This is a genomic window from Spiroplasma endosymbiont of Lasioglossum villosulum, assembly GCF_964020195.1.
Classification (GTDB): Bacteria; Bacillota_I; Bacilli_A; order Mycoplasmatales; family VBWQ01; genus Spiroplasma_E; species Spiroplasma_E ixodetis_A.
In genome coordinates this window covers 1441785-1499455 of sequence record NZ_OZ026539.1, presented here as the reverse complement: position 1 = coordinate 1499455, position 57671 = coordinate 1441785, and the positions used below count along the sequence as shown (strand labels likewise).

The window sequence follows — 57671 nt, the reverse complement described above, 5'->3', positions numbered from 1 at the left end:
ATCTTTACAAAGTAATGAATTTTCTTCATCATTTAATGCAATTTCATTTGTTTCAGTATTATATTTAAAATAATCATTTGAAAATTTTTTATCTTTTATTTTTTCTTTTAATTCATTAATAGCACCGGCAATAGTTTTATCAGTAGTTTCTAAATTAGGAATTTCTGCACTAATAGCATTTATTTGAAATGCAATAGGAAATTGTGATTTTACATCTTCTAATTTTTTATCTACTTCTTCTTTTTTATAATAATCAGATAAATTAGGAATTTTATTATTGATTTCATTAATTGCAGGAACGATTTGTTTAGAAACTGTTTGTAAAGCATCATCATTGATATTTTGCTTTTTATCTAATAAATTATTAGTTTCTAGTTTTGTGTAATAATCATGTTCAGTACTTTCTTCTGTTATAAATTCAGTTGGTGTATCTATTCCTTGATATTGATATATTTCTTCTATATCACCAATTAAATTAATTTTTCCACGTTCAGGATAGGAATTACCACCACCCCTAAATTTTTTATTTCTATTGTCATAGTAAATCGTTCCGGTATTTAAAATTCTTTTATTTTGGATTTGTTCACTATACGTCATGGAATCAACATTTAGCAATTCAAATTCATTAAAAACATTATTTAAATAAATTTTAATTACTTTATAAAATTTCATAAAGTTTTTTTCTGTTAAATATTGATAACTGATTTTAATAAAATATCATTTAAATATTTCTATATTATTATTTTCAACTTTTTTTCATAAAGGACTAGTTTCAATATTAAATCAATTATTTTTAACATCATTAATATTTTCATTTGCTTTAATTAATTCAGTATTTAATTTGGTAATTTCATTTTCATTAGTAGTAATTCGTTTTTGTTGTTTAGCAGAAAAATCACAAGTTGGTGCATGTGTATAATCACCAATTTGTGGATTATTTTGTAATGCTTCGGGGGGTAATGTACCAATTTCATCAGGTCAATCTAAAATCATTGTTTCAGTTTCTTTATCATAATCAGTTGCAACATAACCTTTATTAATAAATTTACTAACAGGACCTCTATATATTTCATTTTCATTATCATCAACTAAATCATCATATAATTTAATTTGTTTTAATAATGTAAATTCTTTTTGTTGTTCAATTAATTCATCAACTTGATTTCTAGTATAAAATGCTTTTAAGTCAATTTTTTCAACATCTATTTCATCATCATTATAACTTGAAAATATTTGTTTTAATTCTGTTAGTCTTGCCCATATTTTCATTCTACTAGGTGCTAAATCTCAAACATTAATTGTAGGAATACTACTTGCACTAAATTGATTACCATTATTAAATTGAATAGTAGCATCAACATTAAATTCAATTGGTGTACGATTAAATACTCAATGTTCTACCATTACATAAACCATATCTCTTAATGTTTCTCTAATTAATTCATCTTTAAAACTATCAAAAGGAAATTTAGATAAAATAAAATTAAGATAAGCATTAATATCATTTTGAGCACGAATAGCAAATGTTTTAAATCAATCATTAGCATTTGGTCATGTTTGTATATATTGCTGTGGCGTTTCTGTAATTTTTCCAGTTAATGGATATCAGTTATTATAATTTTCAAGACTGACATCAGTTCAAAGTTTATTAATCATAATTTATCATTCCTTAAAAAATGCTTGTTTATAATGATGAGTATGTTTTTTTGTTTTTTTATGTGTTATATGTTCAATTTCTTTTTGTATTTTATTTTTACCTTTTTTTAAATTTTTCTTACTTTTTGTTACAACTTGACTATATGCAAATTTTTCTAAATGATGTAATAATCCAGTACCAAATAAAGTATTAACACTAAATTTTAAACCAACATTTTTAAATGATTTGTTAATATTTTCAATAGGATTATTAATAATATTTACTACTTTATGATAAGTTCTAATAGTTCTAAATATTTCTCTATATACTTTAAAACTATCTCTAATTACTTGTTGTACCACTGGTGGAGCAAATGCTATTGCTTTTAATCATTTATTATGATTAACACCATAACCAATGTATCAACCACTATATCAACGATATCAATGGAATGGATGTATTTGAGTAACAAAAGTTTTTGCTTTAAGAATACTATCAACAACTGTAATTGGTTTATATTTAGGATTGCGATGATAAATAGTAATTGCACATTTATTTAATGACAAAGGTTGAATTTTACAACCCATAAATACTGGTGAATTTAATGGAATTAATTGTGCGTGTTTAATTGCTCTTTTTTCTGCACTAGTAAATAAGTTAGTTGCTTTTTCTTTTAATTTCTGAATTTTTTCAAATACTTGTTTTTCTAACTTTTCAAATTTTTCTTGTAATTTATATATACTTTCTAGTATTTTTTCAAAATATGGTGTATCTTTTCAAAATTTATTTAAACCTTTTTTTAAATAAAATCTAATATCAAAATATTTAAAAGTTTGATTTGCTTTTAAAACAAGTTGATGAATAACATTATTTTTAAAATTAAATTTAATAGCATTAGCACGAATTTTTTGTAAATCTAAAATTAAAGTTTTTCCATATCTATTTTCTGTATGTATTGTATGAACTAAATTTAATCAATCATGTTGATTCATTTTTAATACTTCTTTTAAATCAGTATTAAATTTTAAAAAGTTATTTGCTTTTTCAATATCTTTAATTTTAAATTTAGGAGTTAATTGTGGACTTAGTTTTATTAATGTATTTTGTAATAATAAGTAATCTTTTAACTCTTGTGCTTCTAATTTTTGAAAATTATTTTTATATTGTCTTTCAGCAACATAACCTAAATCTCGTAATACTGTTTCACGATTAGGAGTAAAACTATAATTCATTAAATAACGTTTATTACCAATAATTTTATCTGTTAAAATTTCTTTTCCACTTACTTGACTAATAATTTCTTGTAAATTTTTTGCTTTTTTAATTCCCACTTGTTCTAATGTTTTAGTTTTTTGTGCTAGTTTAATAAATTTACTTGTACGATAACCACGACTAATTTTATTAAGTCCAGCAAATGCAGGAAGTATATTAAAGAAAGTATTTAATTTTGTTACATTTCCTTTTAAATAATCATAAACTTGATTAATAGTAAAATCAGTTAAAAACTCTACACCAACAGCACTAATACTAGCAACTAAATCACTTGCACCTAATCCAAGTGTAAAACTTTCACTTAATCCACCAGTAAAAGGAGCAAGTGCTACTGCTATAACTTGTACACCAATCATTTCTAAAATTTCTCATCAAAAACTTTTGTTTTCTTGTTGGTTACTTGTTCTAGTATGTTTTGGTTTATTTATGTTTAAAAGTATTGCTGTACTAGTTGTACCGATTGGCATAATATTAATTTCCTTTATTTAAGAGTTATTTTAATTGGATTTGTTGTTCCTTTATAATTTAAGTCATTAACATTAGCAGTAATGGTTATATATAAGTCACCTGCTTTTTGTTTTTGATTACTTACATTAGTTTTTCCTTGTGCATCACTAAAATATTTAATAGTTGGATTTGTTAAATTTGGATTTAATGATTTAAGTTCATTAGTACTTTTTATTTGTGTATTTAATTCACTATTATTGTTATTAACATTTGCAGTAATATCAGTTGTTAAACTTGTAATTTTAGTTTTTAAATCAGTTTTTTCTGTTTTAATAACTCCACATAACATTCAACGTGATGTTGTTTCATTATTAGAAATATATGGTATTGCTTCTCCAACAACTTCACCAGCAACTTTATATGCTCTTCCTGCTTTATCATCTTTAATAAAATCTACATAAATAACTGTATTTTCTATCATATATCTTTTCATCGCTCTTGGTGTTGCTAAAATAAAGGTCATTAATTGTTGTTCATTTTTATCATTAGTAAAAATCATATAATCATCAAGAACGATTTCACATAATACACCTTTTACATATAAATTATTTCCATTTAAACGTAATTGTTGTGCCAACTGATTATCGGTAATTAAACCTTTATTATCTGCTAAATAAACTAAACTATCATAAAGACCATTAGTAATAAAAAATTTACTATTTGCAATGTTTCTAAATTGAAACAAAGTATTTCAAGCAGATAACATTGATTTTAAATAGCCTACTGGTGTTGTATCTTCAATATCGATTTTAGTAGCAAATTTTGCAATTGCTTGTGTATCATCAATTGCCAATTTATCTGCTAAATCATTTGCAACTTCATATTGCATACTATCTAATAAATTTTGTCCATTATTTGCTTTTAAATCTACATCTGCAATAATTTCTCCTGCAAGATATTTTTTAGTTATTTTTTTACTAATTTTATCTGTATCAACATATGGTAATTCATATCTTTTACTTTTATCATCTCAAGCAATAATTTTTACTTCTGGTTTTTTTGGTTTTTTAACAATAAACTCAATATTTACTGAGTCAACAATTTCAGTAAGGAAAAAGTTTGCTCATGGACTATTTGAAATTTGCTGAGTTATACTTGTAAGTGCAAGTAAATAAAATTGCAAAAAATTCTCATATAAAAATTTCATAATGCTAAATTTAGTTTAGAAAAAAGTAAGGAGTTTTTATATGAGTTATAAACATCTTGGCATAGATGAAAGGATTTATATTGAGAATCAATTGAAATTTAAATTTAAAATTAGTGAAATAGATAAAAATCTTAATCGAAGTATTAGTACTATTATTCGAGAAATTAATAGAAATAAAGATAATAATCATTATTTTTCATTAATTGCACAAAATAAAGCTGAAAATCGAAAACAATCACATATTAGTTTTCATAAGTTTAAAAATAAGAATTTAGTAAAATATGTACAACAAAAATTACTATTAGGTTGATCACCTGAACAAATTTATGGCAGAATTAAAAATTTTCATAAAGAGTGAGTTATTAGTTTTAAAACAATTTATACTTGAATTTATTTTGGAATGCTTGATAAAGTTACTAGTAAAAATTTAAGAAGAAAAGGTAAAAAACGAAAATCTAAAGAAAATCGTGGCAAGTTTAATGGTAAATCAATTAAAGAACGAGATATAAATGTTAATGATCGTATAACACTTGGTCATTGAGAAGGAGATACTATAGTATCATCACGAGGTAAAAGCAAATCATGTTTAATAACTTTAGTTGAAAGAGTATCACGATTTACTTTAGCAATATTAGTTAAAAACAGAACTACTAAAGTTATTAATAAAAATGTTAGTTATTATTTATCAATTCTTCCTAAAAACATTGTTAAAACTATTACTTTTGATCGTGGCAAAGAATTTTCAAATTGACAACAACTTGAAAAAAATTTAGATATAAAAATTTATTTTGCCAATCCATATTCACCTTGACAAAGAGGTACTAATGAAAATACTAATGGTTTAATTAGAGAAAAATTTCCTAAAAAATTTATTTTTTCAAAAACTAATAAAAATGAAGTTCATAAATTTATATTGTCTTTAAACCAAAGACCAAGAAAAATACTAAATTATCTTTCACCAATCGAATATTTGGATAGAAAAATAATTTAGTTGCACTTACCTTTACAATTTAGTATTTTAAAAAATTCTATAAATTCTGGCGCTTCTACTAATCTCTCTGTATTGTCTAAATTTTGATTAAATGGTACTGACATTTTATTTCTTCCTTTCGTTTATAAATAATTTTTCTTTTTATAATTAATTAAAAAATTTTCTTTATCATTTGTTTTATTATTAATAATTATTTGTTTATTTCCACCTGTATTAATTGTTTCTTTAAATACTGGTTGTTCTTTAATCATTTTTTTAATAGTTTCTTCAATTTTTGAATTTTCTAAATTATTAGTTTTAAATTTTAAATAATCATAAAATTCAGTTTTAACTTGATATTTTTTAAATATATTAATTATTTCTTTTTCTTTAATTTCTTGATTAAGTTTATTTAACTTATTTTCTGCTTCATTATCTTTATTTTCTATTTCTTGTTGAACATTATTTTCAGTTAAAGGTTCAGTTGTTTGTTGAACATTATCTTTATTTTCTAACATTTAACATTCTCCTAATCTTATCCCAATAATCAATCTTTAACTAATTGTGGTATTTCACTTATTAATTTTTTATAATCATTAACTGCATTTTCTAATGTATCAATATCAGAAAATTTAAAACAATTATCAATATGTAAATCAAAATCTCTATCAATACTAATATCTTGTTTTCTATATTTTTCATTAAATTCAATTTTTGTCATATTATTTTTCTCCTTTATTAATCTTTTCATTTAATTTTGCTAATTTTTTTTGATGTTTTATAATTTTGTTATTTGCTCTAACATGTTTTGGAGTTGTGATAAATCTTTTTAATAAAACAATAATTTCTCTGCAAATTAATGTTCCAACACTTGTTCCAATAATTATTAATTCATGTAAAAATTCTTTCATTTCAATATTTTCCTTTCAATTATTTATTTTTTAATTATTCATCAAATTGACCACCATTAATTCTTTCAATCATCGATTTTGAATTACTTATAATGCTTACTAATAAGGCAATTTCTTTATTTAATTGTTCCATTCTCTCTTTATATGTATGAATTTCATTATTATAATATTCAAGTAATTTTTCTTTATTCATAAATTATTCACCTCCTTTATAAACTCATGTGATTATAATCTCAATTTAGTGAAGCATTATCATGATTTAATGGAACTTCGCTCATATTATCACTACCATATTGACTAGTTCTTTCACTATTAATTGTGAATCTATTATCATTAATTAATCTTGCAGTTTCATTATTAAATGATGTTTCTTGCATTTCTTCAATATGATTAGTTGTTTCCATTGGTAATAAATTATGAATAATTTCACTTATTCCTGCAATAATAGTAGGTACTGCATAAGCATTATTAAAATCATTATTAATACCCATAGTAACTCCACTTGATATTAAACATCCACCAGTTGCCATATTACAAATCTTTCTTATTGTTTCAAATTTATTAGGTATTAACTCAGTTAATCCACTAATAAGATTTGATATACCATAAGCATTTAAACTAATATATGTATCTCAATTCATTAATGACTGATTTTCTTGTTTATTTAATAGTAATCATGGAGGACCTTCTGTTGTAGTTGTAGTAGTTATTGGAGTTGATGTTGTAGGAATAATAGGACTAATATTATTTTCTGTTCATTTACTATAATTTGCTAAACCAATTGTTCCTAAACCTAATAATATTTTTTTACTACTATTAATTAATTTAGTTTTAGTATTTGGTCTTTGATTTAAATTTCATATATCTAAACCTAATTTTTTACCAAATAATAAACTATTAATTGAACCTAATACTGGATTTGCAATTACTTGACCATAATAAGCACTTGTACCAATCATTGTACAAATTGGACTTATACCAGTTCTAATTAACTTAGTTAAAGTATAATTTGATTGTGTATTTTCGTTTGGCATTTTAATCTCCTTTATTTACTTTTAACATTTCTCTTACAATATCTAATAAAGTATTTACTTGATATTCATATAATTCAAATTCATAATTTCTAATTTTAATTTTTTCCTTTTTCATTTTTTTATTCTCCTTTAATTTTCTAATTTTTTAATTGTTACTTTAATTCAACCTTGATAAACATCATTATTACCAACTATTAATGCAACATTACTTTCTGGGTCCGAAACAATTATGTGTTTGGATTTAACATTTGGGTATTGTCTTAAAATAATTGCTCTAATATCATTACTTGTATGAATTGCTTTTGGAAATGGTGATAATATTTCAATTTCATTTTTATTTTCAAACAAAGTAGGTAATATTATCATTAGTCAAATTCACCTTTTTCTATTTTTTCAATTAATAAGCTAAATTGTAAAGGTAAGTGCAACTAAATTATTTTTCTATCCAAATATTCGATTGGTGAAAGATAATTTAGTATTTTTCTTGGTCTTTGGTTTAAAGACAATATAAATTTATGAACTTCATTTTTATTAGTTTTTGAAAAAATAAATTTTTTAGGAAATTTTTCTCTAATTAAACCATTAGTATTTTCATTAGTACCTCTTTGTCAAGGTGAATATGGATTGGCAAAATAAATTTTTATATCTAAATTTTTTTCAAGTTGTTGTCAATTTGAAAATTCTTTGCCACGATCAAAAGTAATAGTTTTAACAATGTTTTTAGGAAGAATTGATAAATAATAACTAACATTTTTATTAATAACTTTAGTAGTTCTGTTTTTAACTAATATTGCTAAAGTAAATCGTGATACTCTTTCAACTAAAGTTATTAAACATGATTTGCTTTTACCTCGTGATGATACTATAGTATCTCCTTCTCAATGACCAAGTGTTATACGATCATTAACATTTATATCTCGTTCTTTAATTGATTTACCATTAAACTTGCCACGATTTTCTTTAGATTTTCGTTTTTTACCTTTTCTTCTTAAATTTTTACTAGTAACTTTATCAAGCATTCCAAAATAAATTCAAGTATAAATTGTTTTAAAACTAATAACTCACTCTTTATGAAAATTTTTAATTCTGCCATAAATTTGTTCAGGTGATCAACCTAATAGTAATTTTTGTTGTACATATTTTACTAAATTCTTATTTTTAAACTTATGAAAACTAATATGTGATTGTTTTCGATTTTCAGCTTTATTTTGTGCAATTAATGAAAAATAATGATTATTATCTTTATTTCTATTAATTTCTCGAATAATAGTACTAATACTTCGATTAAGATTTTTAGCTATTTCACTAATTTTAAATTTAAATTTCAATTGATTCTCAATATAAATCCTTTCATCTATGCCAAGATGTTTATAACTCATATAAAAACTCCTTACTTTTTTCTAAACTAAATTTAGCATTATGAAATTTTTATATGAGAATTTTTTGCAATTTTATTTACTTGCACTTACAAGTATAACTCAGCATAAATTTAAAATATTTTTGTCAAAATCAGAGTTTGTATAATTAATTTTTTTAGTTCATTTAATTATATCTTTCATATATTTAAGTAATTTTTCTTTATTCATTATCAAAGTCTCCTAAATTTCCTCAACTTCTTCTATTTCATTTATTAACTGCTTCTAATCAACAACTATTACAGGTATTGGATAAAAAGTTTTCTTTTACTTTATTGCACATAGAACATTTATCTTCATATTTCATATTATTTCTCCTTATTTTCAATTTGATTAGCAATTTCATTTAATATTTTTAATACTTTATATTCATTTTTTAATTCTTTAATAATAAATATTAAAAATATTATTAGTGTTATACTTGTTATTAATATTGGTACTATTAATAAAAATTTTCATAATATCATTTTTTACTCTTTTCATTTTTTAAATCATTTAACATTTATTGAACAAAATGCACGATTTTTAGGAATGTTTAAAGTGTTAAAGATTTGACCAGTTACAATAATTTCATCATTTTTGTTTAATAAAATACAGCGTCTATAAAGTTTTGGGTTATTAAAAATTAAAGTAACGTAGTTTAATCCATTTCATTGACCACGAACACTATAATATAATTCTTTATTACCTTTTTCGTAATATTTTGCTTCAATAGTGTTACTCAGTTTTACTGTTAATTTGACATAATTTGCTTTATCTTTCATTTTTATAATTCCTTAAATAATATTGAATATGTTTATATGCATCTTGTTCATGTTTTGTAAATTTTATATTTCCTTTATAATTTTCTATTTTAGTTTTATTTTTTGGTTCGCTTTCTTGAAAATCTCAATTCATAACGTCTTCTACTAATACCATTAATGCACCAATAATTTTAGGTGTTGCTAATGGATTAGTTAATAATTGTTTTGAAGTTAAAAAGAAATTTTCTACAATAACTAATATTTTTTTATCAATAAATTTGTTTTTAGTTATTTGAAAATATATTTTATAAAAATCTTTACTTTCTAAAATAGTTTTTGTTTTAAATGTTTTATTTAAAACAATACTATTAGTTTCATTTGAATATATAACGATTCCATTATTACCAATTCCAGCAGGGTCAATTCCAATAATTAAGTCATATTGCATTATTAATCAAAGTTTCCATTTTTAATTTTTTCTTGTAATCTCATTATTAATTTCATTTTTCAATTACTAATATTAATTTTAATTTCATCACTAATATCATCTTTAAGTAATTCCATAAATTCATTATCAAGATAATAAATTAATTTTTCTTTATCCATATTTATACCTCCTGCTTAACCTAATATTTAAGATACAGTCGTAACAAATTGTTTTACTATTTTTATCTCTTAAAAAATATTTTCTTGTTTTTATATCATTAGTATTAAAGAATAAATAATCTAATTTATTTTGTTTACATGTTCAACAAAAATACTTTTTCATTATGAGTTGAAATTTCCTTATAAGAAGTAACTATATAATTAATTGGTAAATCATCATGTTTATATGGATTATTTATTTTAAAACATTTTCTGTTTTCTTCTCACGTAATGTTATATTTAAAACAAGGATTAGTAATTTTAGTTTTGTTATCTGTTATTTCACCCATAAATCAACTATTATGCTGTTCATAAAATTTTAATGGTTCAAGTTTTATATCATTAAGATAATATTCTTTTGAAGCAGTTGGTTTATTAACAGTTATTTTTTGGTCTGTAATATATGGTTCTAATAATTTTATTAATTCATTACCACTTAATTCTCTTTTAATATTTTCTAAATTAAAAACTCAATATGTATATTTATCATCAGCAATAAAACTATTATTTTTAACCATTCATTTTGGACATTGTAATTTATATTCACCATAATCAATAAGAATAGCTTGTGGTTTATCTTTAACCATTTGTTCTTTTTTAAATTCTATTTGCATAATAATTCTTTCCTAATATGTTCTGTTGCTTATAGCATAAAGAACATATATTTTGATTTTTAGATTATTAATAATACTACTATTAGTTTTATTCATTTCAGAAATTCTGGGCTCAAAAATAAATTGTGAAATTTTAAAAAGAAATCGAGGCATTCGATTCAATATTTATTTAATTTGTGTTAAACAAATTAATATTTTAATTGAACCGGCACCGCTCAATTTTTTTTACAAGTTTGAAATTTATTTTCTCGCCCAAAAAAATTTTCAAAAAAAATAAAAAATAAAACCAACACTTGCTCACTGGGGGGTGGCAAGGTTGGTTAAATAAAGAATAGAATTAATACAATAGGTCCCTACAACAGGTCTATATATACTAGTTTCCAATTCGCTCCCACCCCAAGAATTACCATTAAATGGTTAGTATATTTTATTAGGTATCACTCCACTTTTTATTTATCCATGCAAGTCCACATGTTCTAGCTACTATTTTTAACAACTGTGTTGTAGTTCACTTTTTTAGTTCCCTAACACGTGTTGATAATAGCGTTAAAGAGGTTTATTAAAAATTTTAAAATTTTACAATTACAAAAAAAAGACAAGATTATTTCTTGTCTTTTTCCTTAATAATAACTTTGAGAATAATTTTTATTTTATTTAAATATATATTTTTTAAAATACGTCGAATATAAATTTAAGGGTAAAAGAGAATTTAATTTTTCTATCATCATTTTTAAATGGTAATATTGGAAAGAATTTATTTATCTAGTAATTCATCTTCCTACTTTTTTGGGAACCTCCCAAATAAAAATGTAATATTTTAATTTATGAAAGGAAAATATATATGAAAACTTTAGTAACATTATTAGGAACGATTGGTTTAGCATTTACAAATGCAAATAATTTTTTAAATATAAATAATAGTCCAAAAGAAGTTAAAGAAATAACTTATGAATTTAGTGAAAATAAAAAAGATATTGTTCATAGTTATAAAACATCATCAATATCAAATCCAGCTTATGAAAGTTGAGATTTTGTAGTTTCTACAGGTTTAAAATCTTTTCAAAAACCAAAATCTATTAGAATATTAGAATGATTTTTAAATAATGGTTCAGATAAAATAGATTGAGGTTCAGATCATTATGATGTATTTTCTGTTCCTTTAAAAATAATGGGAAAAGAAATTAATAAAATTAATGAGGGAAAAATTACAGATGAAGAAGTAGCATATAATAGAATGAATTTTTCATTTAAAGAATCGTATCAAGATTTTTTAGCAACTGCTGAAGTTGTTAGAGGTATAACTACTGCATTATTTTTTGATAATCTTGATTGACACATTCAATTTTTATTTCCTGCAAAATTAACATTCGATATGTCATTTTCTAATGTATATTTAACTAGAAGTTTAGGGTATGGATTGAAATTTGCAATAGATTATTAATTAAATATTTAAAATAAAGTTATAATATAAAATTATTAAAGCAGATTGTAATTCAAAGTCTTACACTTCAAATTACAATCTGCTTTTAGTTAGAAAAAAAGTTTTTATATTATTTATTTTTTATAAGCAATGGCTAATATTTTTATAATATTCTTTTAAAGATTTTTTTTAAAAAGCTGAGTTATACTTGTAAGTGCAAGTAAATAAAATTGCAAAAAATTCTCATATAAAAATTTCATAATGCTAAATTTAGTTTAGAAAAAAGTAAGGAGTTTTTATATGAGTTATAAACATCTTGGCATAGATGAAAGGATTTATATTGAGAATCAATTGAAATTTAAATTTAAAATTAGTGAAATAGCTAAAAATCTTAATCGAAGTATTAGTACTATTATTCGAGAAATTAATAGAAATAAAGATAATAATCATTATTTTTCATTAATTGCACAAAATAAAGCTGAAAATCGAAAACAATCACATATTAGTTTTCATAAGTTTAAAAATAAGAATTTAGTAAAATATGTACAACAAAAATTACTATTAGGTTGATCACCTGAACAAATTTATGGCAGAATTAAAAATTTTCATAAAGAGTGAGTTATTAGTTTTAAAACAATTTATACTTGAATTTATTTTGGAATGCTTGATAAAGTTACTAGTAAAAATTTAAGAAGAAAAGGTAAAAAACGAAAATCTAAAGAAAATCGTGGCAAGTTTAATGGTAAATCAATTAAAGAACGAGATATAAATGTTAATGATCGTATAACACTTGGTCATTGAGAAGGAGATACTATAGTATCATCACGAGGTAAAAGCAAATCATGTTTAATAACTTTAGTTGAAAGAGTATCACGATTTACTTTAGCAATATTAGTTAAAAACAGAACTACTAAAGTTATTAATAAAAATGTTAGTTATTATTTATCAATTCTTCCTAAAAACATTGTTAAAACTATTACTTTTGATCGTGGCAAAGAATTTTCAAATTGACAACAACTTGAAAAAAATTTAGATATAAAAATTTATTTTGCCAATCCATATTCACCTTGACAAAGAGGTACTAATGAAAATACTAATGGTTTAATTAGAGAAAAATTTCCTAAAAAATTTATTTTTTCAAAAACTAATAAAAATGAAGTTCATAAATTTATATTGTCTTTAAACCAAAGACCAAGAAAAATACTAAATTATCTTTCACCAATCGAATATTTGGATAGAAAAATAATTTAGTTGCACTTACCTTTACAATTTAGCAAAAAATAATAATATTAACTTGTTAAATTATTAATCTAGCTGAAAAAGTAGTAGTTTATAATATTATTATCAATTGGTAGTATTTTAAGTTTGTGTTTTTTATTTATAGTAATAATAATAAACTAATATATATGTTTTAAAGACAATTACATTATAAAAATATACAATTTGATTTTTATGTTTTAATAAATTATTTACTTTAATTTTCTTTTGAATCTGATTTTTAAACAAAATATTTATTTTGTGCATTAGATTATCTTTCTCCCATAAGTAGTATAATAATATTATAACATTTTATATTAAAATTTTATATAAAGTAAAAAAAGGAGTAGTCAAAAAATGATAAATAATAATTTTATTAAAATAGGTTTAATAATTGGAATGATTATGTCAATAATATTACTTATTAGTTGTATTATTTATGGAATATTTACATTTTTTAATTATTTTTCATTAGTTATTATTTTAATAATTATTTATGGACTATTTCAGGTGATTCCCTTTTTACTTTGTTTAAATAATTATTTTATTGAAGAAAAATGATTATTTTTAACAGGTTTATTTAGTTTAACAACATTTGTTATTCCTGGAGTTTTAATTTTAATTGGTTATTTTGTTAGACAAAAGAAATTAATAAAACTTATTAATAATAATTAATTTGTAAAAAAAATAAATATTATTTTATTTTTAGGTTATTATTTTATATAATTTTCCTTTATTAATATTGCTTCATGTTTCTCTATATAATAGACTTCTTGTGGATAGTTATTTATTAAAATTTAATGATTAAAATTAAAAAAGATAGGAAATCTATGATATTTGATAAATTAAAAACTATTAAAAATACAAGATTATTAAGATTAACTAGTATAAATAATATTAATTTTAATAAAATTCTAGGAATTTTAAAAACAGAAGAATTAAAAAAGTTTATTAATTAAAATATTTTATGGAAAAATTTATAAATAAGTTGGTAATTTTTTAATAAAAAAATCATTTAATAATTCTCAATTTCACCCTCGTCCAGATTGCGGCGTTAATAATCATTCAGCAAAGGCTTCGGCAAAAAATTCACCTTTTTTATAGGGTTTCGCTTGGCTTCAAAATATACGACCATAATTACTTTGCACAATAATCATTGGGAATACTAATCTTTTTTGATAATCACTATTACTAATATTAACTTTATCATTTAAGTAATCCATTAATAATTGACTACAATCAGAAATTGGCGTCTTCATCACGTGATTTTGTGCTCTTCAAACAGATGAATAATCATTATTAATTTTAAAAATATTTTTATTAAGTAAACAATTTTCGATTTTATTATTTTTAGGTCAATTTCAATTGTTATTAAACGTACTACGTTCATCATCCGTTAATGATAAAAAATTATCGAAAGCATGACCATATTGATGAGTACTAACACTAATTATGTTATTAGTTGCTCATCAACCCGCTTGATAGTTTGCGCTAATTTCTTTAGTATTAACAAAATCTGGATCATAAATTTGACGTTGACTATTAATTAGATAAGAATATTGATTATAAGCAACGACGTTTTTATTTGATATTGGTGCTTGAGTAACACTTTGCATTAAACGTAAAATATTATTTTTACCATATACTCCTGCCATAATATTATAAAAACGTAATTGTTCTTTTTTTGTTGTTTCAGTAGCAAGTTGACTTAAACCAACATCTTTATATAATTTTTCTCAATCAACATTACTGTTTTGAGTTCCTAGTCGTGTATTAGTTAAATCATGTGCTAATTGATTAAAATCAAGAAAAGGTAATGGTTTACTAGCATTATCATAAAAACTATTAAATTCATTATTTGCCATTTGACTAGCTGGGTTTTTAATTTTTCGTTCATTCTCTTTAATAAAACTAGTCATTTCTGATGATCAACGATAACGTAATAAACCAAGATAATAATCACGATTATAATTAACTTGGCAACTTCAAACAATAATTCAAGCAAGTAAACCAGTAACCAATAAAACTATGAAAATTATAAAAAATTTACGATATTTTTTCATAAAATCTCCTTTTAAAAAAATTATTATTAATAATTTCAATTCCTTATTTAAATTAATAATCATAGAAAGAAAAAAATGTACCTTCTAGAAATTTTATATTTTTGTTTGCTTTTTTTGAAATTGATAACTAAATCATTACCATTATTTTTTCATTTCATTTTGAATAGTAATTTATTATTTATATAAGTAAAAAATGCACTTCTATAAATTTTAAAAGTGCATTTTATTTAAACTTATTTTTTATCCTAAATCTTCATCTTTTGTTAGAATTTCGCGGTTAGGATTTTGTTCAACTATTAATTGTTTGTAAATTGTATCACGATATTTTACACAACCATCAATAACATTATCTAAAGGATTTTGAGCAACACGTACTTCAAAGATATCTCCCTCATATTTTTGACGAATTGGTTTTGTACCTTTTTCAACTTTAACTTCGATGAAATATTCCTTAGCCAATTCTTCTTTAATAAATTCATCAATTTTTTTAATGTAAGCTCCACCACCACAAATTGTGATTCCCTTACCTTTTTTCTTTAAGTCACTAACACTACCAGCAGCTTTTTCCCCAGAAGTTCTTAGTACTCTACGAATTGATGGAATAACATGTTCTCTAAATTGAACTTGCATTACATTTTCACGAATTTCTTCTGGTGTAATTTCAATAGTTTTAGAAATTGACATTGTTTCTCCTGGCTGAGAGTCTAATCTAGGTAATGAAACACCTGAAATAGTATATGGTTTTTCATCTTGATATTTCATAAGTGAACCGATGTTCTTTTTAACATCTTCTGCTTCTTTAGTACCAATTTTTAAAGCATGCTTTTTAGCTATGTATTCTTGAATTTTTTGTGTTAAATAGTCTCCAGCACAATGTGTTGTATATGAATATAGGATTGAATCGTTGCTAAGTACGGCAATATCAGTACTTCCCCCACCAATATCAACACACATAATTGCAGTTCCAAAAATATCTTGGCCTGAACCTAATGCTGCCATTTTAACTTCTTCTTGAACAAATCCACGAAGTGCTCCTAAACGATGAACTATATTTTCTAATGCTTCTCTTTGTACTGAATTAATTTCACTTGGTGTTGCCATTAAAACAATTAAATTACGGTTTTTATCAGCTTGTTTTGAATCTTTAATTTCAAGTCTAAAATCTTGAAAAATTTTAGCAAGGATACGTTGTAAAGCATCTGGATCAGCAATATTACCATCACGAACTGGACGCTTAATAACAACATTTTCATTTGTTTTATCAATTAAAGCTTTAGCTTCTTCACCATAAAGAATAATATTTTTTTCATAGTCTTCAGCAAGATAAGTTGGAGCATCATATGTAAGTCCAATGTTAACATACCTTGCTTTAAAGTTTTCTGTTCCAACATCTAAAGCTAATCATTGGTAGTCATTAATAGACTTAATATTACTTTTTTTATTTAAGTTTTCTTTGGGTTTTTTATCAAATAATCCCATTTTTTTTCCTCCTTCTACACACCTGGAATTTTAATTACTTGGTCTAATGAATCCTTTTTCATATACATCTTGTTTATGAGTTTCATAGGCTTGAGTTCCTCTAATTACACACTCTCTTGGATTATTAGCAGATACCACATGTTCTAAATTTAGTCGTTTTTTTAGATAAGTTGTAATATTTTCAAGCAAAGCACCTCCACCAGTGATAGTTAAACCGTCTTTCATAATCATTTCTGAAAAGGCAGGTCCAGCTTTATCAATAATGTCACTACATAGTGCAACAATTGGTTCAAAGGCTTCAGTAACTACTCTAGCTACTTCTTGCTTAGGAACTGTAATTTGTTCAGGTTTTTTAGTTTTAGTACTTTTTCCATGGATAGTAATTTTATTTTCACTATCTTTTTCACCATCTATTCAAATACCAGCACTAATTTTTGTTTTTTCAGCCTCCATTGAGCTAAGAGATATATAGTGCATTTTTTCAAAATGTTCTTTAATACTACGTTCAATAGCATTTCCAGCAATTGGAATTGAATCTTGAACAATAACTTCTCCACTTGATAAAATGGCACAGTCAGAAGTTCCACCACCAATATCAAGAATAAATACTCCTGAAGCATCTCAAAGTGCTTCCCCACCACCAATAGCTGCCAATTTTACTTCAGGAACAATAACAACTTTTTCAGCTTTCATTACGCTTTCATTACTTGCATTATATCTATTGGGAAATTTATCACTATAAATTGGAATTTTAGCTATTTTTTTTCCTTGTAGAATTTCACGTAAAACAGTTCTATCTAATTTATAAACCTTAGATGGAATAGCTACAAGTGCTACTGAATTTTCTCAAATTTTTTCAGCTTTCACATCAATAATTTGTGTAAAAATTTCAGTTAATAAAGCAATCAAAGCATTATTGTCACTAATAACGCCATTAGCCATTGGTTCTCTGAAAATTTTATTCGCTGGAGTTTTTTCTTTCATTAATAAAGCGGCTTCACCAATGAATACTTCTCCGTTTTCTGTATCAAATACAATTGCTGATGGTTGACTATAAACAACCCTTCCATTAACTCTGACAATTAAATTTCTTGTTCCTAAATCTAGAGAAACAATATTAACGTCTTGGTTATTGTGTCCGTCATTAGTAACCTCTATTTTTGTTGCCATATAAAAATCATCTCCTTTTCCCACTCAAATTAATATTTATTTATTAAGTTGATATATGTTAATATTACCACATGTAGATTTGCTAGTAGTAAATTTAGCATATATGATTAGTTGGCTAACTATTTAGTTAATTATTACTAGTATATAATTAACTAAAAATGTGAATTGGAGAATAATAATGGAAAATCCAAAAAAAATATTGAAAAAATACGACTTACATGCAGTTAAAAAGTTTGGACAAAACTTTTTAATTAATAATAATATAATTGATAAAATTGTTAAAACTAGTAATTTTAAAGATGAAGATGGCATTGTTGAAATTGGAGCGGGCATTGGTCATTTAACTAATAAATTACTCAGCACTGCGCAAAAAGTTGTGACAATTGAAATTGACAAAAAATTAATTCCTGTTTTAGAAAAAGAGTTAAATGAATACAAAAATTTAAAAATTATAAATGATGATTTTTTAAATTTAGATTTAAAAAAAATCATTAATGAAGAATTTGCAATAAATCAAAAAATTCATGTAATTGCAAATTTGCCTTATTATATTATTTCACAAATTGTTTTAAAATTATTAGAAAATATTGAATTATTTGATTCATTTACATTAATGATGCAAAAAGAAGTTGCACAAAGATTTTGTGCTAAACCTAAAACTAAAGTATATAATAATCTTTCTGTTATGTGTCAATTTTATTGTGATGTTAAAATTATTTTTGATGTTAGTCCTAATAATTTTACTCCGATACCTAATGTTACAAGTAGTGTTGTTTATTTTAAAGTAAATCCTAAATTTCAACTTGATGAACCACAATTATTTTGAAAATTTGTAAGAAGTTGTTTTGTTAATAAGAGAAAAACATTAGTTAACAATTTGGGTATTTATTTAAATAGCAAAGAAAAAGCCGTTAATTTAATTAACGACTTATCTTGATCATTAACAATAAGATCTGAAGAATTAACATTTTCAATGTTTTACCAGTTATTTACTATTATTAATAATAAATACCTTTCAGAATAATTATTAAAATTAATGATATTAGAATGTGGATAATAAGTATATAAAACACCTCAGCAATAATCCTTGTTTATTAATAAACATATTTTTAAATATTTATTATCCGTTAACTATTATAATGATTTTATTTTTTTTTGCAAAAGATATAACTTTTTATTAATTATTTTTAATTAATAGTCTTTAAATTTAATATACTTAAATTGTAATAAACATTGTATAATGAAATTATAATTATAATTTTTAGAAACATGTAAAGGAGGATTTAATGAATAATGTAGAAAACATTGTAGTTTTTGGTTTAAGTGCTAGTCAAAAATTTACACAAGAAGTTTGTAAAAAACTTAATATTGAACCTGGAAAAGCAGAAATTAGTCGTTTTGCTGATGGTGAATTTAACATTCAATCTATAACATCAGTACGAGGGAAAGTGGTATATATTATCCAATCAACTTCGCCGCCAACTAATGATAATTTAATGGAATTATTAATTTTTGTTGATGCTTTAGTTCGTGCATCTGCTGCTAAAATTCATGTAGTAATTCCTTATTTTGGTTATGCTCGTCAAGATCGAAAACAAGGTGGTAGACAACCTATTACTTGTAAACTTGTTGCAAATTTATTAACTGTTGCGGGTGTTGATCGTGTTATTACTGTTGATTTACATTCACCACAAGAACAAGGATTTTTTGATGTTCCTGTTGATGATTTACGAGCAACTCAAGATTTAGCATCTTATTTAATTGAAGAAAATTTAAGTAATTTAGTTGTTGTATCTCCAGATCATGGTGGTGTTACTCGTGCTCGAAGATTAGGTAATTATTTAAGTGTACCTTTGGCAATTATTGATAAAAGAAGAACAACTCCTAATCAAAGTCAAGTTAAGTTTGTATTAGGAGATGTTAAAGAAAAGAATGCTATTATTATTGATGATATGATTGATACAGGTGGTACTATTATTAATGCAGCAAAAGCTATTAAAGAACATGGTGCAAAATCAGTTTATATTTTAGCTACTCATGGTATTTTTAGTGGTCAAGCTTCAAAAAAATTGAAACAAGCTGTTATTGATGGAATTATTAAGGAAGTTGTTATTACTAATACTATTGAAATTTCTGAGGAAAAAAAGTTTAATGGTTTAAAAATTATTTCAATTGCTGATTTTATTGCAAAAATGATTGATGCTTCAATTAATAATAAATCATTAACAAAAGTTTATGATGATAAAACAAATGAATTAATAAAAAAAATTAATAATAAAAATAGTAAAAAATAATAAAGAGGAAATTTAAAATAGATGAAATTAGTTATTGGATTAGGAAACCCAGGTAAAGAGTATGAATTGACACGTCATAATATTGGTTTTATTATTATTGATATGATTTGTGAAACATTACAATTAAAAATTAATCAAACTAAATTTAATGGTCAATATGTTAAAACTGTTGTTAATGGCACTGATGTTATTTTTTTAAAACCATTAACTTTTATGAACTTATCAGGTTTTTGTGTTTCAAATTTTATGAATTATTTTAAAATTAAAATTGAAAATGTGTTAATTATTCACGATGAAGTTGATTTAAATTTTGGTCAATTTCAATACAAACAAAAATTTAGTGCTGCTGGTCATAATGGAATTAAAAGTATTTTTAATCAAATTGGTAGTAAAGATTTTCAAAGATTAAGAATTGGTGTTGGTAAAAATCCTAATTTTAACACGGCTGATTGAGTTTTGAGTAAGTTTAGTAATGATGAGTTAAAGAATATAAAAGATCATAAACAATTTTTTGTAGAAAGCATTAGTAGTTGAATTACTGATAGTAAATTTGAAAATATTATGAATAAATATAATAAAAAATAATTAATATATTATAAAAATATTAAAGAATATTTTCATTTTTATGTTTTCTACATAAGTAAACATAAAGTTGTGTTTCTTTTTCTTTTTTAATTTTTTCTAATTCTTTTTTTATTTCTTCAATTAATAAAATATCATTTTGTGTTTGCTGATATTGATTTATTTCATTTATTTTTTCAAGTTTTGCTTCTAGTAATTTTTGCTTACAAATAGGACAAAGTTTGTCAAAATCATCATTATTATCATTTTGAAAACTGTCATTATCAAAATTTCATTTCATTTTTTAAGTTTCCTTTACTAGTTTATTTTAATAACAATATTTTGATAATCATTATTAAATAATTATATAATTAATTTATAAATTTATAAATACTTTTTTTGAGTATAAAGGAGACAATATGAAAGCAAAAAAAAATATAATCAAACCAACAATAGAAAAGGCAAAAACTAAAGTTGAACAACTTAATAAAACTATTAAACCAAAAGTTAAAGATGTAAAAAAAGCAACTAAAGTAAAAACGCAATCAATAAAAACTGACACTGTTAAGCCAATCATTAATAAGATGAAAGTAGATTTTGAAAAATCAAAACATATAATAAAAGAAGAAAATCAAAAAATTGCTAATAAAATTGTTAATACTAAAAATATTTTAATATCAAAAATTGATCAACCAAAACCATTTAAAACTACTGCTATTATTGGTTGTCAATGAGGTGATGAAGGAAAAGGTAAAATAACTGACTATTATAGTCAAAATTCTGATGTTATTGTTCGTTGAAGTGGTGGTGATAATGCCGGACATACAATTGTTTTTGATCATCAAAAATATAAATTAAGTATTATTCCTTCTGGTATCTTTAATAAAGATTCATATTGTGTTATTGCTAATGGTTGTGTTGTTAATCCAGAAAAATTAGTTTCTGAAATTGAATATTTAAAAGCTGCCGGTTTTAGTTGTCAAAATTTACGGATTTCTGATCGTGCTCATATTATTTTACCTTATCATTTAGCATTTGATGAATATGAAGAAAAAATTAAGGGCGATAAAGCTATTGGCACTACTAAAAAAGGAATTGGACCTTGTTATGCTGATAAAGTTAATCGGATTGGAATTCGAATGGGTGATTTATTAGATAAGGATCGGCTATTAGAATTGATTACTGATAATTTGTTAATTAAAAATAAAATATTAAAAAATGTTTATGGATATGAAAAAGAATTTAATGCGCAAACAATATATAATCGTTTATTAGAATTATTACCATACTTTAAAGATTTAATTATTGATACTGGTCAATTTTTAAATGAACAATTAGTTAGAAATAAAAAGATATTATTTGAAGGAGCACAAGGTACTTTATTAGATTTAGATCATGGTACATATCCTTTTGTAACATCTTCTAATCCAAGTGCTAGTTCAATTGCTATTGGTTCAGGTATTTCTTTAAAAGCAATTAACGAAATTATTGGTGTAACTAAAGCATACAGTACAAGAGTTGGTGCTGGTGCATTTCCTAGTGAAGTTTTTGGTAAATTAGCAGATTATATTCGTATGACTGGTAATGAATATGGTACAGTTTCAAAAAGACCAAGAAGAATTGGATGATTTGATGCAGTTATTGCTAAGTATAGTGCACAAATTAATGGATTTACTAGTTTAGTTATTATGTTGTTAGACGTGCTTATTGGTATTGAAACATTAAGCATTTGTACGCATTATACTTTAAATGGCGAAATAATTAGATACATACCTTCTCAAATTAATAACTTTAATAAATGTCAACCACATTTTATTACTATGCCTGGCTGAAATGAAGATATTACTAATATTACTAGTTATGATGAATTACCAGAAAATGCTAAAAATTATTTAAAAAAAATTAGTGAGTTGGTGGGTGTTCCAATTAGAATATTTTCTGTTGGTCCAGATCGTAAACAAACTATATTTATTAAGGAGTAAAAATGATTGAACGTTACGAAACAAAAGCAATGACTAATATTTGAAATATGAAAAATCGTTTAAACTTATGAATGAATTTTCAAATTGATGTTTGTGAATCATTACAACATTTAAATATAATTCCTCTTAAAGATTTTCAATTAATTAAAAAAAATGCTAAATTAGATATTGAATTAATGAATAAATTAGAATTAGAAACTAAGCATGATGTAGTTGCTTTTACTAGAATGTTGAGTGCTAACTTAAAAACTGAAAGTCGTTGAATTCATTATGGTTTAACTTCAACTGATATGGTTGATAGTGTCCAAAATCTACAAATAAAATTTTCAAATGAAATTATTGAAAAAGCTTTAATTACTTTACAATTGAAATTAAAAGAGTTAGCGTTTAAATATAAAAATCAATTAGTAATTGGTCGCAGTCATGGTATTTTTGGTGAACCAACTTCATTAGGATTAAAATTTGCTTTATGATACGATGAAATAAATAGACAGTTAGTAAGGTTGGAATTAGCAAGAAAACAAGTTGAAGTTATTAAGATTACGGGTGCTATGGGTAATTTTGTTCATATTTCGCCAAAAGTTAGTGAATTTATTGCTAAAAAATGAAAAATGGAAGTTGACAGTTGTGCTACGCAGGTAGTACAACGTGATCGTTTGATTTTTTTAATTACACAATTAAGTTCAATTGCTACAACAATTGAAAAAATAGCTTTAGAAATTCGTTTGAGTCAACGTAGCGAAGTTAATGAACTTTTAGAGGGATTTTCTATTTCACAAAAAGGTTCAAGTTCAATGCCACATAAAAAAAATCCAATTGGTTCTGAAAATATTTGTGGTTTAGCAAGATTAGTTCGAAGTTATAATAGTATAGTATATGAGAATAATTTATTATGGTATGAACGTGATATCTCTCATAGTTCTAATGAACGCATTATGTTACCTGATATTTATCATATATTAGATTTTATTATTAATAGAATGACAAATATTTTAGATAATTTAGTAATTAATACTAGTGCCATGGCAAATAATATTGCTAAAGCTAATGAACTTTATTTTTCACAAGTAGTTTTATTGACTATTATTAAAAATAATCCAAAAATAACACGTGAAATTGCTTATGATTTTATTCAAAAATGCACTTTAGAAGCACAAAATAAAATGATTAATTTTAAAGATGTATTAATAAAGAATAATATTAATCAATATTTAACTAGTGAACAGTTAAATGAATGTTGTAATAATAATATTTTTTTAATAAATGTTGATTATATTTTTAAAAAAGTTTTTAAAGATAAATAATGTTTAATATTAAATTTAATTAGCATTTAATTTATTAATATTTGTTTTTTTTATTTTATCTAATAATCAATAAATATAAAAGATTAAGAAAATATTGTAATTAGTCACTAGATTATATAAGTTTAAGCAGTGAAAATTATGAAGAAATACAAAATCGATAATAGTTTTCCTTTTATAAATCAACATTTTAATTTTATTACAAGCTATGATGATAATGAAGAACATTTTTATGATGTTTTAGATGATCGATACTTAAAAGATAATGGAGAATTAGATATTAATTTATTAAAAAAGAAAATTAATAAAATAAAAATAATATTATATTAGTAATAAGAAATATAAATGTGAAAAAACATTGCAGTCATATATTAAAAAACAATCTATATTTCTTTCTTATAATATAAATAGTATTAAAAAGTTAGAAATTTTCGAAAAACAAAAAACAAGTAAAATTTTTAAATTTAAGAATAAATTAGTTAAGTTTTTAACTTTTGGTTATTATAATTTTGAAAAAAAACGAATTAACAAAATAGTATGTGAAAAAGTTAATATAAGTAATCAAAAAGAAGAATTGAAAAAGGTTGGATTAAAAATTTTAAAACTTAATAATATTTTAGAAAAAATAGAAAAAGAAAAAAGAAGACAATGAGAAAAAAATGATCTTTTGAGAGATTGATATGATTTTGCAATTTCAAGAAAATTACAAAATCAACCATTAATGAGTAATGGTAATCAGTATTTACCAGTAAATAATTATGATAATGAAAAAAGTAGTATTCTTTCACACGTAAATAGTGATTATCAGTTTTACTTAAATGTTGATATAGATGCTGTTAACTCTGATAATGGTTTTAATAAAAATCAATATCAACAAAAATGTTTCATTTTATAAAAAAATAAAGATTAATAAAATATTATTAATTTAAATAAGTATTACAATAAATAATACTATTTTAATGTAAAATTATAATTATTAAATTTAGGAGCAAATAATGACAAAAAAATTTTATATTACTACCCCTATTTATTATCCTAGTGCTAAGTTACACTTAGGACATGCTTATACAACAATTATTGCTGATGTTTTAGCTCGCTATAAGAAAATGCAAGGTTATGAAGTATTCTTTTTAACTGGAAGTGATGAACATGGTCAAAAAATTGCTAAAAAGGCGGATGAAAATAAACAAACTCCACAAAAATTTGTTGATGATATTGTTGTTGGGTTTAAGAATTTATGAAAAAACTTAAATATTGATTATGATAAATTTATTAGAACAACTGATAAAAATCATATTTTAAGTGTTCAGAAAATATTCAGGAAATTATTAAAACAAAATGATATTTATTTGGGAAAATATGAAGGCTCATATTGTATTTCTTGTGAAGAATTTTTGACAGATAGCCAAATTAATAAAACTAATAATACATGTAAAATATGTCAAGGTAATATTACTACTTTATCAGAACCATCATATTTTTTAAAATTGGAAAAATATACTAAACAATTATTAAAATATTATGATGAATACCCATTATTTTTATGACCACTTAATCGTAAAACGGAAATGATTAATAATTTTATTACGCCAGGCTTAGAAAATTTAAGTGTTACTAGAACGAGTTTTACTTGAGGGGTACCAGTATTAGAAAATCCAAAACATGTTATTTATGTTTGAATTGATGCATTAAGTAATTATTTAACAGGATTAGGTTATTTACAAGATGATGACATTAATTTTAAAAAATTTTGACTAGATTCAAATTGTGAAATTGTGAATTTAGTTGGTAAAGAAATTAGTCGTTTTCATATGATTTATTGGCCAATTTTATTAATGGCATTAAACTTGAGACAACCAAATCGAATTTTGGCCCACGGTTGAATTACTAATGAAGAAGGAAAAATGTCAAAATCAAAAGGTAATGTTATTGATCCTTTAGTATTAGTAAATCGTTATGGTGCAGATGGATTACGGTTTTTTTTAATGAAAGAAATTATTATTGGTCATGATGCAAAATATAGTCATGAATTATTTTTAAATTGTTATAACTCTTATCTTGTTAATGATTTAGGTAATTTGCTTTCGCGAACAGTTACAATGATCATTAAATATTGTGATGGTAAAATTCCCAAAGTTAATTTAAATAAGTTACAATCAGAAGCAATAGAAATAATTAAAATTATTAAAAGTACTATTAATGATTTTAATATTGAAATGGATGAGTATCAAATTCATGAAGCAATTAATGTCGTTTTTAAATTAATAACTAGTGGTAATAAATTAATTGATTTAACAAAACCATGAGATTTACATAAAAATAATAAAACTATTGAATTACATAATATTTTAAATTTATTAGCAAATATTTTAATTATTAGTAGTGCTTTATTAAGTCCAATTTTGGTTAATAGTTCATTAAAAATTCATGAACAATTAGGTGTCTTAAAAATTACTAAACCAATAGTCAATATTAACTTGAATGAAGTTTTTAATAAATCTGTTAATAAAAAAGAGTTATTATTTCCAAGATTAAATATCGAAGATGAATTATCATTTTTAAACAATGCATTTAAATAAAATATAAGAGTTATTAAAAAAATGACAGTTATAGATAATAAATATCCAATTCATTTTGTATGAATTGGAGAAATACCAATTACTGTAAGAAATAATATAATTTATGCGGCTTTATTACATCAACATGAACGTGAAGTTATTTTATGAATTTCTAAAAATGAAAAAAATAGGGAAATTACTGAAAATGAAAAACAACAACATAAGTTACTTAATAATATTAAAATTATTAGTTTAAAAGAAATAGAAAATTTAGAAAATAATGATGTAGTAATATTTGAACAAATATTTAAAAATAATAGATTAGCAATTAAAGAAAAACTAAAATCAGCATCAGATTTTATAAGAATTGTTATATTAAGCCAATATGGAGGCATTTATTTAGATGGTGATGTTGAATTAAAACGTTCACTCCCTAGATTTCTTTATGCTTGTTATGGTATTTTATTAAATATTAAAATTAAAAAAATGATAATTATAAATTATATTTTGATACAGATTTTTATGATGTAATTGTTGTTACAAAACATTCTAAAATTATTAGTAAGGTAATAAATGAATTAAGAGAAGAATTAGATCAAAAAAATAATCCAACATATGATGTAGGAGAATTGGTAAAAATTCAAAAAATTGTTAATTATATAATTGAAAATAATTTTAAAGAAGAAGAAAAAGAAATATTATATGATGCTAATAGTCAGTATATAGGAGTAGATTTTTATTCAATGAAAAATAATTTATATTTTTCATTAAAGACTTTTAGAAAAATGGCATTTCCATCAGAATTATTTTCTTCTTTCGATATTGGTTATCAACACGGTTCCAATAATTGAAATGAAATAAATGAAACCGAATATAATAAACAAAGAAGATTACAAAAAATATCAGAAGAGTATGTAAAACAAATAAAAATAATAGAAAACATTTCAATAATGATTACATTTGAAGGTAATTATAGTGAAAAAAATAAATTTTTATTTCAAAAGCATTTTCAAAAACTTAAAGAGATTTATAATGAGTATATAATTAAGTAACGTTTTTCTTTTATTTTGTTTATAGTTATATTTTATATAATTATGTGTTATTATATTTTTGTATTAATTAATAATTAACTATTTAAGCATTTATGCTTCAGTCGAAAGGTAGTTTTTTTGTTATGAAACAAGATTTTTATATTAAAAAGGTTTTTTATGCTTGTTATGTGAAAAATATAGTGTTGCCTATTTCATTTTTGAGTAATATTGGAAATAAAAAAGGTAAATGTTATGTTGGTAATAAACAAAAATTGAGAAATAGTACTGTTCGTGCAAAAAATAATTTAATTCAAAAAGCATTACATAATTTTTATGATAGTAAAATAATGAGTTTTGTTACTTTAACCTATAAAGATAATATGCAAGATATTAAAAAGGCTAAAAAAGATATTGGCTTATTTTTATTAAATTAAAAAAATGATGAAATGACCCTAAACGTTTAAAATATTTAGGTGAATTAAAGTATTTTTATGTTTATGAATATCAATCTCGTGGAGCAGTTCATTTTCATATAGTTTTTAATAGAAAAATACATAAAAGTATGTTATTAGAATGATGAACTCATGGTTTTAGTGATTTAAAAGTAGTTAAAAAAGGAACTAATGAATTTGTTATTAAATATTTAGGAAAATATGTTACAAAAGCATTTGATGATGTTAAGTCTTTAAATCAAGCGGATGTAGGCATTAAAGCATATGCTTTTAGTCGTAATTGTAAAAATCCTATTGTAATTCGTGGTATTAAGAAAATAACAATTCAAGATATAATTAAAGCAAGTTTTAATGCTACAAATGTGTTTTATTTTAAAACTCCAAAAGATAGTGATGGTAATACTGTTTTAACTGGTGGTATTATTGAAAGTACTGTTGTAAATGATTATTTTAAGGATTATGAAGATTATGAACGTTATTTATATTTAAGTGCTTTATCGCATAAATACTATTTACGAACTAGTGAAATTGGCTATTTAATTCATAAAGATAAAGATGTTTTGACTTGGACAGAAAAAGTTTTTGGTAATAAAGTTGAAAAAATAATTTTTGGTAATAAAAAGTTAAATTAAATTTTAATTATAATACTTGTATATATATATATATATATATATAATGTTATTTGTAATTATGCTTTTATTCGACTGAAAGTATAATTACGTTTTTTTTATTTGTTTTTTTATTTTTTATGTTATTATGTATGTAGATATTTATTTGCTTAATAATTGCGTTAATGTAACGAATTAATAGTAGTAAAAGGTTATTAAGAGTAAATATTTAACTATTACAATTGTTTAAACAATTTCAGTCGAAGGATAATTAAATATTTACTTTTTTTTATTTTTTAATTATCACAAGTTGTTTGAACATAATAGTTTTTTATTAAAGACAATTTAATATTTTTACGTAATGTATTTATATATATTTATTATGATTTTTTTTAAAAGAAAGAGAGGCATACCTCGGTTCGGTTAAATTAAAATTCAGGTTAAGTATTTAGGGTAATTTATTCTTTTTCCTATTCGACTGGGAATTTTTTTATTTTTAAATAAATTAATAAAAAAAGAGTGGGTAATAAATTAATATTAATGGTCGGTGCCAACCAGAACCTTGGTTGGTTGGCCGTGGGGGGTTTACCCCACCGGGGTAGGTTGCGAAGCAACTAGGGGCAACGCCCCTAGGAACTTGATGAGTAATAATTAATATTAAAACTGATTTAGGAGAAAATAAGTTAAAAGTTATTGAATGAAGTAATAAAAGTAAAGATGAAATAAATATTGAAGGTAAAAAAAGAGAATACAGTTTAAACTATCAAGCAGAAGAAAATCAAAAAAATACAACAAAATTTTTATAAAAAAATAAAAAATGTATAATTTTTTTATACATTTTTGGTGAAAATTAAGAGTTAAATATGAAATTTATTCGGGTTCATAAAATGGAACAATAACTTTTAAAGTATCTGGCTCTTCAGTTTTTAGTAAACGTTTGTCAATTTTATAAAGGTTACTATTAGACATTGCAATTCAATCCAATAAGTCTTTTTCATAAGCAATTTCTTCATAGAAATCAATTAAGAATCAGTCATAAAATTTCGCAGTTAAATTATCATTATTTTCACGAGCACTTTTAACAAGTTTATTAGTAAAATCAAGTAATTCTTCTTTAGTAGATTTTAATTTTTTTAATGCTTCTTCAATGTTTTTTGTAGTAAAAGTTGGAACTTTAATGTCTTTAATTTCAACTTGAGCATCTTGATCCATTAAATAGTTACAAATTTTACGAATATGAACAACAGCATCAGCTGCTTCTACTTGGAAGAAGCGCGCAAACCCAGGATATCCTTTTTGATTTGCATCATTACTTAATTTAAAACTAAGCATTTGATATTTTAGATGTTCACTAATATAATCATTTAGATCATCGTTAATCTTTTTAATCATTAAATACACCTTCTTTCTTGGCTTTATATATATTATACTACTTTAATACTATATATATTAAAATAAATTAAGAATAAAAATATTGTTAATTAATTGTTTCTGTTGCATTTTTTATGAAGTAAGTTCAGTGAATAGTTCAAGACTAATTTGATCATGTGCTCATTTATTTGGATGAACATAATCAAAGAAAAAATTATTATTAATAGTTTCTGGAGTTGTTCCATCAATATATTTTGGATTTAAATTTAAAGCTAAACCGGGAATTGATCATTTTATTGATTCATTAGTAATATTTTTTCCTATTTCTTGTGCTTCAGATAATAAATTACTAAAATTAGTTTCTAAGTCAAACGGTCTGATATTAATATCAGAATTATTTTTTATTAATTCAGTAATTTTATCATTTCATTTGTTATTATATTCATTTGATAAGTGGTTTGCTACTTCTTTAACAGATTGTTTTTCATTAACATATTTTGGAATATTACTAATGTTAGGCACATTGGCAATTATTAAATTTTGAGCACCAGCATTAATTAATGTATCAACAGTTTCAAACTCAGTTGTTATTGCATTATTAATAATTGACTCTTGTTTTGCTGTTGAATTTTCATCCATAGCAGAAAGCAGATCATTACCACTTATTTCAATAAAAATATCATCATTTTTTTGTATTTTATGATCTTTTAATAATTGATTAGCTTGGTGGTCAATAGAATAATGATTTAAGAATAATTGATATTCTCAACTATGATTTTGTCCGGCTTGTGCTCCACCTACAGCATAGTTATTACCTTTTTGATATCAAGCTGGTAATAGTTCTGTTCCTAGTTTTTTCGCTAAAATACTAGCAGCAACATCGCCATTAGTAAATGAATTATGATAAAAAGGTTCTTGAAATTTAACTTTATCTATATTTCAAGTATCATAAGTAAAAATATTAGCTAAATTACCATTATCTGATAAGCTGTCGCCAAGGACATATAATTGTGATTTAACACTTATTTGTTCATTAAAATGTTTTGCTATCATTTCATTTCCAGCAGTTAAAGTTATTGTTGTCAGAGTGATGTTTATTAAAAATGTTTTCATTTGATAAATTCCTTTTCTCATTAAAAATTTAAATATGAAGGTAATTTTTAAAAGAAAACTATATTCTCTTTTAAAAATTAATAACTTAACTTAATAGTAAGTTATTACCTTCATATTACCATATTAGTAGTAATCAGTAAATAATGTTTTATTACAAAAATAAAAATTGATTTTAAAAAATGATTATATAAATTTAATTATTTATTAAATTTAATGCAGTTTTTAAGAATAATTTTATGTCAATATCGAGTGAAAATTTCCCAAAAATATTTATAAAAAAATAAATTATTTTGGAAAGTTATAGTGTTAAATAAATATAAACACGAATTCTAAATAAACGTTAAAAATTTAGCTTTAAATTTTGATTTGCGAACTTTTTTTGTATAATTTAATTAAGTTTAATATAAGTTTTTAACTCATTGCTTTAATTTCAAAGTAAATGAGTTTTTATTTTGAAAGGATGAAAAAATGAATAAAAATTTACAAGAAGAATATGAATGAATTAATAGAGAATTGAAAAAAATAATTATTGATAAAAATCAATTTACTCCAGAAATTATTAGTAATAGAGTTAATTTAGCTCAAACTACTATTGTTGATATTAATGAAAATTTAAAAAAACAAAAGATTAGCAAATTTAAAAAAATTAGTTATTCAATATTGAAAATATTTACTTTTGGAAAAATTGATAAAAATAAAATAATTAAAGAAAAAAATGATTTTTTTATAAAAATATCAAAAGAACTTTTTGGAAATATTAAAAAAGTAAAAGAATTATATATAAGAAAATCAAATAGTGAAATAAATATAGATGTTAATAAAATTAATAATGTAACTTTAAATAATTTATTAATAAATCCGACTAAATCAAACTTACCACAAATGTAAAAACGAGAGATTGCAATTACAATTTCTTTTATATTTAAAATCAATTTTAGAACACCAAATTTGCTCATACGCAAACGTTTTAAAATTTTATATGGTTTAGTATTTATAAAATTAAATATCTTATAAAATAGATTTTTAATTTTAATTAAGAATTATTGATATCCATATCTTCAAGGATGATTTTTATTGGGTATATAAACTTTTTTAGTTTTTATTAAATTTTCTTTTATAATTGGTTTTTGTGCTATTTCTTTTAGTTCATACATTTGATTATTGTAACTAAGATATAATTCATTAATAAATGATTTAAGTACAATTACATCAGTTCTAGGTTGTATGTATTGAACTTTGTTATTTTTATAAGGAAAATACTTTTTACCATAATATGTTATGGTTGAACCACTATCTGTTTTTCTTTTAGAAAATCTTGAAAGATAAATATTGATTTCTTCCTGTGTAGGAGCTTTAACCATAGCAGATTTAGTATCATCAATAGGAAAGGCAAATTGTTTATTAAAAGTACTTATGTATGTTTTAAGAAATTTGTTAGCTTCTTCTAAATTTCTAATTTTATTAAGTCGTAATTCACTAATTAAACGACTTTGAAGTGTTCCAAATAAGCGTTCAACGCGACCTTTAGCTTGCGGAATTGAAGTTCTGATTATTTCACAACATCTAAATCATTACAGGACTTTTGAAATTGAGTATAAGTGTCATTTTCTGTATTTATTTTTCCTGCATCAACTTTTTTCTTATATCCAAAAACTGTTCTATTATCGGTATAAAATGTTTTCGGTATTCCATAATTAGTTAAAATTTGATAAAAAATATTATAATAACCATCTAATGTTTCTTGATGATCAAATCATAGTCCAACAATATTTCCTGTAGCATCATCAATTGCAGCATGTAAAAATTATTTTGGTTTATCGTTACCAAATCAATGATGATTACTGGCGTCCATTTGAATTAATTCACCAAAATTTGTTCTTCGATTTCTTGTTGGATGTAAGTTATTTTTTTTATTTTTATGTCTTTTTGGTGAAGTAATTTTTTCTTTAATTAATATAGTATAAAGTGTGTTATATGAAATCTTAATTTTTTCTTCATTAATTAATTTCTCATGAAAATGTTGAAAATTAAAATTATAATATTTTGTTTTATACAAGTTTATAATCTTAATTTTGATTTCAAAATTTGTTGCCTTATTAGAAATTTTATTACGAGATTTATGAATAAAATCAACTTTACCTTCTCTATTAAAAATTTGAATTAATTGGTTAATTCTTCTAATAGTTAGATTAAGTTTATTCTTGGCTTGATGTTTAGATAATTTATTAATAATAATATCATTTATAATTTTGTATTTATATTTTTCTTTCATAGTCATACTTCTTTCCATATTTATCACCAAGTATATTTAACTTCACTTTTGGAAAATTTTTACTCGATAACTAATAGGAAATTATCACTAAATAATGACATTAAGAATAATTTTATTGTAAAAAAAATAAAATGTGTTAATTTTAAATCAAAAGATTAGTTTTTTACCCATTTACTTTATTTTTAAAGTAAATGGGTTTTTTATAAAATATTGAAAGGGAATAGGAAAAATGAGTAGAAATATAGCAGTAGCAATTGAAAATTTAGTTAATTCGAAAATAGTAGAAGAGTGAGTTTTTCTTTTTGAACAAAAACTTGAAAAAGAAAAATTAAGAAATTCAGAATATATGAAGTTACACAGCAAAGATATATTTTTTAAATATATGTTTTTTGATGAAGATGAAAAACTTGAAGAAATTGAAAAAGCAGAAAAAAAAATAAAAATAAAATTAAAAAAAATAGAAAAAATTGAAGCAAAAATAGAAAAAATTGAAGCAAAAAATAAAGAAAAAATAAAGAAAAATAAGAATGAAAAAGAAATTGAAGATTTAAAAAATGAAAAAACAAGACTTAATAAAAAAATTGCTTGTTTACATTTACTTATAGATGATAAAAAAGAAGAAGTAAAAGATTTAGAGTTACAAAGATGTAAAATATTAGAAGAAAAAAGTAAAAATGAGAAAAATAATTTCTTATCAAAAGAAGATAGAGAAATACGAGATATTGAAAATAAAATATGAAAAATTATTTTAGATAATTATTTTCAAGATAAAAGTAATAAGAAACTTATATTAAAAGAATATGAGGAATATGCAAGTAATTTTAAAAAAACTATTAAAGAATTAAAGATTGGTGATAAAAAATGTTATGATGCATTATTAGATATAGTTACAACCTTATATAAAGACGTGTCAAGAGACAAATTATTTTTAGAAAGAGAAAACATAAAAACTGATGGTTGACAAGATATAAATTTAGATGAAGATTCAACAAGATTACAAAATTTATCTTTAGAAAATAAATTTAAACCATCTTTGTAGTCAAAAAATGGAAAGAGAATAAAAGATGAAAGAAACTATAGAAAAAATAAATAATGAATTAAAAGAATTTTGAAATAAAAATCAAAAAAACATCCTGATATTTGTAAAAATTTAGAGTTATTAGGAATTGTGGTTATAAAAGGTGGTGTTCCTATGATTGGAGGTGCTTTATTTGGTGCTTTAATTGGAGTTGCGGGAGGACCTATTGGTATAACTGTGGGGGCGTACCTATTGGTGTATTGCTAGTTTTTAAAGGTGCACTTCTTTAATTTAAACCAAGTATTGATGAAAAATATAACCAAATCAAAAAGACAAAAAAAACTAGAAAAATTATTGAAAAGACTAGAAAGTATTGTAGAAGAAGTAAATTTGCAAGAAGAAAATATTATAACAATAGAATCTGACAGTGAATTAAGAGAAGAAAATTTATCTGATATTTTAAGAAAACATAAATTGTACAATGAAGAGTGTAGAAAAAAATTTTTTGAAGATGATCAATCATTTAAATCTGAAACAAAACTTCAAGATTGAGGAAAAAATATAGGTGAAGAAGTAAATAAATTGCATTCAGTAGCATCTTTAGTACAACAGAATGTAACTAGTAATTATCAAACATCTAAAATATAAATAAATACAAAAATAAAAAACTACTTAATTAATTTTAAGTAGTTTTTTATTTTTATAATCCGCATTTAGATTGAATACCACAATTATTGCAAGTATAACAACCAGCGCTAAAGACAAGGACTCCTTCTTTACACATTGTACATAAGTCACCTAAATCAGTACCAATTTTACGATCTTGACGATCATTACGTCATCCTGGTTTAATTGGTTTTGTTTCATTAATACTTTCGGCAAAAGTTTCAGTTAGACCAAGATCACTTAAGTTAACTTGCTCTTGCATTTGATTATCATCATCGGATAAAGATAAGACTTGACTATCTCTACTTACATCAACATAAACAGTTCCACCTTTTGCTCCATCTTTATATAATTTGTAATATATTTGTTCTACTTTTTTAACAGTGTAACCTTTTGGAGCATTAACAGTTTTTGAAATTGAAGAATCAACTCAACGCTGAATAATACATTGTACATTAGCATGATCTTCAGGTGTTAATTGCATTGCTGAAACAAAAATATCTGGTAATGGTTTTTCTTTAAATTCTGGATGATACTGTAATCAATCATTTACAATTTTTGCTTTTACTTCCATAAATTTGCCAAGTCTTCCTGAACGGAAATATGAAAAGGCAAAGTATGGTTCAAGTCCTGTTGATACACCAACCATAGTTCCGGTTGAATCTGTTGGAGCAACAGTTAATAAATGTGAGTTACGGATACCATATTTAAGAATATCATTTCTGATGTCTTCAGGCATTGTTTTCATGAAACCACTATTAATAAATGCTTCGCGTGATTTTAAAAATGGAAAACTTCCTTTTTCTTTAGCAATATTAATTGATGCACGATAAGCACTAGTAGTAATAGTTTCAAAAATTTTATCAACTACTTCATTAGCTTCTTTTGAGCCGTATTTTAGATTACTTCAAATTAGTAAATCATGTAAACCCATTACTCCTAGACCAATTCTTCGTTCACCAAGTGCTTGTTTTTATTTGCTTCTAAAAAGTATGGAGTGCTGTCAATAACATTATCTTGCATACGAACACAAGTTGTTACAGATTTACTTAGTTCATCGTAAAGAATTTCACTCGTTTTTTTATTAACAAAATTAGCTAAATTAATTGCTGATAAATTACAAACTGAATAGGGTGCTAATGGTTGTTCACCACAAGGATTAGTAGCAACAACACGCATACCATATGCTTGAGCATTAGTCATTTCATTAGCTCTATCAATGAAAAAAATACCAGGTTCTGCTGAATATGTAGCACAGAAATTAATTAAATCTCATAAGTCAGATGCATTAATTGTATAATAAGTTTTAATTGGGTAACCCATTTTTTCTCAATCATGAACATCACCAATTTTATTTCAATGTTCATCATAAGCTTGTTTTTGAGTTATAGTATAATTATCTAAGTCAGGGAAACGTAAATTTCATTTACCATTTGTTGCAACGGCATTCATAAATTCATCACTAATTGTTACTGAAATATTAGTTCCGGTTAAAAAATCGCTTTTAATTACTTCTCAAGATCCACCAAGTGCTAGTTTATTTTTAGCATTTTCTATTATTTCTTCATTAAAAAGTTGTTCATTATTTAAGATTGATTCAAAAATATTGCGATCTTGGTCACTAAGTACTTCAAATTTTAATTTTTTACTTGCTTCATCACGAATTAAACTTGATTTTGAATTTTCTTTTAACCATAATAAAATTTTTGCATTTTGCATTTTTGAAATAATAAATTCGATAATATCTGGATGTCAATCAGCTAGCATAATCATTTGTGCGCCACGTCGTGATCCACCTTGTTCTACTAAATGAGTTAATGTAGATAAATCGTTTAATCAAGAAACAGCTCCTGAAGATTTACCACCAACTGTTTTAGCAACAGTACCTTTTGGTCTTAGTGTTGAACCATTAGAACCAACAACACCACCATGTGACATAATTTCCATAACTTCTTGACGATGGGCAGCAATTCCACTTCGTGAATCATGAATAAAAGGCATTACGAAACAGTTAAAAAAAGTAACATCAGAATCACTACCAGCCCCATATAAAACTCTTCCGGCAGGTACTATATTTAGCGATTTTAATTGCTCATAAAATTCGGATAAATAAACAGATCTTAATTTTGGTGATTCTTTTGTAGTTAATGATTTACTAACACGATAAGCAATTTGTTCATAAAATAACTCTAGTGGTTTTTCAAGTTCATATTTTTGTTTGTGGATAATACCGGCTTTACCAGAAATTTTTATTAGTTCAGGATCAATTGAACCTAGGTATTCATCTTCAATTTTGATAGCATAAACTTGATTTTCTAATTCTTCAACAACATAACCAATTCCTCTAGTTGGAAAAATAGCGTCTTCACGGATAATACTAATTACCAAATCACCTCGTTTTAAAGTAATTAAATTTTTGTCTTTTTGTGCATAACGATCAAGCATTACCATTCTTGATACACCTTCATGAGTAATTTTATAATCTTTTTCTATTGTTTTTAAGTGTGTAAAATGCTTACTAATATCTTCATTTAAATTATTTTTTAAACTTTCACTGTACATAAAAATTCACCTGACCCTTTACAAATTTATTCTTATTATAACAATTGATAAATTTAAAGTCTAAATTTACATTGTTAGTAATTTATTATTTATTTCAGAAAATAATATCATAATTTATTTTATTAAAAATTTATTTTTTGAAATAAATAAATTCAAATTTAATATTATATAGTCAATGCTAATAATCTTACAAATTAATTTTTCTTATTTATAAATTTATTTTTAATAATGTATTTTATTGTTTGTGGTTCTACGTTATTATTGCCTACTATATAAGAAATATTTTTTGGAAAGTTTAGGTTTTAATGTTTAAATAAAATATTAAACTTTAAATTAAAATTAATAAAAAAATTATAAAAAATCATTTATATTACCTTTATTATTAAATTTTTTTTGTTCTTTCAAGAAGTTTTTATAATTATTGGGATATTTTTGTAAAAAATTAAGTAAAAGTTTAATTATAGATTTCTTATATAAAATACTCTTTGTAATGTCTAATTTATAACAATGGTTTTTAAATTTATTAGATATGGTTAATTTTTCATAATTATTAGACATATTTCAAGGCTCTCAGTTGCTATTTTCATTTGGTAAAGAAAAAACACAAAAATATTTTAATATATTTGTAAAATCTATCTTATTAAATTTTGAATCAAATTGAGTTTTTAATTCACTTACTACTTCTGAAGGTTTAAGATCTTCTTTAGTTATTTCATTAGGGTCTAAATCTTTTTTTAGAATAATATTGTTTTCTTTTTTACTATCATGATTTGCTATGATAATATTTTTAGCATATTCTTTAAAGAAATTTTGCAATTCTTCTTTATTAATAATTTCTTTTACTTTGATCATGTAAGTATTTTCTAATGGTATATTAAAATTATTATTATTATCATTATTAAAATATATTATGTTTTCATATAATTTAAAATCGGGTCAAATTTCAAAAATTATTCTTTTGTACAAGTTTATTAAACTAGTCAAAAATTTTACATTTTCTATTGAATTTATTGTTTTATCGTCTATATTATTATGAATATTGTGATGTATTTCATTTCTTATATTATTAAATAAATCTATTATTTTTTTTGCATCAGAAGTTATGACAGATTCCTTTTTTAATATATTAGACAATTCGTTAAAAAATTTAATTTTTTGTTTTTTATCATTTTTATATTTTTTATCATTTTTTATACAAAAAGCTATAAATAGTCTATTAAAAGCTATATGTGCAAAAATATAAAAATTTTCTAGTCTATCATCTTCTAAAAAGTTATTATAAGAAATTATTGCTTTTTTCATTTTTAGTACAGAAGAATTAAAAAATGTTTCTCAGTCGTTATTCATACAAATTCACCTCTATTTATTAATAGTACAAAATTATTAGTTTGGTTTTATCATATTAATTTTATAAAATTAACCTATAAAGGACAATATACATATATAAATAATAAATTTAAAAATACTAATATGGAAGTTAACTAAAAATAATAGATTTAAGTTAGAGTAAAATTTATATGTTATGATAAATATAGTTATTAAAGGGTGTGTAGAATCAAGAAAGTGTATTATCAATAATTTCAAAAAATGTAATTGATATTATGTTAATCTTTGAAAATATAAGCAACGAGTTTTAGTAAAAGTAAAATTTAATTTATTAAATGTTTTTTTATTTGGAGGGAGAAAATTTATATATTAAGATAAATTAATTATAATCATATATTATGGGAGGCAAAAAATGAAAATTGTATTATCTGGTGTAGTTGGTGTTGGTAAGAGCACTATTAGTAGAGAATTAGCAAAATTATTAAAATATAAAATTATGGACGAGCCAGTTACTAGTAATCCCTATTTAGATGATTTTTATCAAAATCCTTTAGAATATGCTTTTAAAATGCAAGTATTTATGCTGATGGCACGAAGTAAACAATTAAAAGAAGCACAAAATTTTAACAATGTTATTTTTGATCGTAGTATTTTAGAAGATCCTATTTTTGTTGAGGTATTAAAAGCTCAAAACAATATGAATGATAGAGATTATGAAGTGTATTTAAATTTTTATAATAATGTTATTATTTCATCACTTTATTTTGATCCACAAATTAAGCCTGATTTAATTGTCTATTTAAAAGCAAATCTTGAAAACACAATTGAACGCATAAACCTTCGTGGTCGTGAATCAGAAAAACATGTACCTCATGAATACTGAAGTTTATTAAATAAAAAATATGAACAGTGATATGAAAAAGAAAAAAATAACTTTAATTTTTTAGTAATTGACACTAATGATTTAACTCCTAAGGAAATAGTACAAAAAATAATTGATTATATAAAATAAAATTTCTTATTGAAATCAAATTTTTATTTAGTCATTTTTTCTCATGTTATATTAATAATTATTGTTATTTTTCCTTTACTTTAAAGGTAATTACGTTATAATATTGTATGAGTCAAATATTTAAAAATCAAACTTAATATATTTACTCCTTGCTCATCAGAGCCATATGCCCAAAAGGAGGTCTTCGAACATTGGAAGATTTAAAACAAAAGCATAATTATGAAATTATGTACATCGTTGATGATCAAAATCAAGAAAAAGCACAATTAATTAAAAAAGAATTTTGTGAAATTTTAACTAAAAATGCTGGAAAAATTACTAAAGAACAAGATTCTATTCGTCAATTTGCTTATCCTATTAACAAAAAAGTTAAGGGTCATTATTTTATTATTGAAGTGCTAACTTCACCAGAAAACATTGCTAACTTTAATCGTGTAGCTTTAAATAAACAAAGACAATTAGACGTAATGCGTTTTTTAGTTATTAATTTAGATAGTGAAAAAGTTAATAAGTTTAAACCAAAACGTCAAGTAGAATCTAGTTCTTTCTCTCGACCAACAAGACCAGGAAATCGTCCTTCTTATAATCGTGATGAAAATGGTGAAAGAAAACCAAGACCAATCGCTGGTACTGAATCATCTTATCGTACAAAAACTAATTACCAAAATTCAAAAACAAATACTAATAATAATGCATCGAATACTGAACAAAAAGATTAATAAAATCTAAGTTAAAAGTGAGGATAAAAAATGAATATTGTTACATTAATTGGTAGAATCACTCGTGATTTAAAGTTATATCAAACTTCAACAGGAAAACCTTTTATTTTTTTTACACTTGCAGTTAATAATATTCAAAATCAAGCTGATTATATTTCGTGTGTGGCTTGAAATAAAGTTGCTGAAAATATGACTAATTATTTAGTTAAAGGTTCTTTAATTTCAGTTTCAGGAAGACTGTCAGTAAGAAAATCAACCGATCAAAATGGAAAAGAACTATATATTACTGAAGTGGTTGCACAAACTGTTACTTTTTTAGATAATCGTAAAAAAGATAGTAGTGATAATAATGCTAATATTAATTATTCAAAACCAAGAGATGAGAATAAAATTCATTTAGATGATGCTTTTAAAAGTCCTAATTATAGTACTGATATTGCCTTTACTAATACTAATCAGCTTCAAGAAAAAGAAACTGCTATTCAAAATATAGAATTTGATGAAGAAGATATCATTTGAGATTTAAATAATTAAAGGAGGATAATTATGAACACTGGTAAACCAAGAAATTTTACAAGAAGAAAATCTTGTTTTATTACTAAAAATAATATTACTTATATTGATTATAAAGATATTGAATTACTAAGTAAATTTATGGGTAATAATAGCAAAATTTTGCCAGCAAGAACAACAGGTACTAATCCAAAGTATCAACGTTTAATTGCTAAAAATATAAAACGTGCCCAAATCATGGGATTATTAAGATATTCAAGATAAAAAATTGAGTAAGTTTACAAATCTTACTCAATTTTTATTTATTTTTATCTTAAAAATATTTTATTTTAAATAATAGTTTAAAATTAAAATAAAAAGACCTTAATAGTATTATATTACATAAAAGATAATGGCTGTTTTTAGTATTAGTGTTATAGTATAATTAATAATATTAGAAGGAAGTGACAAAGTGTTCAAATCGTTAAGAAATTATCATTTAATAATGATTGTTTGATTAGTAGTTGAAATTTTAATTGGCTTGACTTATTTTATTGTTAATATTGAGACAGCAGAACAAGTGGTCACTATTACTGTAATTTTAAGTTTAGTTTTAGGTAATTTTATTATTGTTTGTCTTTATATTTTTTTATTTAGTTTATGAATTCGTCATCGTTATATTAACACAGCCGAAATCATAAAATTAAATAATGCACAAGCTTTAACTTTTGGTAGTGTTGGTATGATTGTTTTGGATAGTGATTTATCAATTATGTGAGTAAGTGAATTTTTAGAAGATAAAGGTTTAGGTAGATTAATTGGAAAATCAATTGTTAAACTATCAAGAGATTTAGAACAATTAATTAGTAATAATATTACTCAAATTACACTTAAAATTGAAGATATGCTTTATGATGCTATTTATTTAGTACAAACTAGAACAATTTTGTTACAAGAAACAACTAAATATCATTTCTTATATAATAAATTACAGCAAGAAAAATTAGTTTTTGGTGTAATTAGTATTGATAATTTTTATAATTCTTTACAAAAATTAAGAGTTGAGAATCAAATTCGTGTTGAAGCATTTATTAAAACTGAATTAAATGATTTTGCTAATAATTATTCAGGTTTATTATTAGGTAATATTGAAGATGGTTACAATATTTTACTTTATCAAAATGAATTTAATAAAGCAAGAAATGATAACTTTCCACTTATTAAAAATATTCGAGAAGGTGTTAAAAAATTTAAAGCAGATATTACGTTATCTGCTGGTTTCTCTTATGGTAATGCTATTAGTAAAGATCTATATGATTTGGCTATTGAAAGTAAAGAGTTAGCAGTTTATCGTGGTGGTGATCAAGTAGTTATTCGTGAATTTGGTGGTAATACAGTTTTTATTGGAGGTACTATTGAAGCAAAACAATCAGAATCTAAAATTAATATTAGAATGTTTGCACAATCATTATATAATGAAATAAAATTAGCAGAAAACATTTTAGTTATGGGACATGCAGCTGCTGATTTTGATAGTATTTCTTCAGGAACAGCCATTATTGAAATTGCTAAAAGTTTAAATAAAAGTGCTCATTATGTTATTAATCAAAATGAAGTTGATGAAAAAACATTAAAAATTCTTCATGAACTTGTTCCTGAAAGTTATATTAGTCGTAATTTTATTACAGGTAAACAAGCACTTAAATTTCTTCATGCAAATACTTTATTAATTGTTGTTGATACTCATAATCCGCAACGCGTTGATAGTCCTGATTTATTAAGTAAAGCTGTAAAAATTATTGTTATTGATCATCATCGTGTTTCTGATGAATCAATTAGTAGTACCATTACTTCTTATATTGATGCAGGAACTTCTTCAACAGCTGAAGCAATGACAGAAATTATTTATTATAATGATTTTAATAATATTGAATCAGAATTTTTATGAAATATAATGTTTGCAGGTATTTTAATTGATACTAATAATTTCCAAGTAAGAACAACAAGAAGAACTTTTGAAGCCTGTGGATTATTAACTGATTGAGGCGCTTCTCCTTCTAAAGTTAAAGGATTATTGAAAAATAGTTTAAATGAACTAATTGATAAATTTGCTTTAATTAGTCACGCCCAAGAAATTAAAAAAGGATTTTTAGTTGCTGTTGGTGATGAAAACTTAGAAGTACATACTTCATATTTAGCCCAAATTTCAGAAATGTTGTTAGACTTACGTGATTGTAAAGCATCATTTACTATTGCTTATGATCGTCAAGGACGTGCCTGTTTATCAGCACGAAGCAACGGTGAAATAAATGTTCAAATTATTTGTGAAAACTTAGGTGGTGGTGGTCACTTTAGTGCTGCTGCTGTCCAAAGTAGTAAATTGGGAATTAGAGCATTGTATGATGAATTGGTAAAACTAATTGAAAGTGGTGTATATCAAAGTGAGAGTGCTACTACTGAAAGGTATTAAAAATTATTAAAATAGAAAGTGAGATGTTTACAATGAAAGTTGTACTTTTAACGGATGTTAAAAATTATGGTAAAAAAGGTGAAGTTGTTAATGTTAGTGATGGTTATGGTAAAAATTATTTATTACCTAGAAAATTAGCTGTAATTGCTACATCAGAAGCATTAAAAATTAATCAAAAAGTAATTGAAAATAAAAAAATACAACGAGAAATGGAATTAGAAGATTTACAAAAAATTAAAGAACAATTAGCTTTAATTACTTTACAATTTAAATTAAAAAGTAATAATGGTAAAGTTTCTGGTGCTATTTCTTCAAAACAAATTTGTGAACAACTAGTGCAAAAATATAACATTAAAATTGATAAACATAAATTTGTTAAATTTAATCCTATTAATGAATTAGGTATAACTAACATTAATATTAAATTAGATGTTACAATTATTGCACAATTAAAGGTTGAAGTTTTAGGAGAATAATTATGTCTAACAATAGTCAATATATAAATAATGCAGAAGTTAATGTTTTAAGTGCGATGATTCAATCATCACCAGCATGTGAAAGTGCATTAAATTTATTGGCACCACATGACTTTACAATTAATTCTAATCAAATTATTTTTAAAACAATTACCAATCTTTATAAAAATAATTCTGGTATTGATGTAACAACTATTGCCGAAGAATTAGTTAAGCAAAATAATTTGGATAAAATTGGTGGAATTGAATATTTATCTTCTTTAGTGGCTCAATATATTACTGATGCTAATTTAAAAGAACACATTGATATTTTGATTGAAAGAACTACTAAACGACAATTAGAAAATGCTTTAAAAAATATTGGTAAAGAGTTACAAAGTGAAAAGTCAATTAATGAAGTTTTAATTGCTGCTGAAGCTCAAATTGTACAAGTAAGTAGTGAACGTAATCATGAAGAGATGTTGCCAATTAGTGAACACATTGATGATGTGGTAACTAAAATTGAACAACTACAAAAATCAACAGTTAATATTACTGGTACAAGTTCAGGTATTAACAATTTGGATATGATTACTAGTGGTTTTCAACGAGGTGACTTAATTATTTTAGCAGCTAGACCTTCAATGGGTAAAACCGCCTTAGCACTTAATTTTGCTTTAAATGCTGCTAATGAACAAGATAATAAAAACGATGTTGTTGTTATTTTTTCATTAGAAATGCCAAAAGATCAATTAATTACAAGAATGATTTCTTGTCAAGGACATTTTGATGCTAATCGTTTACGTAATAAGTCTAAATTTACACAGGCTGATTGAAATCGTATTAGTGCTACTGCTGAGCAATTGAAACAAAAAAGAATTATTATTGATGATACACCTGGTTTAAGAGTTTTAGAGTTGCAAACTAAATTAAGAAAATTAAGTCGTGAAAATAGCATTAAGTTAGTAATTATTGATTATTTACAGTTATTAACTGGTAGAGATAGTGAATCACGTCAACAAGAAGTTTCAAATATTTCTCGTAGTTTAAAAATTTTGGCAAGAGAATTAAGAGTACCAATTGTTTGTTTATCACAATTATCAAGAATGGTGGAGAGACGTGAAGAAAAACGCCCTTTAATGTCTGATTTACGTGAGTCAGGGGCTATTGAACAAGATGCTGATGTAATTATGTTTTTATATCGTGATGATTATTATAAGGAAAAAAATAGAGAAGAAACAACAAGTTCACAAGAAAGTAATCTTGCTGAAATTCTTATTTCTAAACATCGAAACGGCCCGACAGGAAAAGTAGTAACTGTTTTTATTCCAAAATGAGGTAAGTTTGAAAATTATACAGGATAAAAATAATAAAAAACCTAAAATTTAATTTTAGGTTTTTTTAAAAGAAGTTAATAAATTAAATTAATTAGTTTTTATTATCCTTCTGGATTTAAACTTTTAAATAGTTTTCCTTTATTATCATTAATTTTAGTTCCAGCGTAAACAATACCATTGATATTTAATAAACTATGTACTTCACCACCACTGCTACTTCAACTAAAAATACCAATTGCTACTGTATAGACAACTTTAAATAATCTTCCTTTACCATCAGTAGTTCTTGTTCCAACAAAAATTGTATTATTATCATTAACTAGACTTAAAACTTCACCATTAGTATCTTTTCAGTTAGTTACTACTGTATTTTCACCATCTTCTTTAACTTTATATAAATATCCTTGACCATCACCAGTTTTAGTTCCGATATAAATATTTTCGTTTGTTGAAGTAGTTAAACTATAAATTTCACCATTGTTTACATTTCATTTTGATAATATTGTTATTGTGTCATCTTTTGTAATTTTAATTAACTTTCCTGTATATACATTATCAACGGGTGTTGTTTTAGTTCCAACATAAATTGTGCCATTGACATTTAGTAAACCACGAACTTCACCATTAGTATCTTTTCAATCAGATAGTGCTGTTATTGTATCATCATTAGTAATTTTAAATAAATTACCTTTGCCATCGCCAGTTTTTGTTCTAACATAGATCGTATCATTAACATTTAATAAACTTTGAACTTTACCATTACTTTCTTTTCAATTTGTTAAAGGTGTTGTTGTGTCATCTTTTGTAATTTTAAATAAATTACCTTTGTCATCACCAGTTTTGGTTCCTGCATAAATAGTATTTTTATTATTAACTAAGCTTTGAATTTCACCATTATTTTCTTTTCAATTTGTTATTTCTTGAAAATTACTTGTTATATTACTTATACATGCAGAGACATTGCTTGTTGTTGCTGCTGTAAATCCTAAAACATCTACAATTGATAGTATACTTTTTAAATTTTTCATAAAATACCCCTTTTTCAAACTTTAACCCTTTTATAAAATAATTTTACATTATTTCAAAAATAAAATAGTATTTATAATACTTTTGAGTGTTATTTATGAAGTTAATATAAGTATTTTAGAAAGATATTAAATTAGAAATCTATATTAAATTTTTTGATTAATATATGAAGTATTTACAAAAGGTTCATTTAATAAATCATTAATTTCTTCGATATTTATGATTTTTTCTGTAGTTATTTCTTGAATTTTATTTCAACTTAAACTTAAAAAATTATTTATTTCAGTATCATTTAATTTTAAAATTTTGCTTATTATTTCCAAAATATTATTTGTTATTTTAACAGTTTTTTTAATTTTTTTATAATATAGTGAAACATCCGCCAGTAATTCTAAGTTACTATAAAATTTATTTTCTTCTTTTTTTGAATTTATAAGTTTTACTAAGAACTCTTTGATTTGATCATTTTTATATTGTTTTTCTAAAATTGATTTAACTTCTAAGTCACATTTTTCATCTTCATCATTCATTGTTATATTGTCCCCTTTTCATTATTATAATTAATAAATTTAGCTTAAATATGTACTATTTATTTGAAATTTAAAGTGTGCTCCTTCTACAGCATTTTTTGATTCTTCTTTTAAATGAATAGATAAATATATATTGCCATTATTACTATATCAAAAAAATGCTTGAGCATATATATGAATAAAAACTAACGGAGTAAATCAACTGCCATAATAATACATAAATTCTATATTTCAACAAATTTTGTTTTTTTCATCATTTGTGTTACTTGATGTGTTAATTTTTGCTGTATTAACTGATAAGTTAGGTCCTGTAATTTGAGATGGTAAATTATGTCATATACAGTTTTTATATGTGGCAGTTTCAACTTTAATAATTGCTTTATCATCAAAATTTAACAATTGATACTTTTTAATAAATGATTGTCAATCTAAATGATATTTTTTTCAAGACATTATATTGATATTGTCTACAATATTGCCTTCATATTGAGAACTTGTGCCATTAAATCATTCTTCATTTTCGTACAAAGATTTTGATTTGTGAGGGTTGTTATCAAAAAAGTCACAAGCGTTAATGTTAATAGTAGTTAATGCACTAAATGTTAAACAACTTAAAATATTTAATATTCTTTTCATTTTATACCTCTTTAAAATTTTTAGATTTATGGTGACATATTCAAATATATCATTTATTTATTATAATATTTTTAAAACTTTTTTCAGTGTATAAAAGGTAATTTATTTCATTTCATTTCAAGGATATATGAAATTATATATGGATAAAAATTAATAACATCGCTACCTTATAATTTCTCCAAACACTACTATAAATCAATTAATGAAGTAAAATATTAAATATTTTTTCAATTTTTAAAATTAATTAGTTGCGTAATATGTCTAAAGTTTAAAAGTATCTAAGATTTATATTTTTTGTAATTTATTACTAGAACTTTGACCTTTACTTGTTGAAACTTTGCTATTTTCTTGATTAATAAAATCTATATCTGTTTTATTTCATTGTGAATAAAATGGTATTTCTTTTCATAATATTTTACTTAAAATAGTTTCAGTAAAATTTATAGATGCATTATTTCAATCTTCTGCTACTGTTATTGATTTTTTAACAATTTCTTCAACTACTTTTGTATATTCTTTAATAATTTTTAATTTCAATGAATCATTTTTCAAACACAAATCAATTATTTTATTACTAAAGTTTTCATAAGCATTTGCTTCAGATTTTAAATTTGGATAGAAATTTAATAATGTCTTAAATTCAAACAATTCATATTTAAAAAATATCAAAATTATAGTTTTGAAGACTTTTTTAAAACTTTCAACATTAAATTCTGAATTTAAAAAATTATTCAAATTTGTATCTTGTTCTATTTTACATTTAATGTAATACTTTTTATAAAGTTGAAGATTGTTTTTGAATAGTTGTTTGTTCATCATAATAATTATTCATATCATCATCTGTGTTAATTGAAGGTTGAACTTGTAGTTGGTTAATTTCGGTAATTATTTGTTCAATAACTTTATTGTTTTCATTTTCTTCATGTTCTTCAATAGTTTGTAATTCTTTTTTAATTTTTGTAATTTCTTGATCAATTTGTTTACGTTTAGCATTATTTCAAGGTTTAAATTTAAGTTTCTTTTTCTCATCAAGTTTTTTATTTAATAATTCATAAAGAGCAATTTTTCTATTAGTATTGTTACTTTTTAATTCTTTAATTTCATCTTCTTCTGTTATATCTCATTCTTCATTTTCTTGCTCATTTTCTTTTGCCAATTGTTTAATATTTCTTTTTCTGTTTTGCATTTCATTCATACTATTTTTACTTGTATTTTCTTGAAATTCTGGTAATAGTTCTTCTAATAAAAAACAATTATCAGTAAAAACATCATCAAATTTATTAAGTTCTTTATAGATTTTTTCTAATTCTTTTAAATTTTTTAAAATTTCAGAAATTATCAAAGTATTATAATCATTATTAAAATATTCACTAATTCTTTGATAAATAGCATAGTGAGTTTGAAATATTTGATCTGGATAATTTTGACGACTATATTTTATTCCTCTTTCTTCAAGAGCATAAATTTTTTTAAAATTTTTTATTTTTCATTCTTGTAGAGTTTTTTTTACATCATTAAAAATAAACATTTTAATTTCTTTTTCAATTAGTGATTTAAATTCTTTGAAATCATTAGTTTCTTTTAATATTAATTCCTCTTCTGAAATATTAACTACATTTTCATTTTTTCTATTTTCTTTAATTATATTTTTCATGATTGAATCAAAATATTCACCATCACTTTGTAAATCAAAATATTTAGCAAAATCTAACATCTTTATTTTCTCCTTTAATATATTTCTAAATAAAAAACCTATTTACTTTTAAATAAAGTAATAGGTTTTTTAAAACTTATATGTTTATGATTAAAGATTATCAAATTTTATATTTTTTTCAATATTTTTTCCATATTAATTAATTTTAATAAATTTAAATGATGCAACCTTAAAACAATTTTTAACAAGTAAAACTTGGGTTAATTTAAACATCACTATTTTTGATCAAGACAAGTCACTAAAATGTATTAATGGCACACAATCTTACAACTAATTAATAATCCTAAAGCTCCACCAGCACCACCTGACCCACCAATTCCTCCATTCCCCCAACTCCAACCCCAGTTCCAGACCCTAATCATAATAGTAGTAGCTTTAGTACAACATGAATTATCTTTGTAGTATTTGGCTCAATTCTTCTTATTATAGGAGTTGGTTATTTAAGATACCATCGCAAGAAAAAAGGTATTGGCGGATTAAAACGAAATAAAAATAATAAAAATGCAAAATAAATATTTTTTATTAATAAGGCCACAAACTAGGGGGTATTAAATTAATTATTTTAGTAATAAAAAGAGAAAGTAATGACTGAATGAAAAGATAAAATAAGCACTCTTTATAAGAGTAATTCGTAATAAAATCATTATGCTCTGGGTCATTCCTAAATTTATCTTTATTTTTTTTATTATTAAATTTTATTATTTCGTCAATTACTTCCTTATTTAAATCAATGTATTTTTTTAGAATATTTAAATCTGGATGAGCGATATCATTTGAAATCAATACTTTTAAATAGTCTAAAGTATATTTTTTTTCTTCTTTATTAACAAGTACTTGATTTATTTTCTTAAGAAATCTTTTATTTATAGAATATATGTTATTAGCATAATTGATTATTTGTTCATTTTTGTTTCCAAATTCTAATTCTCTAATATTAGTTTTATCCGATTTTAAGTTATTTAGAAAAGCATTTATTTCTATTCATTCATTAAATAATTGTTTAAGTGAATCTCTATTCGAAAGTCTTTGATTGAGTTCTTTATGATGTTGATCTAAAAATTCTTCAGAAATATATTCAATGCCTAATTTTTTATTTAAATTTCTTATATTTTTTGCTACTCCACTAATTTCTGACTCAATAATACTTCTTAAATTCATTGCATTTGTATTTTGAAAGTTTATTTCATTAAAAAATTTATAAAATTGATTAATAATGATGTTTTCAATTAAATAATCAGAATCTCAACTATTGATAGATTTTTTTCTATTTTCAAAAGTTAGTAAAATTGCAATTATATAATCTTCAAGTTTATTTAAATTTAACACTTTATAATTCCTCGGTTTCAAATATGAATTTATATATGTTTATTATCGCAAATAATAAGGTTAAATATAACCTTATTTTTTATTTCAGAAAGGAGGATTAATATGCAAAATTTAATCCCAAAAGCTATTCGTCGAACTCGCTTAGAGTTCTTTCGTGGCATATCAATTATTGAATTCGTATTAGCAATAATATGAATTGTGTTAGCGGCTGCAATATTTTTAACTTTGCCACTACAATGATATATTCGAATTCCAATCTTTCTCTTTGGTTCATTTTTAGTAGCACCTTTAATTTGTCCAATGATGGGACATTTAAGAGGTTGAGAAGTTATTTTATTATGAATCAAATATTTAATTGCTCCCAGAAAATATCAAGAAAAAACTAAACAAGATACTAGTTTGTTAGTTCCTTATGATTGTGCAGTAAAAGAATACTTTATTAAAACTCAATTATTAGGTGATTATGAATATTATGTTGCAGGATTTGAAGTTAAAGGTTTTAATTTAAGTCTATTAAATCCAGAAACACAAATGTTAAAAATCCAAGATTTACAAGATACTTTTAAATACTGTGATTTTCCAATTACAATGATGAAAATTGATTTACCGATTAATTTTAGTGAAACAATAACTTATTACCAAGAACAATTAAAAGCATGTGAAGTTGGTAGCTCGCAATATCAACAATTACAAGAACAGATTGAAGCTTTACAATCACAACAAATTAATAGTGATAATTTTATTAAAACAAGAAAAGCATTCTTTTTCTTTGTTTATGGCGTAACTATTAGTGAACTTGAAAGCTATTGCCAACAAGTAACTACTAAGTTACAACATAATGGTTTTGGTTGTGAACAATTAACTAACTTTCAACTAGTTAATACTATTAATTCAATTTATAATCCTTATAGTAAGTCTATTACCTTAAAGCAATTTAAATGTCATAAAAATAATTTAGAAAACATTTTATCATTTAAAGAATTTACTATATCTAAAGACCACATAACAGCTGATAAATTGTACTATGGCATTGATATTATTCAAGAATATCCTTTTGAACCACGTAGTGGCTGAGGAGCTTATCTCTCTTCTAATGAGCAAACTATTATTTGAAATATTTATCCATTATCAAACAAAAGTATTAAGAAAGCTTTAGATAAAGCAATTAATAACTCTAAGGTTAAACACTATCGAACAAAATCAAATATGACTAGTCGAGAAGTTGAATATCAAATTAATGCCTATGAAGCTTTAAGTGATAGTATTGCTGGTGGTAGTGAAATAGTTAAAAATGTTAATTTATTATTTTTAAGTTACGGTACAAGTTTAAATAGTTTAGTTGAATCACGTGCTCGATTAAAAAATTCACTAAAAGAATTAGATATGGAAGTCAACCCTTTAACTTATCGACAATTACTAGGTTTTAGTGCCGTATTACCTAAGCCTAATGTTCCATTAATCTTTAAGAATGGTCGTGAAATGCCTTGTTTTGAACACTAGCTAGTTCTTTCCCATTGTTAAATGGTGGTTTAAACGACTATAAAGGGTTATATTTAGGTGAAAACACAACTAATGATGCAATGTTATTCGACCAATTTATGCTTAATGATAAACGTAAGAATCATAATCAAATTATCATTGGTACTAGTGGTAGTGGTAAATCTACTTTAACTAAAAAAGAAATTGCTTTTCACTTAAACATGGGGCGAACTGTTATTGTTATTGATCCTGAACGTGAGTATCAAAACTTATGTAACTATTACAAAGGTCAATGAATTGATATTGGTAATGCCACTATCGGTCGTATTAATCCTTTACAAGTTTTAGATAATAATTTTAAAGAATTAGATGAAGCTACAACTGAAAACTTTGATGAAATTAATGAAGCTCCAGTATCTAATCATCTACGAACATTAACGCAATGATTTAGAACCCTATATCATGATTTAAAAGAAAGAGAATTACGAGTCTTAATTAATGAAATTCAAAAAACATATACTAAATTTCAAATTACTAATGCTACTGATATTAGTAAATTGAAACCAGGACAATTTCCTACCTTCCAAAATTTATATGAGACTATTTGTCATAGTTACCAAGAAAAGCCAAATAAAACCTTAAATGAATTAATGGATATTATTCAGTATGACTTTTGTAATGATGGTCAATATAGTAAATTATGAAACGGTCATACAACATTAAATTTTAATAATCAATTTGTTGTTTATGATGTTTGAACATTATTCGATCAAGATATTCCTAAAATTATAGCTGCTCAGTTATACTTAGTTCTTGTTTTTATTAAAGGTGAGGTTAAACGTAATCGATTTAAAAAGGATAAAGAATTAATCATCGTTATTGATGAAGCTCACTTAGCGATTGATAAAGATAACCCTGTAGCTCTTAATTTTATGTATCAAATGGTAAAACGTTGTCGTAAGTATCATGCTGGAATTATTATTACAACTCAAAATATTAATGACTTTACAGGTACTGAAGATATTAAAAAGAAAACAACAGCCATGATTAATAATACCCAATATACTTTTATTTTTAATCTTGCTCCTAGTGATTTGAATGATGTTAAATTATTATATCAATCATATGGAGGTCTTTCACCTGAAGAAACAGATTTTATTCAACGAGCAGGTAAGGGCGACGCATTAATGATTGTTCATAGTTATGAACGTTATTGCTTGAATATTAGTATTTTAAATAGTGAATTTAAAGCATTTGATAATATAAAATAATTAATAGCCCCAGATAACTTTATTTAGTTATCTGGGGCTATTTTTGTTTATCAAAATTTCTTTTGATATGAAAAATTTGGAAACATTTTTTTAAAATTTTCTTCAGTTTCTTTAACACATGGATAATCTTTTTGTTCTTCTCAAAAACATAAATTAATTTTTCAACCATTTTTAAGTTTATTTAATAATCATTCATTTACTGTAACATCAGCAGTTCCAAAAGAATAACCAAAAATATCAATGAAACCAGTTTGAACTTTTAAGTCTTCTATCTTATTTTCTATTAAATTTAATATTGTTTTAGGATAATTTTCAACACATAAAAAATCACCTTTACTTTTTGACAAAAAAAGTAATTTTTCATTAGTAACACTTTCGTTACCCAATATTAAAGATTGAAAAAAATGATGTTCAGGTATCAAAGTGACATTATATTTAGTTCAATCCTGTTCATTTTCTTCTATGAATTCTTGTACATTAATTTCTGATATTATTTGCTTAATATTTTCTAATTTATTATCTTCAATCAAATTTAATTTATTATTTATTTTTAATTTTAAATCTTCTATTATTTGATTTAGATTCATTTCTTTACTTGGTTTAAAAGAAGTTTTTGTTACTGGATTAGATATCTTGCCTCTATTATCAGAATTAATAAAACCGCAAGATAAATTGGTAAATTCATTAACTTTCCCAAATTTTTTAAATTTTTTAAGAAAGGTTCCTGTGTTTAAATTATTTAATAATGATCATGAAAAATCAAATAAATTATTTGTAAAAACAGTATAGTGTAATAAATAAATTTTATTAGATACTTTAGTCTTATTTTGAAAGTCATCTTTTTTATTTACAAATTCATAGGGGAAAGTATAATTTAATGAAATTACTGAAATAACTTTATTGTTTCCTGCAATTTCATTACTATCAAATAATTTAATTTTTTTAATAATACTATCTTTTGTTTTTTTATCTTTTATTTTATTTACTATTATTAAATAGTATGTTTGCATTAAAAAACAAAATCTAGAATAGCTATAGATTAATTTTTCTCAATCTGTCCTTTTTATTTTTAATTTTTTAGTATTGGGTATTTTACTTTTATTGATTAAGTCATTATGTTTTTCATTAAAAAAAGTTAATAAATCTGTTTCAAGATCAGATCATAAAAGTTCTTTTTCATTGACTTTATTAATTTGTTTTCATTTTTCAAATTCTTCTATAAATTCATAAGATTTTTTTATTGCTGAGTTATACTTGTAAGTGCAAGTAAATAAAATTGCAAAAAATTCTCATATAAAAATTTCATAATGCTAAATTTAGTTTAGAAAAAAGTAAGGAGTTTTTATATGAGTTATAAACATCTTGGCATAGATGAAAGGATTTATATTGAGAATCAATTGAAATTTAAATTTAAAATTAGTGAAATAGCTAAAAATCTTAATCGAAGTATTAGTACTATTATTCGAGAAATTAATAGAAATAAAGATAATAATCATTATTTTTCATTAATTGCACAAAATAAAGCTGAAAATCGAAAACAATCACATATTAGTTTTCATAAGTTTAAAAATAAGAATTTAGTAAAATATGTACAACAAAAATTACTATTAGGTTGATCACCTGAACAAATTTATGGCAGAATTAAAAATTTTCATAAAGAGTGAGTTATTAGTTTTAAAACAATTTATACTTGAATTTATTTTGGAATGCTTGATAAAGTTACTAGTAAAAATTTAAGAAGAAAAGGTAAAAAACGAAAATCTAAAGAAAATCGTGGCAAGTTTAATGGTAAATCAATTAAAGAACGAGATATAAATGTTAATGATCGTATAACACTTGGTCATTGAGAAGGAGATACTATAGTATCATCACGAGGTAAAAGCAAATCATGTTTAATAACTTTAGTTGAAAGAGTATCACGATTTACTTTAGCAATATTAGTTAAAAACAGAACTACTAAAGTTATTAATAAAAATGTTAGTTATTATTTATCAATTCTTCCTAAAAACATTGTTAAAACTATTACTTTTGATCGTGGCAAAGAATTTTCAAATTGACAACAACTTGAAAAAAATTTAGATATAAAAATTTATTTTGCCAATCCATATTCACCTTGACAAAGAGGTACTAATGAAAATACTAATGGTTTAATTAGAGAAAAATTTCCTAAAAAATTTATTTTTTCAAAAACTAATAAAAATGAAGTTCATAAATTTATATTGTCTTTAAACCAAAGACCAAGAAAAATACTAAATTATCTTTCACCAATCGAATATTTGGATAGAAAAATAATTTAGTTGCACTTACCTTTACAATTTAGCATTATTTGTTTTTTTTCATAAGATTTTACAGTGTTTTTAATATATTCATCTTTTACTCAATTTGTGTAATCTTTATACGTTGTGGGCTGATTTAATGACCTATCAAACCCATTACCTAATAAAATTAAAGAGTACTCATCATTGTTTTGATCATTCATCATTTATCCCTTTTTTAGTATTTATAAAAAATAGTTTATTTTATACATGTTAAGTATAAAACATTATTTTAGTATATTAAACACTTTGTAAACATTTTTGTTTACATTAATTAGTAAAATTAATGTAGTATTAATTAATTTTTAAAAGCAGAATAGGGGGAATGATATCAATGTAAAAACATTTTCTATGATAAATATTAGTTGATGTTTTTAAAAAGCATTAGAAGATTTAAAAGTTGAATACGAAGATAACCAAGATTATATATTCCTAATCGTACAAGAACAAGAAAATTAATAATATCTGTGCTATCAATACCAAGCATTGAGATAAATATAAATATCGTTATGTTTATCTTTCTAATTTAGCATTAGGTATTAAAAAATATCAAAGCAGTACTAATCATTTACAAATTAAAGTTTTATCTTTAATTACTGAAAGTAAATATTTTTTATTGTATTTAATTAACTGAAAAATGTATCAATTATGTAAATAATATTTTTTTATTCATATAAAAACAATTTTTAAGTTTTAGATTTCAATAGAATATATAATAGACTTGGTGCAAAACCTTTAATTTTAATAATTTAATGATTATTATCAATATCAAAGGTTTTGCACCAAGTCTAATTTAAAAAAAATAAAATTCATGATATCTAGTTAATTGAATTAGAACACATTTTTACAACATAATCTACCAAAATAAAAACTCTATCCATCATTAATATTTATTTGCTTTTTTATATTGTTAATGATATTATTTTTAAGTACTTTTTATTAATAGTAATTTTATAAGTGAGGTGAAACCATGGCAAAAGCAAGCATCCATCCAGAGTATTTTCAAACTAAAGTAACATGTATAACATGTAGCAATAATTTTATAAGTGGTTCAACTAAGGGTAAAGAAATCCGTGTTGATACATGTTCAAGTTGTCATCCATTTTATATTGGAAAACAATCATTTGTTTCAGCAAAAGGAAGAGTTGAACGCTTTAATACAAAAGCAAGTAAACAAGTTGAAACAAAAACAAAAACTGTTGAAATAAACAAAGCAAAACCACAAAATACTAAAACTATTGTATTAGAAACAGCAAAAGATGTTCTAAAACTAACTGATACTAAACAAGTTAAAAAATAATTTTAATTAAACTAGAAACTAATCATAGTTTCTTTTTTTATACTCTAAAAATAAAATTATTTACAGACATATTTAACATTAATTAAGTTAAAATATTGTATGTATACAACCCAATAAATATAGAATATAATTTTAATAGTATATGAAATAAAAAACTTTAAGGTAGGGAATGGTTTTATGGAAAAATCATC

64 protein-coding genes and 2 pseudogenes (2 of these 66 cut by a window edge) are annotated in these 57671 nt (G+C 23.3%); 32 read left to right on the top strand and 34 right to left on the bottom strand.

The window, feature by feature from the left end; genetic code table 4:
* The 3 genes in view from AACK81_RS08750 to AACK81_RS08740 are tightly spaced (at most 14 nt apart) and all read right to left on the bottom strand, a layout consistent with a single transcriptional unit that may run on beyond the window.
* Window positions 1–1656, bottom strand: partial view of a hypothetical protein gene (locus AACK81_RS08750; protein WP_338961513.1) — the 5' portion only. It extends 423 nt beyond the left edge of the window; only the first 1656 of its 2079 coding nucleotides appear in the window; its start codon is at window positions 1654–1656; the stop codon falls past the left edge of the window.
* A 3-nt stretch (window positions 1657–1659) separates the two neighbouring features.
* The gene (locus tag AACK81_RS08745; RefSeq protein WP_338961511.1) at window positions 1660–3375 is read right to left on the bottom strand and encodes a hypothetical protein; all 1716 of its coding nucleotides are present in this window, start codon (window positions 3373–3375) and stop codon (window positions 1660–1662) included.
* Between the two features lie 14 nt (window positions 3376–3389).
* Window positions 3390–4538, bottom strand: a complete 1149-nt coding sequence (locus AACK81_RS08740; RefSeq protein ID WP_338961509.1) for a hypothetical protein — start codon at window positions 4536–4538, stop codon at window positions 3390–3392.
* Window positions 4539–4602: 64 nt separating this feature from the next.
* Between AACK81_RS08740 and AACK81_RS08735 the strand changes: the two genes are divergently transcribed.
* Window positions 4603–5553, top strand: a complete 951-nt coding sequence (locus AACK81_RS08735) for an IS30 family transposase (RefSeq protein ID WP_338961506.1) — start codon at window positions 4603–4605, stop codon at window positions 5551–5553.
* 122 nt (window positions 5554–5675) lie between these two features.
* Here AACK81_RS08735 and AACK81_RS08730 read toward each other — a convergent pair whose 3' ends face one another.
* From AACK81_RS08730 to AACK81_RS08660, 15 genes are all read right to left on the bottom strand, one after another.
* Window positions 5676–6050 (bottom strand): hypothetical protein, encoded by a 375-nt coding sequence (locus AACK81_RS08730; protein WP_338961503.1) that lies wholly within the window; start codon window positions 6048–6050, stop codon window positions 5676–5678.
* Window positions 6051–6067: 17 nt separating this feature from the next.
* Window positions 6068–6253, bottom strand: a complete 186-nt coding sequence (locus tag AACK81_RS08725) for a hypothetical protein (protein ID WP_338961501.1) — start codon at window positions 6251–6253, stop codon at window positions 6068–6070.
* Between the two features lies 1 nt (window position 6254).
* Window positions 6255–6443: a hypothetical protein gene (locus tag AACK81_RS08720; protein WP_174481134.1), complete on the bottom strand. Its 189-nt coding sequence runs from the start codon at window positions 6441–6443 to the stop codon at window positions 6255–6257.
* A gap of 34 nt (window positions 6444–6477) precedes the next feature.
* The gene (locus AACK81_RS08715) at window positions 6478–6636 is read right to left on the bottom strand and encodes a hypothetical protein (RefSeq protein ID WP_338961498.1); all 159 of its coding nucleotides are present in this window, start codon (window positions 6634–6636) and stop codon (window positions 6478–6480) included.
* A 16-nt stretch (window positions 6637–6652) separates the two neighbouring features.
* Complete coding sequence (locus AACK81_RS08710) at window positions 6653–7477, bottom strand: hypothetical protein (protein ID WP_338961495.1); 825 nt, start codon at window positions 7475–7477, stop codon at window positions 6653–6655.
* A gap of 129 nt (window positions 7478–7606) precedes the next feature.
* A complete protein-coding gene (locus tag AACK81_RS08705) occupies window positions 7607–7843 on the bottom strand; it encodes a hypothetical protein (RefSeq protein ID WP_338961492.1) in 237 nt (78 codons plus the stop codon).
* Window positions 7844–7905: 62 nt separating this feature from the next.
* The gene (locus tag AACK81_RS08700) at window positions 7906–8856 is read right to left on the bottom strand and encodes an IS30 family transposase (protein ID WP_338960236.1); all 951 of its coding nucleotides are present in this window, start codon (window positions 8854–8856) and stop codon (window positions 7906–7908) included.
* 72 nt (window positions 8857–8928) lie between these two features.
* The gene (locus AACK81_RS08695; protein WP_338961485.1) at window positions 8929–9063 is read right to left on the bottom strand and encodes a hypothetical protein; all 135 of its coding nucleotides are present in this window, start codon (window positions 9061–9063) and stop codon (window positions 8929–8931) included.
* Entirely contained in the window at window positions 9056–9199 is a 144-nt protein-coding gene (locus AACK81_RS08690; RefSeq protein WP_338961243.1) for a hypothetical protein, read from the bottom strand. Before AACK81_RS08690 ends, AACK81_RS08695 begins: the two co-directional genes overlap by 8 nt.
* Before the next feature lies 1 nt (window position 9200).
* Window positions 9201–9359 carry a hypothetical protein gene (locus AACK81_RS08685; protein ID WP_338961242.1) on the bottom strand — a complete coding sequence of 53 codons (159 nt, stop codon included), beginning with the start codon at window positions 9357–9359 and terminating at the stop codon, window positions 9201–9203.
* A 3-nt stretch (window positions 9360–9362) separates the two neighbouring features.
* Window positions 9363–9656 carry a hypothetical protein gene (locus AACK81_RS08680; RefSeq protein WP_338961240.1) on the bottom strand — a complete coding sequence of 98 codons (294 nt, stop codon included), beginning with the start codon at window positions 9654–9656 and terminating at the stop codon, window positions 9363–9365.
* Window positions 9646–10083: a hypothetical protein gene (locus AACK81_RS08675; protein ID WP_338961482.1), complete on the bottom strand. Its 438-nt coding sequence runs from the start codon at window positions 10081–10083 to the stop codon at window positions 9646–9648. The genes AACK81_RS08680 and AACK81_RS08675 overlap by 11 nt, the downstream gene beginning before the upstream one ends.
* Window positions 10084–10085: 2 nt before the next feature.
* Entirely contained in the window at window positions 10086–10241 is a 156-nt protein-coding gene (locus tag AACK81_RS08670) for a hypothetical protein (protein ID WP_338961479.1), read from the bottom strand.
* The gene (locus tag AACK81_RS08665) at window positions 10234–10404 is read right to left on the bottom strand and encodes a hypothetical protein (RefSeq protein WP_338961476.1); all 171 of its coding nucleotides are present in this window, start codon (window positions 10402–10404) and stop codon (window positions 10234–10236) included. The genes AACK81_RS08670 and AACK81_RS08665 overlap by 8 nt, the downstream gene beginning before the upstream one ends.
* Window positions 10376–10894, bottom strand: coding sequence for a hypothetical protein (locus tag AACK81_RS08660; protein ID WP_338961473.1), 519 nt, complete (start codon window positions 10892–10894; stop codon window positions 10376–10378). Before AACK81_RS08660 ends, AACK81_RS08665 begins: the two co-directional genes overlap by 29 nt.
* A gap of 841 nt (window positions 10895–11735) precedes the next feature.
* Here AACK81_RS08660 and AACK81_RS08655 point away from each other — a divergent pair.
* The 4 genes from AACK81_RS08655 (at window position 11736) to AACK81_RS08640 (ending at window position 14530) form a co-directional block, all read left to right on the top strand.
* On the top strand, window positions 11736–12335 hold the full coding sequence (locus tag AACK81_RS08655; RefSeq protein ID WP_338961471.1) for a hypothetical protein: 600 nt from the start codon (window positions 11736–11738) through the stop codon (window positions 12333–12335).
* Window positions 12336–12614: 279 nt separating this feature from the next.
* On the top strand, window positions 12615–13565 hold the full coding sequence (locus AACK81_RS08650) for an IS30 family transposase (RefSeq protein ID WP_338960236.1): 951 nt from the start codon (window positions 12615–12617) through the stop codon (window positions 13563–13565).
* A 363-nt stretch (window positions 13566–13928) separates the two neighbouring features.
* On the top strand, window positions 13929–14246 hold the full coding sequence (locus AACK81_RS08645) for a hypothetical protein (RefSeq protein ID WP_338961468.1): 318 nt from the start codon (window positions 13929–13931) through the stop codon (window positions 14244–14246).
* Between the two features lie 125 nt (window positions 14247–14371).
* The gene (locus AACK81_RS08640) at window positions 14372–14530 is read left to right on the top strand and encodes a hypothetical protein (protein WP_338961466.1); all 159 of its coding nucleotides are present in this window, start codon (window positions 14372–14374) and stop codon (window positions 14528–14530) included.
* Between the two features lie 18 nt (window positions 14531–14548).
* Here the strand turns inward: AACK81_RS08640 and AACK81_RS08635 are convergent, their stop codons facing one another.
* The 3 genes from AACK81_RS08635 to AACK81_RS08625 all read right to left on the bottom strand — a co-directional run bounded on the left by AACK81_RS08635 (window position 14549) and on the right by AACK81_RS08625 (window position 18283).
* Window positions 14549–15634, bottom strand: coding sequence for a hypothetical protein (locus tag AACK81_RS08635; RefSeq protein ID WP_338961464.1), 1086 nt, complete (start codon window positions 15632–15634; stop codon window positions 14549–14551).
* Between the two features lie 240 nt (window positions 15635–15874).
* Window positions 15875–17113, bottom strand: coding sequence for a rod shape-determining protein (locus AACK81_RS08630; protein WP_338961463.1), 1239 nt, complete (start codon window positions 17111–17113; stop codon window positions 15875–15877).
* Between the two features lie 30 nt (window positions 17114–17143).
* Window positions 17144–18283: a rod shape-determining protein gene (locus tag AACK81_RS08625; protein WP_338961461.1), complete on the bottom strand. Its 1140-nt coding sequence runs from the start codon at window positions 18281–18283 to the stop codon at window positions 17144–17146.
* A gap of 178 nt (window positions 18284–18461) precedes the next feature.
* Here AACK81_RS08625 and rsmA point away from each other — a divergent pair, with 178 nt between their 5' ends.
* The 3 genes from rsmA (at window position 18462) to pth (ending at window position 21162) form a co-directional block, all read left to right on the top strand.
* Window positions 18462–19307, top strand: coding sequence for a 16S rRNA (adenine(1518)-N(6)/adenine(1519)-N(6))-dimethyltransferase RsmA (rsmA, locus tag AACK81_RS08620; RefSeq protein WP_338961458.1), 846 nt, complete (start codon window positions 18462–18464; stop codon window positions 19305–19307).
* A 262-nt stretch (window positions 19308–19569) separates the two neighbouring features.
* Window positions 19570–20577 (top strand): ribose-phosphate pyrophosphokinase, encoded by a 1008-nt coding sequence (locus AACK81_RS08615; protein WP_338961456.1) that lies wholly within the window; start codon window positions 19570–19572, stop codon window positions 20575–20577.
* A 21-nt stretch (window positions 20578–20598) separates the two neighbouring features.
* Window positions 20599–21162 (top strand): aminoacyl-tRNA hydrolase, encoded by a 564-nt coding sequence (gene pth / locus AACK81_RS08610; RefSeq protein ID WP_338961453.1) that lies wholly within the window; start codon window positions 20599–20601, stop codon window positions 21160–21162.
* 19 nt (window positions 21163–21181) lie between these two features.
* Here pth and AACK81_RS08605 read toward each other — a convergent pair whose 3' ends face one another.
* Entirely contained in the window at window positions 21182–21439 is a 258-nt protein-coding gene (locus AACK81_RS08605) for a hypothetical protein (protein ID WP_252320612.1), read from the bottom strand.
* A gap of 118 nt (window positions 21440–21557) precedes the next feature.
* On the opposite strand from AACK81_RS08605, the gene AACK81_RS08600 reads away from it, so the two are divergent.
* From AACK81_RS08600 to AACK81_RS08560, 9 genes are all read left to right on the top strand, one after another.
* Window positions 21558–23120 carry an adenylosuccinate synthase gene (locus tag AACK81_RS08600; RefSeq protein WP_338961451.1) on the top strand — a complete coding sequence of 521 codons (1563 nt, stop codon included), beginning with the start codon at window positions 21558–21560 and terminating at the stop codon, window positions 23118–23120.
* Window positions 23121–23122: 2 nt separating this feature from the next.
* Window positions 23123–24424, top strand: a complete 1302-nt coding sequence (purB, locus tag AACK81_RS08595) for an adenylosuccinate lyase (protein ID WP_338961450.1) — start codon at window positions 23123–23125, stop codon at window positions 24422–24424.
* A 138-nt stretch (window positions 24425–24562) separates the two neighbouring features.
* Complete coding sequence (locus AACK81_RS08590; RefSeq protein WP_338961449.1) at window positions 24563–24751, top strand: hypothetical protein; 189 nt, start codon at window positions 24563–24565, stop codon at window positions 24749–24751.
* Between the two features lie 28 nt (window positions 24752–24779).
* The gene (locus AACK81_RS08585) at window positions 24780–25316 is read left to right on the top strand and encodes a hypothetical protein (RefSeq protein ID WP_338961447.1); all 537 of its coding nucleotides are present in this window, start codon (window positions 24780–24782) and stop codon (window positions 25314–25316) included.
* 100 nt (window positions 25317–25416) lie between these two features.
* Window positions 25417–27000, top strand: coding sequence for a methionine--tRNA ligase (gene metG, locus AACK81_RS08580; RefSeq protein WP_338961445.1), 1584 nt, complete (start codon window positions 25417–25419; stop codon window positions 26998–27000).
* Between the two features lie 21 nt (window positions 27001–27021).
* On the top strand, window positions 27022–27510 hold the full coding sequence (locus AACK81_RS08575; RefSeq protein WP_338961443.1) for a glycosyltransferase: 489 nt from the start codon (window positions 27022–27024) through the stop codon (window positions 27508–27510).
* A 98-nt stretch (window positions 27511–27608) separates the two neighbouring features.
* Window positions 27609–28031 carry a hypothetical protein gene (locus AACK81_RS08570; RefSeq protein WP_338961441.1) on the top strand — a complete coding sequence of 141 codons (423 nt, stop codon included), beginning with the start codon at window positions 27609–27611 and terminating at the stop codon, window positions 28029–28031.
* 122 nt (window positions 28032–28153) lie between these two features.
* The gene (locus AACK81_RS08565; protein WP_338961439.1) at window positions 28154–28444 is read left to right on the top strand and encodes a hypothetical protein; all 291 of its coding nucleotides are present in this window, start codon (window positions 28154–28156) and stop codon (window positions 28442–28444) included.
* Window positions 28429–29094 (top strand): rolling circle replication-associated protein, encoded by a 666-nt coding sequence (locus AACK81_RS08560; RefSeq protein ID WP_422397374.1) that lies wholly within the window; start codon window positions 28429–28431, stop codon window positions 29092–29094. Before AACK81_RS08565 ends, AACK81_RS08560 begins: the two co-directional genes overlap by 16 nt.
* Before the next feature lie 846 nt (window positions 29095–29940).
* Here AACK81_RS08560 and AACK81_RS08555 read toward each other — a convergent pair.
* Window positions 29941–30462, bottom strand: coding sequence for a ferritin-like domain-containing protein (locus AACK81_RS08555; protein ID WP_174481292.1), 522 nt, complete (start codon window positions 30460–30462; stop codon window positions 29941–29943).
* 111 nt (window positions 30463–30573) lie between these two features.
* A complete protein-coding gene (locus tag AACK81_RS08550) occupies window positions 30574–31554 on the bottom strand; it encodes an SGNH/GDSL hydrolase family protein (RefSeq protein ID WP_338961432.1) in 981 nt (326 codons plus the stop codon).
* Between the two features lie 468 nt (window positions 31555–32022).
* Here AACK81_RS08550 and AACK81_RS08545 point away from each other — a divergent pair, with 468 nt between their 5' ends.
* Window positions 32023–32442, top strand: coding sequence for a hypothetical protein (locus tag AACK81_RS08545; RefSeq protein WP_338961431.1), 420 nt, complete (start codon window positions 32023–32025; stop codon window positions 32440–32442).
* Window positions 32443–32594: 152 nt separating this feature from the next.
* On the opposite strand, the pseudogene AACK81_RS08900 reads toward AACK81_RS08545, so the two are convergent.
* Window positions 32595–33844 (bottom strand): annotated as a pseudogene (locus tag AACK81_RS08900) (ISNCY family transposase).
* A 211-nt stretch (window positions 33845–34055) separates the two neighbouring features.
* Between AACK81_RS08900 and AACK81_RS08530 the strand changes: the two are divergent.
* Entirely contained in the window at window positions 34056–34865 is an 810-nt protein-coding gene (locus tag AACK81_RS08530; protein WP_338961423.1) for a hypothetical protein, read from the top strand.
* Between the two features lie 285 nt (window positions 34866–35150).
* Window positions 35151–35492 carry a hypothetical protein gene (locus tag AACK81_RS08525; RefSeq protein WP_338961421.1) on the top strand — a complete coding sequence of 114 codons (342 nt, stop codon included), beginning with the start codon at window positions 35151–35153 and terminating at the stop codon, window positions 35490–35492.
* A 52-nt stretch (window positions 35493–35544) separates the two neighbouring features.
* On the opposite strand, the pseudogene AACK81_RS08895 reads toward AACK81_RS08525, so the two are convergent.
* A pseudogene (locus AACK81_RS08895) lies at window positions 35545–38072 on the bottom strand (vitamin B12-dependent ribonucleotide reductase).
* Window positions 38073–38423: 351 nt separating this feature from the next.
* Window positions 38424–39419: a hypothetical protein gene (locus tag AACK81_RS08510; RefSeq protein WP_338961415.1), complete on the bottom strand. Its 996-nt coding sequence runs from the start codon at window positions 39417–39419 to the stop codon at window positions 38424–38426.
* Window positions 39420–39810: 391 nt separating this feature from the next.
* Between AACK81_RS08510 and AACK81_RS08505 the strand changes: the two genes are divergently transcribed.
* The 7 genes from AACK81_RS08505 (at window position 39811) to dnaB (ending at window position 45910) form a co-directional block, all read left to right on the top strand.
* Entirely contained in the window at window positions 39811–40410 is a 600-nt protein-coding gene (locus AACK81_RS08505) for a deoxynucleoside kinase (RefSeq protein ID WP_252320085.1), read from the top strand.
* A gap of 191 nt (window positions 40411–40601) precedes the next feature.
* Window positions 40602–41129, top strand: coding sequence for a 30S ribosomal protein S6 (gene rpsF, locus AACK81_RS08500; RefSeq protein WP_338961413.1), 528 nt, complete (start codon window positions 40602–40604; stop codon window positions 41127–41129).
* A 30-nt stretch (window positions 41130–41159) separates the two neighbouring features.
* Window positions 41160–41663: a single-stranded DNA-binding protein gene (locus AACK81_RS08495; protein ID WP_338961411.1), complete on the top strand. Its 504-nt coding sequence runs from the start codon at window positions 41160–41162 to the stop codon at window positions 41661–41663.
* A 12-nt stretch (window positions 41664–41675) separates the two neighbouring features.
* Window positions 41676–41906 carry a 30S ribosomal protein S18 gene (rpsR, locus tag AACK81_RS08490; protein ID WP_338961409.1) on the top strand — a complete coding sequence of 77 codons (231 nt, stop codon included), beginning with the start codon at window positions 41676–41678 and terminating at the stop codon, window positions 41904–41906.
* A 187-nt stretch (window positions 41907–42093) separates the two neighbouring features.
* The gene (locus AACK81_RS08485) at window positions 42094–44091 is read left to right on the top strand and encodes a DHH family phosphoesterase (protein ID WP_252320081.1); all 1998 of its coding nucleotides are present in this window, start codon (window positions 42094–42096) and stop codon (window positions 44089–44091) included.
* Between the two features lie 23 nt (window positions 44092–44114).
* Entirely contained in the window at window positions 44115–44567 is a 453-nt protein-coding gene (gene rplI, locus AACK81_RS08480) for a 50S ribosomal protein L9 (protein ID WP_338961407.1), read from the top strand.
* Between the two features lie 2 nt (window positions 44568–44569).
* Complete coding sequence (gene dnaB, locus AACK81_RS08475) at window positions 44570–45910, top strand: replicative DNA helicase (RefSeq protein ID WP_338961405.1); 1341 nt, start codon at window positions 44570–44572, stop codon at window positions 45908–45910.
* Window positions 45911–45984: 74 nt separating this feature from the next.
* On the opposite strand, the gene AACK81_RS08470 is transcribed toward dnaB, so the two are convergent.
* From AACK81_RS08470 to AACK81_RS08445, 6 genes are all read right to left on the bottom strand, one after another.
* Window positions 45985–46911 (bottom strand): hypothetical protein, encoded by a 927-nt coding sequence (locus tag AACK81_RS08470; RefSeq protein ID WP_338961403.1) that lies wholly within the window; start codon window positions 46909–46911, stop codon window positions 45985–45987.
* A gap of 144 nt (window positions 46912–47055) precedes the next feature.
* Window positions 47056–47439: a hypothetical protein gene (locus AACK81_RS08465; RefSeq protein WP_338961401.1), complete on the bottom strand. Its 384-nt coding sequence runs from the start codon at window positions 47437–47439 to the stop codon at window positions 47056–47058.
* A 39-nt stretch (window positions 47440–47478) separates the two neighbouring features.
* Window positions 47479–48075 carry a hypothetical protein gene (locus AACK81_RS08460; RefSeq protein ID WP_338961399.1) on the bottom strand — a complete coding sequence of 199 codons (597 nt, stop codon included), beginning with the start codon at window positions 48073–48075 and terminating at the stop codon, window positions 47479–47481.
* A gap of 285 nt (window positions 48076–48360) precedes the next feature.
* Entirely contained in the window at window positions 48361–48810 is a 450-nt protein-coding gene (locus tag AACK81_RS08455; RefSeq protein ID WP_338961397.1) for a hypothetical protein, read from the bottom strand.
* Window positions 48811–48850: 40 nt separating this feature from the next.
* Entirely contained in the window at window positions 48851–49789 is a 939-nt protein-coding gene (locus AACK81_RS08450) for a hypothetical protein (RefSeq protein ID WP_338961395.1), read from the bottom strand.
* Window positions 49790–50311: 522 nt separating this feature from the next.
* Window positions 50312–51115 (bottom strand): hypothetical protein, encoded by an 804-nt coding sequence (locus tag AACK81_RS08445; protein ID WP_338961393.1) that lies wholly within the window; start codon window positions 51113–51115, stop codon window positions 50312–50314.
* A 102-nt stretch (window positions 51116–51217) separates the two neighbouring features.
* Between AACK81_RS08445 and AACK81_RS08440 the strand changes: the two genes are divergently transcribed.
* Both AACK81_RS08440 and AACK81_RS08435 read left to right on the top strand, forming a co-directional pair.
* On the top strand, window positions 51218–52615 hold the full coding sequence (locus tag AACK81_RS08440; protein WP_338961391.1) for a hypothetical protein: 1398 nt from the start codon (window positions 51218–51220) through the stop codon (window positions 52613–52615).
* Window positions 52616–52629: 14 nt separating this feature from the next.
* Window positions 52630–53865, top strand: a complete 1236-nt coding sequence (locus tag AACK81_RS08435) for a VirB4 family type IV secretion system protein (RefSeq protein ID WP_338961389.1) — start codon at window positions 52630–52632, stop codon at window positions 53863–53865.
* 47 nt (window positions 53866–53912) lie between these two features.
* Here the strand turns inward: AACK81_RS08435 and AACK81_RS08430 are convergent, their stop codons facing one another.
* A complete protein-coding gene (locus AACK81_RS08430; RefSeq protein WP_338961387.1) occupies window positions 53913–54875 on the bottom strand; it encodes a hypothetical protein in 963 nt (320 codons plus the stop codon).
* Between the two features lie 336 nt (window positions 54876–55211).
* Between AACK81_RS08430 and AACK81_RS08425 the strand changes: the two genes are divergently transcribed.
* From AACK81_RS08425 to AACK81_RS08415, 3 genes are all read left to right on the top strand, one after another.
* Window positions 55212–56162 carry an IS30 family transposase gene (locus tag AACK81_RS08425; protein WP_338960236.1) on the top strand — a complete coding sequence of 317 codons (951 nt, stop codon included), beginning with the start codon at window positions 55212–55214 and terminating at the stop codon, window positions 56160–56162.
* Between the two features lie 988 nt (window positions 56163–57150).
* Window positions 57151–57480, top strand: coding sequence for a 50S ribosomal protein L31 (rpmE, locus tag AACK81_RS08890; protein ID WP_422397353.1), 330 nt, complete (start codon window positions 57151–57153; stop codon window positions 57478–57480).
* Window positions 57481–57657: 177 nt separating this feature from the next.
* Window positions 57658–57671, top strand: partial view of a hypothetical protein gene (locus tag AACK81_RS08415; protein WP_338961384.1) — the 5' end (the start) only. Its footprint extends 1957 nt past the window's final position; 14 of the gene's 1971 nt are visible here — the first part of the coding sequence; its start codon is at window positions 57658–57660; the stop codon falls past the right edge of the window.